Source organism: Pseudomonas arcuscaelestis (genome assembly GCF_016881005.1).
Classification (GTDB): domain Bacteria; phylum Pseudomonadota; class Gammaproteobacteria; order Pseudomonadales; family Pseudomonadaceae; genus Aquipseudomonas; species Aquipseudomonas arcuscaelestis.
Genome location: NZ_JACOPV010000014.1, coordinates 1 through 56,152, shown reverse-complemented (window position 1 = coordinate 56,152; position 56,152 = coordinate 1). Strand labels below are relative to the sequence as shown.

Annotated in this window: 55 protein-coding genes, 1 tRNA gene and 2 pseudogenes (1 of these 58 cut by a window edge); 31 read left to right on the top strand and 27 right to left on the bottom strand. The window is 58.0% G+C overall.

All coding sequences use genetic code 11. The features are described 5' to 3' along the window. The 3 genes from H8F21_RS21085 to H8F21_RS21075 form a co-directional block, all read left to right on the top strand. Positions 1 to 535, top strand: partial view of a TPM domain-containing protein gene (locus H8F21_RS21085; protein ID WP_203585246.1) — the 3' portion only. The gene continues 203 nt to the left of window position 1, outside the view; the window shows 535 of its 738 coding nt (coding positions 204–738); the start codon falls outside the window, past its left edge; the stop codon is at positions 533 to 535. Between the two features lie 27 nt (positions 536 to 562). Next, entirely contained in the window at positions 563 to 1,180 is a 618-nt protein-coding gene (locus H8F21_RS21080; RefSeq protein WP_203478008.1) for a TPM domain-containing protein, read from the top strand. Between the two features lie 105 nt (positions 1,181 to 1,285). Continuing rightward, positions 1,286 to 2,503 (top strand): class I SAM-dependent methyltransferase, encoded by a 1,218-nt coding sequence (locus H8F21_RS21075; protein WP_203585245.1) that lies wholly within the window; start codon positions 1,286 to 1,288, stop codon positions 2,501 to 2,503. A 44-nt stretch (positions 2,504 to 2,547) separates the two neighbouring features. On the opposite strand, the gene H8F21_RS21070 is transcribed toward H8F21_RS21075, so the two are convergent. From H8F21_RS21070 to H8F21_RS21050, 5 genes are all read right to left on the bottom strand, one after another. Beyond that, positions 2,548 to 3,435, bottom strand: a complete 888-nt coding sequence (locus H8F21_RS21070; protein ID WP_203477993.1) for a DMT family transporter — start codon at positions 3,433 to 3,435, stop codon at positions 2,548 to 2,550. A 101-nt stretch (positions 3,436 to 3,536) separates the two neighbouring features. Next, on the bottom strand, positions 3,537 to 6,089 hold the full coding sequence (locus tag H8F21_RS21065) for a TonB-dependent receptor (RefSeq protein WP_203477990.1): 2,553 nt from the start codon (positions 6,087 to 6,089) through the stop codon (positions 3,537 to 3,539). A gap of 115 nt (positions 6,090 to 6,204) precedes the next feature. Next, the gene (locus tag H8F21_RS21060) at positions 6,205 to 7,155 is read right to left on the bottom strand and encodes a FecR family protein (protein WP_203585244.1); all 951 of its coding nucleotides are present in this window, start codon (positions 7,153 to 7,155) and stop codon (positions 6,205 to 6,207) included. After that, a complete protein-coding gene (locus H8F21_RS21055; RefSeq protein ID WP_203543524.1) occupies positions 7,152 to 7,691 on the bottom strand; it encodes an RNA polymerase sigma factor in 540 nt (179 codons plus the stop codon). The genes H8F21_RS21060 and H8F21_RS21055 overlap by 4 nt, the downstream gene beginning before the upstream one ends. A gap of 86 nt (positions 7,692 to 7,777) precedes the next feature. Then, positions 7,778 to 8,800 (bottom strand): DUF4917 family protein, encoded by a 1,023-nt coding sequence (locus H8F21_RS21050; protein WP_203477976.1) that lies wholly within the window; start codon positions 8,798 to 8,800, stop codon positions 7,778 to 7,780. Between the two features lie 107 nt (positions 8,801 to 8,907). Between H8F21_RS21050 and H8F21_RS21045 the strand changes: the two genes are divergently transcribed. Further along, positions 8,908 to 9,981: a glycerophosphodiester phosphodiesterase gene (locus H8F21_RS21045; protein ID WP_203585243.1), complete on the top strand. Its 1,074-nt coding sequence runs from the start codon at positions 8,908 to 8,910 to the stop codon at positions 9,979 to 9,981. Positions 9,982 to 10,049: 68 nt separating this feature from the next. Then, on the top strand, positions 10,050 to 10,685 hold the full coding sequence (locus H8F21_RS21040; protein ID WP_203543522.1) for a LysE family translocator: 636 nt from the start codon (positions 10,050 to 10,052) through the stop codon (positions 10,683 to 10,685). Between the two features lie 17 nt (positions 10,686 to 10,702). On the opposite strand, the gene H8F21_RS21035 is transcribed toward H8F21_RS21040, so the two are convergent. The 7 genes from H8F21_RS21035 to H8F21_RS21005 form a co-directional block, all read right to left on the bottom strand. After that, the gene (locus H8F21_RS21035) at positions 10,703 to 12,409 is read right to left on the bottom strand and encodes a SulP family inorganic anion transporter (RefSeq protein ID WP_203477968.1); all 1,707 of its coding nucleotides are present in this window, start codon (positions 12,407 to 12,409) and stop codon (positions 10,703 to 10,705) included. 119 nt (positions 12,410 to 12,528) lie between these two features. Continuing rightward, positions 12,529 to 13,182 carry a glycosyltransferase family 25 protein gene (locus tag H8F21_RS21030; RefSeq protein WP_203585242.1) on the bottom strand — a complete coding sequence of 218 codons (654 nt, stop codon included), beginning with the start codon at positions 13,180 to 13,182 and terminating at the stop codon, positions 12,529 to 12,531. Between the two features lie 296 nt (positions 13,183 to 13,478). Further along, positions 13,479 to 13,552: transfer RNA gene (locus tag H8F21_RS21025), tRNA-Gly, on the bottom strand. A 154-nt stretch (positions 13,553 to 13,706) separates the two neighbouring features. Then, positions 13,707 to 14,591, bottom strand: coding sequence for an alpha/beta fold hydrolase (locus tag H8F21_RS21020; protein WP_203477955.1), 885 nt, complete (start codon positions 14,589 to 14,591; stop codon positions 13,707 to 13,709). Positions 14,592 to 14,909: 318 nt separating this feature from the next. Beyond that, complete coding sequence (locus H8F21_RS21015) at positions 14,910 to 15,602, bottom strand: pseudouridine synthase (RefSeq protein WP_203477953.1); 693 nt, start codon at positions 15,600 to 15,602, stop codon at positions 14,910 to 14,912. Positions 15,603 to 15,630: 28 nt separating this feature from the next. Beyond that, positions 15,631 to 15,852 (bottom strand): cysteine-rich CWC family protein, encoded by a 222-nt coding sequence (locus tag H8F21_RS21010; protein WP_203585241.1) that lies wholly within the window; start codon positions 15,850 to 15,852, stop codon positions 15,631 to 15,633. After that, positions 15,845 to 17,335, bottom strand: coding sequence for a sensor domain-containing diguanylate cyclase (locus H8F21_RS21005; protein ID WP_203477949.1), 1,491 nt, complete (start codon positions 17,333 to 17,335; stop codon positions 15,845 to 15,847). Before H8F21_RS21005 ends, H8F21_RS21010 begins: the two co-directional genes overlap by 8 nt. Before the next feature lie 215 nt (positions 17,336 to 17,550). Between H8F21_RS21005 and H8F21_RS21000 the strand changes: the two genes are divergently transcribed. After that, the gene (locus H8F21_RS21000; RefSeq protein WP_203477947.1) at positions 17,551 to 17,925 is read left to right on the top strand and encodes a hypothetical protein; all 375 of its coding nucleotides are present in this window, start codon (positions 17,551 to 17,553) and stop codon (positions 17,923 to 17,925) included. Between the two features lie 5 nt (positions 17,926 to 17,930). Here H8F21_RS21000 and H8F21_RS20995 read toward each other — a convergent pair whose 3' ends face one another. Continuing rightward, positions 17,931 to 19,037: an enoyl-CoA hydratase/isomerase family protein gene (locus H8F21_RS20995; protein WP_203477945.1), complete on the bottom strand. Its 1,107-nt coding sequence runs from the start codon at positions 19,035 to 19,037 to the stop codon at positions 17,931 to 17,933. A 127-nt stretch (positions 19,038 to 19,164) separates the two neighbouring features. Between H8F21_RS20995 and ung the strand changes: the two genes are divergently transcribed. Then, positions 19,165 to 19,857 carry a uracil-DNA glycosylase gene (gene ung, locus H8F21_RS20990; RefSeq protein ID WP_203477942.1) on the top strand — a complete coding sequence of 231 codons (693 nt, stop codon included), beginning with the start codon at positions 19,165 to 19,167 and terminating at the stop codon, positions 19,855 to 19,857. Between the two features lie 16 nt (positions 19,858 to 19,873). Here the strand turns inward: ung and H8F21_RS20985 are convergent, their stop codons facing one another. From H8F21_RS20985 to H8F21_RS20965, 5 genes are all read right to left on the bottom strand, one after another. After that, on the bottom strand, positions 19,874 to 20,935 hold the full coding sequence (locus H8F21_RS20985) for an AbrB family transcriptional regulator (protein ID WP_203585240.1): 1,062 nt from the start codon (positions 20,933 to 20,935) through the stop codon (positions 19,874 to 19,876). After that, complete coding sequence (locus H8F21_RS20980) at positions 20,928 to 22,442, bottom strand: tripartite tricarboxylate transporter permease (protein WP_203477935.1); 1,515 nt, start codon at positions 22,440 to 22,442, stop codon at positions 20,928 to 20,930. The genes H8F21_RS20985 and H8F21_RS20980 overlap by 8 nt, the downstream gene beginning before the upstream one ends. Before the next feature lies 1 nt (position 22,443). Beyond that, on the bottom strand, positions 22,444 to 22,902 hold the full coding sequence (locus H8F21_RS20975; protein ID WP_203477933.1) for a tripartite tricarboxylate transporter TctB family protein: 459 nt from the start codon (positions 22,900 to 22,902) through the stop codon (positions 22,444 to 22,446). A gap of 145 nt (positions 22,903 to 23,047) precedes the next feature. Beyond that, positions 23,048 to 24,028, bottom strand: coding sequence for a Bug family tripartite tricarboxylate transporter substrate binding protein (locus tag H8F21_RS20970; RefSeq protein WP_203477930.1), 981 nt, complete (start codon positions 24,026 to 24,028; stop codon positions 23,048 to 23,050). A gap of 34 nt (positions 24,029 to 24,062) precedes the next feature. Next, positions 24,063 to 25,352: an OprD family porin gene (locus H8F21_RS20965; protein WP_203477928.1), complete on the bottom strand. Its 1,290-nt coding sequence runs from the start codon at positions 25,350 to 25,352 to the stop codon at positions 24,063 to 24,065. A 203-nt stretch (positions 25,353 to 25,555) separates the two neighbouring features. Between H8F21_RS20965 and H8F21_RS20960 the strand changes: the two genes are divergently transcribed. Beyond that, entirely contained in the window at positions 25,556 to 26,227 is a 672-nt protein-coding gene (locus tag H8F21_RS20960) for a response regulator (RefSeq protein WP_136474816.1), read from the top strand. Then, the gene (locus H8F21_RS20955) at positions 26,220 to 27,599 is read left to right on the top strand and encodes a sensor histidine kinase (RefSeq protein WP_203477926.1); all 1,380 of its coding nucleotides are present in this window, start codon (positions 26,220 to 26,222) and stop codon (positions 27,597 to 27,599) included. Before H8F21_RS20960 ends, H8F21_RS20955 begins: the two co-directional genes overlap by 8 nt. Here the strand turns inward: H8F21_RS20955 and H8F21_RS20950 are convergent. After that, entirely contained in the window at positions 27,596 to 28,405 is an 810-nt protein-coding gene (locus H8F21_RS20950; protein ID WP_203477924.1) for an HDOD domain-containing protein, read from the bottom strand. The two genes, H8F21_RS20955 and H8F21_RS20950, sit on opposite strands and share 4 nt — an antisense overlap. A gap of 60 nt (positions 28,406 to 28,465) precedes the next feature. Next, the gene (ygfZ, locus tag H8F21_RS20945) at positions 28,466 to 29,407 is read right to left on the bottom strand and encodes a CAF17-like 4Fe-4S cluster assembly/insertion protein YgfZ (protein ID WP_203585239.1); all 942 of its coding nucleotides are present in this window, start codon (positions 29,405 to 29,407) and stop codon (positions 28,466 to 28,468) included. Between the two features lie 165 nt (positions 29,408 to 29,572). Between ygfZ and H8F21_RS20940 the strand changes: the two genes are divergently transcribed. Together H8F21_RS20940 and H8F21_RS20935 are read left to right on the top strand one after the other, a co-directional pair. Continuing rightward, the gene (locus H8F21_RS20940; protein WP_136474820.1) at positions 29,573 to 29,827 is read left to right on the top strand and encodes an FAD assembly factor SdhE; all 255 of its coding nucleotides are present in this window, start codon (positions 29,573 to 29,575) and stop codon (positions 29,825 to 29,827) included. Further along, on the top strand, positions 29,811 to 30,263 hold the full coding sequence (locus H8F21_RS20935; RefSeq protein ID WP_203585238.1) for a protein YgfX: 453 nt from the start codon (positions 29,811 to 29,813) through the stop codon (positions 30,261 to 30,263). The genes H8F21_RS20940 and H8F21_RS20935 overlap by 17 nt, the downstream gene beginning before the upstream one ends. On the opposite strand, the pseudogene H8F21_RS20930 reads toward H8F21_RS20935, so the two are convergent. Beyond that, positions 30,232 to 30,423: pseudogene (locus tag H8F21_RS20930) on the bottom strand (L-aspartate oxidase); the annotation flags it as partial. The gene H8F21_RS20935 and the pseudogene H8F21_RS20930 sit on opposite strands and share 32 nt — an antisense overlap. Positions 30,424 to 30,466: 43 nt before the next feature. Between H8F21_RS20930 and H8F21_RS20925 the strand changes: the two are divergent. The 7 genes and pseudogenes from H8F21_RS20925 (at position 30,467) to H8F21_RS20895 (ending at position 36,238) form a co-directional block, all read left to right on the top strand. Then, a complete protein-coding gene (locus H8F21_RS20925) occupies positions 30,467 to 31,909 on the top strand; it encodes a tyrosine-type recombinase/integrase (RefSeq protein ID WP_182329030.1) in 1,443 nt (480 codons plus the stop codon). 28 nt (positions 31,910 to 31,937) lie between these two features. Further along, positions 31,938 to 32,315, top strand: coding sequence for a hypothetical protein (locus tag H8F21_RS30115; RefSeq protein ID WP_182329031.1), 378 nt, complete (start codon positions 31,938 to 31,940; stop codon positions 32,313 to 32,315). Between the two features lie 18 nt (positions 32,316 to 32,333). Beyond that, positions 32,334 to 32,609, top strand: a pseudogene (locus tag H8F21_RS30110) (hypothetical protein); the annotation flags it as partial. A gap of 193 nt (positions 32,610 to 32,802) precedes the next feature. After that, a complete protein-coding gene (locus H8F21_RS29690; protein ID WP_236043148.1) occupies positions 32,803 to 33,330 on the top strand; it encodes a hypothetical protein in 528 nt (175 codons plus the stop codon). Positions 33,331 to 34,109: 779 nt separating this feature from the next. Then, positions 34,110 to 34,511 carry a DUF6971 family protein gene (locus tag H8F21_RS20905; RefSeq protein WP_102083276.1) on the top strand — a complete coding sequence of 134 codons (402 nt, stop codon included), beginning with the start codon at positions 34,110 to 34,112 and terminating at the stop codon, positions 34,509 to 34,511. Between the two features lie 50 nt (positions 34,512 to 34,561). Continuing rightward, positions 34,562 to 35,569: a hypothetical protein gene (locus H8F21_RS20900; protein WP_182329033.1), complete on the top strand. Its 1,008-nt coding sequence runs from the start codon at positions 34,562 to 34,564 to the stop codon at positions 35,567 to 35,569. Between the two features lie 204 nt (positions 35,570 to 35,773). Continuing rightward, on the top strand, positions 35,774 to 36,238 hold the full coding sequence (locus H8F21_RS20895) for a Rha family transcriptional regulator (protein ID WP_102083274.1): 465 nt from the start codon (positions 35,774 to 35,776) through the stop codon (positions 36,236 to 36,238). A 598-nt stretch (positions 36,239 to 36,836) separates the two neighbouring features. On the opposite strand, the gene nadB is transcribed toward H8F21_RS20895, so the two are convergent. Further along, positions 36,837 to 38,444: an L-aspartate oxidase gene (nadB, locus tag H8F21_RS20890; RefSeq protein WP_203585236.1), complete on the bottom strand. Its 1,608-nt coding sequence runs from the start codon at positions 38,442 to 38,444 to the stop codon at positions 36,837 to 36,839. Positions 38,445 to 38,878: 434 nt separating this feature from the next. On the opposite strand from nadB, the gene rpoE reads away from it, so the two are divergent. From rpoE to pdxJ, 10 genes are all read left to right on the top strand, one after another. Continuing rightward, entirely contained in the window at positions 38,879 to 39,460 is a 582-nt protein-coding gene (gene rpoE, locus H8F21_RS20885; protein WP_010220971.1) for an RNA polymerase sigma factor RpoE, read from the top strand. Between the two features lie 31 nt (positions 39,461 to 39,491). Then, entirely contained in the window at positions 39,492 to 40,082 is a 591-nt protein-coding gene (locus tag H8F21_RS20880; RefSeq protein WP_203477913.1) for an RseA family anti-sigma factor, read from the top strand. 12 nt (positions 40,083 to 40,094) lie between these two features. Then, a complete protein-coding gene (locus H8F21_RS20875) occupies positions 40,095 to 41,060 on the top strand; it encodes a MucB/RseB C-terminal domain-containing protein (RefSeq protein ID WP_203543514.1) in 966 nt (321 codons plus the stop codon). A gap of 221 nt (positions 41,061 to 41,281) precedes the next feature. Then, positions 41,282 to 42,664, top strand: a complete 1,383-nt coding sequence (locus H8F21_RS20870) for a DegQ family serine endoprotease (protein WP_413243046.1) — start codon at positions 41,282 to 41,284, stop codon at positions 42,662 to 42,664. Positions 42,665 to 42,887: 223 nt separating this feature from the next. After that, entirely contained in the window at positions 42,888 to 44,684 is a 1,797-nt protein-coding gene (gene lepA, locus H8F21_RS20865; protein WP_203477902.1) for a translation elongation factor 4, read from the top strand. 9 nt (positions 44,685 to 44,693) lie between these two features. Beyond that, the gene (gene lepB / locus H8F21_RS20860; RefSeq protein ID WP_203477899.1) at positions 44,694 to 45,548 is read left to right on the top strand and encodes a signal peptidase I; all 855 of its coding nucleotides are present in this window, start codon (positions 44,694 to 44,696) and stop codon (positions 45,546 to 45,548) included. A 178-nt stretch (positions 45,549 to 45,726) separates the two neighbouring features. After that, a complete protein-coding gene (rnc, locus tag H8F21_RS20855) occupies positions 45,727 to 46,416 on the top strand; it encodes a ribonuclease III (RefSeq protein ID WP_136474828.1) in 690 nt (229 codons plus the stop codon). After that, the gene (era, locus tag H8F21_RS20850; protein WP_038607646.1) at positions 46,409 to 47,311 is read left to right on the top strand and encodes a GTPase Era; all 903 of its coding nucleotides are present in this window, start codon (positions 46,409 to 46,411) and stop codon (positions 47,309 to 47,311) included. The genes rnc and era overlap by 8 nt, the downstream gene beginning before the upstream one ends. Positions 47,312 to 47,367: 56 nt before the next feature. Beyond that, positions 47,368 to 48,051, top strand: coding sequence for a DNA repair protein RecO (gene recO / locus H8F21_RS20845; protein WP_203585234.1), 684 nt, complete (start codon positions 47,368 to 47,370; stop codon positions 48,049 to 48,051). 62 nt (positions 48,052 to 48,113) lie between these two features. Then, on the top strand, positions 48,114 to 48,839 hold the full coding sequence (pdxJ, locus tag H8F21_RS20840) for a pyridoxine 5'-phosphate synthase (RefSeq protein WP_211201945.1): 726 nt from the start codon (positions 48,114 to 48,116) through the stop codon (positions 48,837 to 48,839). 163 nt (positions 48,840 to 49,002) lie between these two features. Here pdxJ and H8F21_RS20835 read toward each other — a convergent pair whose 3' ends face one another. Continuing rightward, positions 49,003 to 50,397: a heavy metal sensor histidine kinase gene (locus H8F21_RS20835; protein WP_203543512.1), complete on the bottom strand. Its 1,395-nt coding sequence runs from the start codon at positions 50,395 to 50,397 to the stop codon at positions 49,003 to 49,005. Continuing rightward, entirely contained in the window at positions 50,394 to 51,068 is a 675-nt protein-coding gene (locus H8F21_RS20830; protein WP_203477890.1) for a heavy metal response regulator transcription factor, read from the bottom strand. The genes H8F21_RS20835 and H8F21_RS20830 overlap by 4 nt, the downstream gene beginning before the upstream one ends. 271 nt (positions 51,069 to 51,339) lie before the next feature. Here H8F21_RS20830 and H8F21_RS20825 point away from each other — a divergent pair, with 271 nt between their 5' ends. Further along, positions 51,340 to 51,546: a hypothetical protein gene (locus tag H8F21_RS20825; RefSeq protein WP_203477888.1), complete on the top strand. Its 207-nt coding sequence runs from the start codon at positions 51,340 to 51,342 to the stop codon at positions 51,544 to 51,546. Positions 51,547 to 51,621: 75 nt separating this feature from the next. Here H8F21_RS20825 and cmoB read toward each other — a convergent pair whose 3' ends face one another. The 3 genes from cmoB to H8F21_RS20810 all read right to left on the bottom strand — a co-directional run bounded on the left by cmoB (position 51,622) and on the right by H8F21_RS20810 (position 53,805). Further along, a complete protein-coding gene (gene cmoB, locus H8F21_RS20820; protein WP_203585233.1) occupies positions 51,622 to 52,578 on the bottom strand; it encodes a tRNA 5-methoxyuridine(34)/uridine 5-oxyacetic acid(34) synthase CmoB in 957 nt (318 codons plus the stop codon). Next, positions 52,575 to 53,318 (bottom strand): carboxy-S-adenosyl-L-methionine synthase CmoA, encoded by a 744-nt coding sequence (cmoA, locus tag H8F21_RS20815; RefSeq protein ID WP_203477882.1) that lies wholly within the window; start codon positions 53,316 to 53,318, stop codon positions 52,575 to 52,577. Before cmoA ends, cmoB begins: the two co-directional genes overlap by 4 nt. A gap of 85 nt (positions 53,319 to 53,403) precedes the next feature. Next, complete coding sequence (locus H8F21_RS20810) at positions 53,404 to 53,805, bottom strand: protease inhibitor I42 family protein (RefSeq protein WP_203543511.1); 402 nt, start codon at positions 53,803 to 53,805, stop codon at positions 53,404 to 53,406. Positions 53,806 to 53,926: 121 nt separating this feature from the next. Between H8F21_RS20810 and H8F21_RS20805 the strand changes: the two genes are divergently transcribed. Together H8F21_RS20805 and H8F21_RS20800 are read left to right on the top strand one after the other, a co-directional pair. After that, entirely contained in the window at positions 53,927 to 55,090 is a 1,164-nt protein-coding gene (locus H8F21_RS20805) for an alpha-xenorhabdolysin family binary toxin subunit A (protein WP_203585232.1), read from the top strand. A 10-nt stretch (positions 55,091 to 55,100) separates the two neighbouring features. Next, a complete protein-coding gene (locus H8F21_RS20800; RefSeq protein ID WP_203585231.1) occupies positions 55,101 to 56,057 on the top strand; it encodes an alpha-xenorhabdolysin family binary toxin subunit B in 957 nt (318 codons plus the stop codon). Positions 56,058 to 56,152: the final 95 nt, after the last annotated feature.

The following is a 56,152-nucleotide window of genomic DNA, read 5'->3' as shown; positions in this document are numbered from 1 at the left end:
CCTGCAAGGGTTGCCCATCGAGGATTTCGGCTACCAGCTCGGGCGTCATTGGGGCATCGGCCAGAAGGGCAAGGACAACGGCGCCCTGTTGATCGTCGCCCCCGCGCAGCGCAAGCTGCGCATCGAAGTTGGCTACGGTCTTGAAGAGCGTCTGACCGATGCCCAGGCCTCGGTGATTATCAACGGCATCATCACGCCGGCGTTTCGCCGTGGCGAGTTCAGCCTGGGCATTGTCCAGGGCACCGCTGCGATCCTCCAGGTATTGGGTGGCAACCCGTTGGCCGAACCGTCACGTGCTCAAGGTGGTGGCGAGGAGCAAGCGCCGGCGTGGGCCGTTGGCTTGTTCGTGCTGATGATTATCCTGGTCTTCGCGGCGCAGTCCCTGGGGCTGGGCGGCGGGCGTGGTGGCCGTGGCGGCATGGGCGGTGGTTTTGGTGGCGGCTACGGCGGTTTTGGCGGTGGACGTGGTGGTGGAGGGGGCTTCAGTGGCGGCGGCGGTGGCTTCGGCGGTGGAGGGTCCTCCGGTGGTTGGTAGAACAGTAATCAAAGAGATTTCCCGCGCATGACATTGCTCACTGAACATGAACAGCGACAGGTAGCCGAAGCGATTGCCCAGGTCGAACGGCATACCGATGCTGAATTGGTCACGGTACTGGCCGCCCGTGCTGACGATTACGCCTATATTCCGCTGCTCTGGGCCAGCTTGCTGGCCTTGCTGGTACCCGGCGCAGTCTATTATCTGGGCGGCTGGTTGAGCGTCAACGGCCTGCTCATCGCGCAATGGCTGACATTTATTGTCTTGTGCCTGCTGTTTCGGCTGCCTGGCGTGACGACCCGGCTGATTCCTCGTTCGGTGCGCCACTGGCGCGCCTCGAACCTGGCCAGACGACAGTTTCTGGAGCAGCAGTTGCACCATACGGTAGGCGGTACCGGGGTACTGATATTCGTCAGTGAGGCCGAACGCTATGTGGAAATCCTCGTCGATGAAGGCATTTCCAGGCACTTGGACAACCAGGTATGGGAGGGCATCGTCCAGCGCTTTACCGAACAGGTTCGTCAAGGCCAGACCGTGCAGGGCTTTGTCGGCTGTATCGAGGCTTGCGGCGAGTTGCTGGCCCGCCATGTGCCAGTGACCCATGCGCGCAACGAACTGCCAAACCGCTTGGTCGTGCTCGGGTGATCTGTAAACGTTGATCGACAAAAGCTGTGCGCAGGCCGGTCATCCACGTAAAATGCCGGCACTGCGCATAGCCGCTCCTTCCGCAATCCGAGGCACCCACCCCTGATGTCCGATTCTTTCACCGCCCAGGCCGCGCCGGATGCGCGTGCGCAGTTTCTGAGCCTGCTCGCCACCAGTCTGGAACAAAATGCCCTGATCAAGCTGGTGCTGGCGCGCCACGTCGGTACTGAAGAAGCCCTGCAACGGGTCATTGCCAAGCCGCTTACGGTGAAGGGCCAAGCGTGCCTGTCCTTGGTCTACCGCTACCAGACCCGCGATATCACCCGTAACTTGCCGAACCAGGAAGCCCTGGCGCTGGTGGCCGAGTTGTTGCCCGCCTCGTTTCGTAACGCGCACCTGTTGAGTCTTAGCGATGAAGCTCAACTTGAGTTCAGCAAGAAGGGCAAGCCGATGCTGCATCGCAAGGCTGTCCAGCAGGAACGCGAGGCGTCTGCCGGCGAACACGATCGGGAGAAAAAACGCTATCTGGAGTTGAGCCGACCGTTCCTGCATCACCTGGGCGTGACCGACAAGCAGCACGCGTTGATCCCGGCGATGTCGCGCAAGTGGAAGCAGATCAACAAGTTCATCGAAGTGTTTTCCCATGCGTTGAATTCAGCGCCGCTGGCGACCGACCAGGCCTTGCGCGTCGCCGACTTCGGTTCGGGCAAGGGCTACCTGACCTTCGCTATCCACGATTACCTGCGTAACACCTTGCAGCGCGAAGCCCAGGTGACGGGTGTCGAGTTGCGCCAGGACATGGTAGACCTGTGCAATGCCGCTGCTGCGCGTCTGGAGCATCCGGGGCTGCTGTTCGAGTGTGGGGATGTGCGCAGCGTGGTGCCCAGTGCCATCGAAGTGATGATTGCCCTGCATGCCTGCGATATCGCTACCGACTATGCGATTCACACCGGAATTCGCTGCGGTGCGGCCATCATCATGTGTTCGCCGTGCTGCCATAAACAAATTCGTCCGCAGATGCACAGCCCGGGTCTGCTCAAACCGATGCTGCAGTACGGACTGCACCTGGGGCAGCAGGCGGAAATGCTCACCGACAGCTTGCGTGCCTTGTATCTGGAAGCCTGTGGCTATGAAACCAAGGTGTTCGAGTTCATCTCGCTGGAGCACACCAACAAGAACAAAATGATCCTGGCGGTGAAGCGCCAGGCGCCGCAGGATCCAACCGCCTTGCTGGAAAAAATCCAGCAGTTGAAGGCGTTCTACGGGGTTCAGGAGCATTGCCTGGAAACCTTGTTGCGGGCCGATGGCCTGATCGCAGCCTGAAGGTCAATCCGCTCCCATGCTGTGGGAGCGGGCTTGCCCTGTGATCAGGCCCGCACGGGTGCTGGATGCACCCGGGTCTTGCGCCCCAGTACCACGGTAGCGATCACGCCTGCGGCAAACACCCAGGTGATGGGTTCTACGTGCTCGCCGAAGAACAACGCCGAAAAGGCAATGGTGAAGAAAATCTGCAGCAACTGGATCTGGCTGACGCGGGCAATCCCACCCATCGCCAGTCCCGCGTACCAGGCAAAGAAACCAATGAACTGCGAAAACAGTGATACGTAGCCAAATGCCCACCAGGCCTTGGCACTCACTGGCCCCTGATGCTGCAGAGCCAGGTAAGCAACAGGGCCGATCAACAACGGGGTCGATAGCACCAACGCCCAGCAGATCACTTGCCAGCCACCCATCTCCCGCGCCAGTCGCCCACCTTCGGCATAGCCCAGGCCACCCACGGCGATGGCCGCCAGCATTAGCAAATCGCCCGCCTGAATTTGTCCGGCACCCATGATCAAGGCGTATACCAGCACCAGTGCGCTGCCCAGCGCCGCACAAGCCCAGAAGGCTTTCGACGGGCGCTCATGGGACAGCCAGGCAGCATAGATGGCCACGCACAGAGGTTGCAGACCGTTGACCAGGGCGCCATGGGACGCCGGCACTGTCTGCATGGCCCAGGCGGAAAACACCGGAAAGCCGAGGATAACGCCCAGCGCTACCAGGCTGAGCCCTTTGATCTGCCGCCAGGTTGGCCATTTCTCTCGCCGCCAAAGCAGCAGGGCCGCGGCCGGAATGGCCGCCAGCAAGGCGCGACCCAGACCGTTGAGCAAAGGATGCACTTCCTGTACGACGATTCGCGTCATGGGCAGGGTCAGACTGAAAATGATGACACCGAGCAGCCCAAGGGCCATCCCGGTGTTTTCGCGGCTGGACATAACAAAAGCCTGTGACAGATGAGTCCTGTCATTGAGCCACAGCCGGCACGGATGATCCGGTTACAGTTGGTCACAAGTTCATCCGTACAGTTTGCTGTCGATCAGAAGAAGCGGGTGATGCTCACCTTGGCGTTGCGACCCTGGCTGTAGGCGTAGGCGCCGCTGAGTTCAGCGCGGTAATCCTGGTTGAACAGGTTGTCGATGGTCAGGTTGACTTCGGTGCCCTTGAGGTATGGCTGCTGGGGCTTCCAATTGGCGAACAGACCGTGGAGCTGGTAATCGTCGTTGGCATAATGATCGTAGTAGCGGTCACCCAGGGAGCTGCCCGGACCTTCGCGGTAATTGTCGCTGGGCAGGCGGTCGGTTTTGCGGATGAACTGTGCCTGCCAGCCCACCTTGGCATCCCAGTTGGGGATCTTCACGCCCAGGGTAGTGATCCATTTTGGCGCCGGAATGTCTTTGGCCCAAACATCCGGCCCCCAAGGGTTGGTGTAGGCACCTTCATGGCGACCGGTGATCCACGAGTACGACAACGAGCCAAAGAGGTAGGTGGAGTCGTAGAAGCTTTCAACCTCGAAACCTTTGATCGTCACGCTTTTGATGTTGCGGTAGTTGGACATCAAGCCTTTGCCGCAGGCCTTGGAGATGCTTTCGCCGTTGACCAATTGCTGCGGGCAGCCGATGCCGGTGGCTTTGAAAATCTCGTCGTCGATCTCGTTGCGGAACAAGGTGGTACGGATCAGCACCATGTCTTGATCGGTGAATACATTCGACAGATTGGTGATGTTGCCGGCGCGCAGGGCGGTCATGCGTTCCGGGTCAAGGTTACGGCTGGAAGCGGTACGGCTGCCCAGCCCCTGGATTTCATACTGCTCATCGAGTACCGGGGCCCGCCATGTTTTGCTGTAGTCGGCAAAAAAGGCCGTGTGTTCGTTGGTCTTCCAGAAAATCGACAGGCGTGGCGACCAACCGCTGTAGGTTTTTTCGCTGTAGTCGTGGCCCAATTTTGGGTTGTTGTAGAACGGCGCGTCGTTTTCCTTGCCCTTGTTGGCAACATGGTCGTAGCGCAGAGAGGGGGTCACAGTGACGTCCCCCAGGGTGATTGCGTCCTGGATGAAGTAACCCTGGCTGTCGACGCTACCGCTGGGCATGAAATTGGGCTGGTAGTGGCCGTTGTTGTACAGCGGGGTGTCGTATTTTGCGCCGGGCATCCACATTTGCGTGTCACGTTCGTGGCGACGTACCTGCAAGCCCGAAGTGAATGCATGTTCCAGGGGGCCTGTGGCAAACAGGCTGACGTTGCGTACATCGAGCATCTGGTCGGTGTATTCGGTGTCCATTTTGCGTCCGCCAGTGGACGGCTGGAAAAACGCGGTGGCGTCGCGCTCGTCGGTTTGTTTGGTATCAGACACCGAATACTTTACCTGCAGGTCAATCAGCGGGTTGTTGATCGGCTGGTATTTGTAGGTGGTCGACCAGGTGGTATCGGTGGTGGTGCGATTGGCCAGGTAGCGCTTGAGCGCGTTGTCATAGCCGAATCTGTCGATGTCGCTCTGGGTCGGCGGAGTGGGGTAGGCGGTGGAGGAAAAAGGCGCCCAACGCTCACTCTGAGAACGCGACCAGGAAAAGCCCAAGGTGTGTTCGTCAGTCAGGTGCATATTGAACTTGAGCAGCCCGCCGTCCAGGTCCAGGGCACTGTTGGGCAGGCGCTGGGGGTTGATCGGGTAGGCGTTGTCGGGGTCCGGCAGGGTACCGGCCAGCTTCATGTCGCCACCGTCACGCTTGGTCAGGTACACCAGCGCGTCCATGCGGCCATCATCAGTGCGCCCGAACAATGCCGAACTATAGACCTGCTGGTGATCGTTGCTGGCGTAGCCGTATTTGAGCATGGCGCCGCTGTTGCGCCCTTCCTGCAACAAGTCCGGGGCATCTTTGGTGGTCATGTTGACACTGCCGCCGAAGCCGCCGTTGCCAGTGAAGATCGAATGTGGGCCTTTCTCCACCTCGATGTTCTTGATCAGCTCCGGCTCGATGAAGATGGTGCCCTGCTGGTAGCGCTCAAAGCCGCTTTTAGTCGCCCCGTCGACCGTCATCGGTACGTCTTCGGCGTCGCCCAGGCCCCAGATATTGATGGTTTGGCCGCCTGGTTTGGCCGAGCCACCCATGTTCACCCCGGGCAGGGTCGATAGCACGCTGGGGATGTTGCTGGGTTGATAGCGGTCGATATCTTCCTGGGTCAGGGTCGAGCGGCCAACGGTGCTGGGGTCAACCTGCAGGCCATCGCCAACAATGCTGACCGCGCCTAGTTGGATGCCATTGTCTGCTGTCGGATCATTGTCGCGCAGTCGTACCACATAGGTGTTTGCGATCTTGACCACGGCGAAGCGACTGTTGTGCAGCAGCAGTTCAATGGCCGCCTGGGCTTCGTAAGGGCCGTTGACGGCAGGGGCTTGCACGCTGCGCAGGAGGGCTTCGTCAAACAGCAATTGCACCTTTGCCTGCTGGGCCAACTGGCTCAACGACACCGCCAGCGGTTGTACCGGTAGGTGCAGCTCGACCGGAGCGGCCTGCGCCTGGAGGCTCAGGGCCAGGCAGGCTGCCAATAGCGATGGACGGGCAGACAACGGTGAAAGTGGACGAAACGCACGCAACATGAAATCCCCCAGAACGGCAACAAATGCCAAAAAGGCCTGCAGTGACTACGCAGACGGGAGGAAGACGTGGCGGCGCTTGAAACCCTCATATGCGAATGAAAAATATTCTCAGTTTTTATTTGCGCTCGATGCGCACGCGGCCGTCGGCCAGGCTGACGGTCTTGACGGGGAGCAGGGCGGGCAGCGCATTGAGCAACGCATCGGGGTCTTCGATATCCAGATTGCCAGAGACCCTATAGCGGCCCAAGGCAGGATCAGCGAGCAGGATTTCAGCAGGGCGATAGAGTGAAAGTTCATCGATCAGGCTGCTCAGTTCGCGATCGCGAAACGTCACATGACCACTGCGCCAGTCGGCAACCTCTTCATTGCTCAAGGTCTGCCAACTGATGCTGCCACGGGCCAGGTTGTAGGTGGCGCGCTGGCGGGCTCCGAGCAGTGTCGGTGGCTGGTGCTCTCCGGGCGTTTCCAGGGCTACCTGACCATGGGCGACGCTAACCACCAGTTCATGTCGACTGCGGCGCAGGTCGAAGCCGGTTCCCACTACCCGCACACGAGCACTGCCGGCGTCGACGAACAAGGGCCGTTCCTTGTCGGCGGCAACATCGATGTAGAACTGGCCCTTGTCCAGATGGATCAGGCGCCGGTCGCCGTCGAAATCAATGCGTACGTGGGTGTGGGCATTGACGCTCAATTGGCTGCCATCAGGCAGTTCGAAGGTTTGCGGCTGCTCGCTGTAGACCGCCACCGTTTGTGTGTAGTGATGGCTAGGCAACCCCAGGTTGCCAGCCAGCAGCGCGCAAAGCACGGCTGCGGCCATCGCCAGCCCTGGGCGCCAATTACGTACTTTGCGCGTAGGCAGAGGCACGGGTTGGTTGAGCGTCTTCAGCGCGGCCAAATCATCCCAGAGCTGGACGAACTGGGTGTAGGCTCGGGCATGTTCGGGCGTCTGCATCCACTGCTCGAACTCTTTGCGCACGGCTCGCGATGGTGTGTTGCGGTTGCGCGTGAACCAGCTGGCCGCCTGGGCATCGACCGAACGCTTATCGATTTCTGGGGGGGTAGTCATTCTGGCTGCTCCATGCCGTCGTCACTGTCCAGGCGTTGTTTGCAATGCAGCAGTGCAGCGGCAATGTGTTTCTCTACCATGCTCACAGAGATGCCCATGCGCTCCCCGATCTGTGCCTGCGTCAGACCTTCGAAACGGTGCAGCATAAGGGCTTCGCGGCGGCGCGGCGAGAGCTCGGCGAGAACACGCTTCAATTGCTCCAGGCGTTGTTGCTGCTGGGCATGGTTCAGCGGGTCATTGCGAGTGTCCAGGGAAGTGACGTCATCGGCCTGAGATTGTTCATCGAGCACGGCGTGACGGACACGTTGGCGGCGCCAGTGATCGTTGAGCAGATTGCGCGCGACCTGGAACAAAAATGCGCGTGGCTGCTCTACCCGCGACCGATCACGATAGCCCAGCCATTGGGCGAACACATCCTGTGTCATGTCGGCGGCATCGCTGGCGTTATCCATGCGCTTGCGCAGGAAATGCAGGATGTCAGCATAAAACCCGCGGCACGTATCATGGCCCAGCGAGTCCGGTTTGGGGCGTTGCATGCAAGCTTTCCAGGGTGGCGCGAAGAAGAAAGCTGCGAATGTTAGCGATAATTATTGTTATTTACCATGATGAAATCGTCCCGCTGTCAGCGCCGCTTGCGCGTCGTCAGTGGAACCGGGATTTCAAGTTCCGGCGCGCCCAGGGGGTGGCTGCTGGCATCGAAGAAGTACAGTGGCAACTGCGCAGTGTCGGCAAAACGCTGGGTGTAATGCTGCTTCTGGCTGATGATCGAGGCTTCGCTCAAGGGGCGGATGGCGATCGCCAGATATGCCGGACGCGCCTCTTTGATAGCGTGCAGCAAGTGTCGGTCGCTGCCATCCAGATGCTGGCCGAACAGGCACAGGCCGCCTTGATGGCCGGCAAGTTCGCCCAGGCACCAAGTAAGGTAGTCGCAACTGCTGATGGCCTTGAGCTTGTCATCGCTGCTGCCTTCATTGACGAACAGTGGTACATCGCCCGGGGTATTTACCGCAAAGCCATCGAGCAACTGACTGCCGCTGGCGCTGCGCTGGCGAGTACTGCCGTCCTGTTGCTTGAGCAGATGCAGGCCGCCGTGTAGATAAAGCACGCGTGTCCCCGGTCTGCGAGTGTGGCGGATATCAAAAACGCCCTCTTCATTGAACAACTGCTGAAAAGCTTCCGGCGTCTGACTGGCGGCCCAATGGCACAGCAAGTCGTAGTTGCTCGAATAGACGCTCTGGTAGTTGCGCAGCTCGCTGTTGATCACGTTCAGCGTCGATTGCGGCAGCAGGCGCCAGGGTACGTGAACGCTACGCACCGCGTGAATCAGTGCTTCCTTGATCGCGTAATAGCGATTCAAAGGCGCTGATGAACTGATCGCCAGGGCGGCATTGACACGTACGGTGGTGTTCAACGCGCTGAGTACCGGCTCGAACAGCTCGGTACCGAGGGATTTGAACAACGCCTGATCAGTCAGGCCGAGCGGTTTGTGACGCACCCGCTGGGCTTCTTCAAACAGGGAGAAGTAAGTGAAAGGTCGCCACAATGCTCGACTGGCGCCGTTGCCCAGGAGCAGACCGCTGCAAGGGTGGCTGGCGATCAGTTCAGGCCAGAGGTGAAGGCTGGCATCGAGGTTGGTGTGGGACATTCGGCATCTCTATGATGTGGCGGCAATCGGCGCGACTTTAGCATGCAACCGGCTTGTCATCAGCGTCGGCGACTATGCTGAATACGCTGCACAACCGAGGGAAGACTATGTTGCTCCAAGGTATCCGCCGCTATTGCTGCCTGGCTCTGTTGCCCCTCGCTGGCTTGAGCGATGCCGGGCAGGGCAAGGTGCTGGCGCACCTGCAGGGCATCGCCCACCCTGCGGTGATTGCCCATCGCGGCGCCTCGTTCGATGCGCCGGAGTCCACGGCGCCGGCCTACCTGTTGGCCCGTGAACTGGGGGCCGATTATCTTGAGTTGGACCTGCAACGTAGTCGCGACGGCGTACTGGTTGCCGTGCACGACGACAATCTGCTGCGTACCAGTGATGTTGCGCAGCGATTTCCCGAGCGCAAAAACAGTCCGGTCAGCGCTTTTACCCTGGCTGAATTGAAGTTGCTCGATGTCGGCAGTTGGTTCAACAACGCCTACCCCGAACGTGCTCGGAGCCGTTTCGTGGGCTTGAAGGTCCAGACGCTCGACGAGGTCATCGATATCGCCGAGGGCGATCCGCGCAGGCAGCCCGGGCTCTATATCGAAACCAAGAAACCCCTGCTGTTTCCAGGCATCGAGGCCCAGCTCAAGGCCCGCCTGCAGGCACGTGGCTGGCTCGACCAGCCCGGTCGGGTGGTGCTGCAAAGCTTTGACCGCAGCAGTCTGGCGTTACTGCAGCAGGAAATGCCACAGGTGCCCAGGGTGCTGTTGTTATGGGTCGGCAACGGCGGTATCGAGCCGGCATCCAAGCAGACCTTTGCTCAATCGGGTGAGTCCGACAAGGCCGCGTTCTATGCCCGACAGCAGCCTGAAAGCAAGGCAGAATTCGAGCGCTGGCTTGACCACGCCAAGGCGGCGGGGGCCATTGGCGTCGGCCCATCGGCGGCGCGCTCGGCCGGTGGGGCGCAGAGCTATGCCGATTTGGTGCAGCCGTGGATGAACCGCCTGAGCCATGACAGGCAGTTGGTGGTGCATGTCTACACTGTTGACGAGGAAGTGGACTTCGCCAAGGTCATGGCTGCTGGGGTGGATGGAATCTTCACCAATCGCAGCGGCAACTTGTTGCGCCACTTATCGCGTCCGGCAGCCTTGAGCGAGGTGCAAATACTCGACAATCAAGGCTATTGAGGATCTGGCCTGGATCCAATAGCTGCCGTAGACTGCGCGCTCTGCGTTCGCTCGGAGCCCCTCGCCCCATGACCTTTTCGCTGCTGTTCGCCGTAATGGCTTCTGGTTTTATCTATGGCATCACCCCGGGTCCGGGCGTGCTCGCAGTGCTGGGTATTGGTGCTTCACGCGGACGCAAGGCCGGCGCGGGTTTTCTCTGTGGTCACTTGCTTGGCGATGTGCTGTGGTGCAGCACTGCGCTGGTCGCTATCGTCGGGGCCCGCCAGATTGGCAGTTCGGTGTTCGATATCCTTGGCCTGCTCAGCGGTCTGTATCTGTTCTGGTTGGGTTGGCGCGCGTTGCGCAGTCGTCCTGGCAGCGGTGACGGTGAGCGCGGCCCGGTGCGCAAGCCGTTCTGGCATGGTGTGGTATTCGGCCTGACCAACCCCAAGGCCTACCCGGTGGCAGTTGCAACCTTCACCGCTTTGCTCTCCAGCCGCGCCGAAGCATTGGACTGGTCGATGCTGCCAATGCTCATCGCACTGAGCTTTGTCGGTGGCCTGCTGGCCTACGTAATTCTTATCGCAGTGGTTGGCGCGCGCCATGTGCGCACGCTCTATACCCGCTACGAACTGTGGATCACCCGGGCTTGCGGCGTTATGTTCATCGGTTTTGCCGTCAATGCCTTGATGCATGCTCTGCCGGGGCTGATGCCGCAACGCTAATGCTGCGGCCCTGCGGTTCAGGTCGGTGTCGACACGGCGCCTTTACGCGTGCGGTTGCGCCACAGTCGGTAGGCACGGATACCCGAGCGCACTGACCCGAACAGCATGCCTTTTTCCATTTCTCGAGCAATGCCCGAGCGCACCAGCATACGGAGAAACTGGCCGCGCGCTCGGGCAATGCCAAAGTGAATACCACGCGCCTGCAAGGTGTCACGCACCTCGCGCAATGCTGAAATGCCGCTGACGTCGATTGAGCTGACCGCTTCGGCGTCGAACAGCACTGCCCGAGGCTCATTTTCCTGCTGCACTGCATCGAGCAGGCGCATCTTGAAGTAGTCGGCATTGAAGAACAGGATCGCGTCATCGAAGCGATACACCACCAGCCCCTTCACTGTGCGTGCTTCCTTGTGCTGACGGATATCCACTTGGCCTTCAACCCCGGGCATCCAGCCAAGTACCGCATCGGTCGGTTGGTAGATGCTGTAGAGCAGGCGCAAGATCGCCAGGGTCACGGCAAAAATGATACCGGGCAGCACACCGAGCCCCAGCACCCCAACGGTTGTCAGTACACACAACCAGAACTCGAAACGGCTGAGTTTGTAGATTTTTCCTAGGGACTTCACATCGATCAGGCCCCAGCCGGCCATCAGCAGTACGGCACCTAGCGCTGCCTGTGGAATCCAGGCCATCGGTGCGGTGAAAAACAACAGGATCAGGGCGATGACCAAGGCGGCGATAATGCCCACCAGTTGGCTTTTGCCCCCGACCATGTCGTTGACCGCCGTGCGCGAGTCGGCGCCGCTGATGGCAAACCCCTGGGAAACACCAGCGGCGATGTTGGTCACCCCCAGTGCCAGGAACTCATGGTTGGCATTGATCGCATAACCGTGCCGAGCCGCGAAGCTACGGGCCGTGAGCATTGCGCTACAGAAGCTCACCGTGGCGATACCCAGGGCATCACGCATCAGGCTTTTCATTTCTTCCAGATTGGTTTGAGGCCAGGCCAGCTCAGGGATGCCCGCGGGGACCGGGCCGAGAATAGCCACGCCGAAGCGATCCAGGCCAAACACGCCGACCACTGCGGTGGCGATAACCACCGTGACCAAAGCGGCAGGCAGGCGCGGATAGCGACGCGGCAACCAGATCAGCAGCGCCAGGCCGGCCATGCCGATAGTGAGCGTCAACCAGCGGATTTCTCCCAAGCGCTCGACCAAGTTGATCAGGCTGAGGATGAAACCATTGCCTTCTATCTGAAAGCCCAGCACCTTGCCTAGCTGTCCGGCCAACAGGCTAAGGCCAATACCGTTCAGGTAGCCGATCAGAATCGGGCGCGAGAAGAAACTGGCAATAAAACCGGCACGTGCCACGCCCGCGGCGATCAACATCAGCCCGACCAGCAGGGTGATGATCACCGATAACTGCGCCAGCCGTGCAGGGTCACCCATCGCCAACGGGGCGATGGCGCCTGCAACCATGGCGCAAGTTGCTGCATCCGGGCCGACCATCAATTGTCTTGAGCTGCCCACCAAGGCATAGACCATCATCGGCAGAATACAGGCGTACAACCCGTATTGCGGTGGCAGCCCGACGATTTGTGCATAGGCGATGGCAATCGGAATCTGGATGGCTGCCACCGACAACCCGGCTTGCAGGTCGGCATGGAACCATTCGCGGCGATAGTGCAAAAGATTGGCCAGGCCTGGGAGCCAGCGAGAGAGCAGCATGAACAGTCCTTTAGAGTGTTTCGCAACAAGGCTGAAGATTCGCAAACGCTCTAATTAAAGCGCATTGCGCGATCCAAAGCTGGCGCCAGATCAAAAGGTTGTGCTGCTCTTGCTCGGGACTAGAAGTTCAGGCGAAGCATCGTGCGCCAGAAATTTTTAACCGGTGATCGCCGGTGTTTGTCCCAATTGCGTTGCCACCACTCATCTTCGTTGCGTACGACCGCTTCGATGTCACTGCCAACGTCCGATCCTGCATGTTGGCGAAACAGCATGGGAAACGCGCAATGCTGTTTGATGCGCTTTTTGAACACCACATCAACTGGCGTGCCGTCGTAAGGTGTGTTGGCTAGCACCTGACATCCTTCGCGCGAAAGAATGTAGGCATGCAGTGCTACAACCTTGCCTCGGGCAATGAATGGGAACCAGGTCAACCACGTTCTACCCATGCTGTAGCCCAAGTGCAGGGCCTCAAAGTTTCGAGTACGGATAAAACGATTGATCCAGCGAATCGACGTTGCCTTTAATTCATAAGGCTTTACGTCATCTTCAAAGATCAATATTCGATTCAATCCCTCTTCCAGTGCTTTCTTTGCCAGCGCCTGGTGAGATTCGTAACATCCTTTTACAGGGTCTTGGTTTCTTTCGACGACATGGAATATGACCGGGTTATAAAGCAGACGCCCCAGGGTTTTCCTGAACAACTCGCGTCTGTCCGTCCGTTCTATAAGCGATATGCAGTACACAGCATCTACATCAAACTTTATCTTACTCACCGCGCATTCCTTGAATCACCAACAGCTCCTGAACATGCATGATTTTTATGTGCTGGCTAATTCAACAAGCAGGGGTTGAACGCCAGAAAACTAAAACGCCACGGGCCGGTTCAGCCCATAGGGGATACGGTAATGTCGGACTGACTTGCGCAGACAGGGGCTCAGATCACGTGTTTCTTTCAGAGCAGGGTCTGAAATGACGAGAACAAGAGGGGAGACGTTGATGGGTGTTTCCGTTGACTCTGTAACGGCAAAATATGCTGTTACAGAAAAGGAATTGAACACCTGAAAAAAGCTGGAGCGGGTGAAGGGAATCGAACCCTCGTTATCAGCTTGGGAAGCTGGAGTAATGCCATTATACGACACCCGCTTTCAGGGCTGACTTTTTACCAGAAACACGATGAAGTTTGAAGTGTCGCGCTGTAAAAAAAACGGGTTGGTGGCCGGTAGCACGAGATCTTGCATCTCCTTTTTTGCCGTTGCCACTGATGCAAGAGGCTGTGCTACCCCACCAACACTGTTGTTCAGATCGCCAGGGCATGGTGTTCCTGAGCGTGCTGATAACGTACGCGGGATTCTCGTGCTGTTGGCTTGAGAAAGCTCAGTAATACGTCACGGGTATCGTTGCAGGCCGCCTTGTGCTCCATGTCGAGGAAATGCCCTGTAGCTCGGATCTCGCTGAAATGGCTATTGCGCACGTGCTGGCTGAACTGCCGTGCGTCGTCGATGGTGGTGTATTCATCCCACTCACCGTTCATGAACAATACCGGGATGTCGATCACGCGCGCGCTGCGCAAGGCATTGTCCAGGTCGTGTTCGAGCACCTGGTTGATGTGAAAGTGCATTTGCGCATATTCGTGGTTGTCCAGGCTGCTCACATGCCGGTAGTTGAAGCGCTTGAATAACGAGGGCAGGTGCTTGCCGATGGTGTCGTTAACCAGATTGCCTACCTGATAACGGTCACAGGCGCTGAGGTATTGGCAGCCGCGCTCGAGGTAGTCGCGCATTGGCTCGTTGATTACCGGTGAAAACGAGCTGACAACGGCCTTCTCGATACGCCGTGGTTTATGGGCCAGGGCTAGCAATGTGCAGGCACCTCCCCAGGAAAATGACATCACGTGATCGGCTGCAAAGTGATCGATCAATTCCAGCAGTATCTGCCCTTCGGTTTCCTTGGTCAGCAGCCGCTCGTGCCGGTTGTGAGCCTTGGATTTGCCGGCATAGGGCTGATCGTACAGAACGACGTTGAATTGCGGGTGCAGACTACGAACCGTCTGGGCAAACGAGGCCGTCGTGGCCAACGAGCCATTGATCAGGATGATCGTTTTTTCAGCGGCATCTGCGCGATAGAACTCCGTGTAAACCCGATACTGACCTTGTATATCAAGCACAGCAATTTCTGGCCTCATCTCGTCGACTCCTGGCGCAAAAAGGGTGTTCGCACATGCAAGAATGCGCGTTCTTTATGACAGGTAGGCATGCGCCTTGAAGAGAAACCGAGGGCCCTTGTCGATCCGGTACGCTGGTCGACGGGTATTGTTCTAGGCGGGCAATCTGCCGGACTCCAGTGCTTCGAGGCATTGGTCGCCAGCAAAAAGGCGTCTTGGACTGCGTCTGTGACTGACTGGTCACATGCAGACCGACGATTGGATTCAAGCAGGCACAGGGGCAACTCGCAAGTGCCTTGGGGGCAATTAAAGAAATCTTTCCGCTAGGCGGTCGTTGCTTCAGATGGCGAGGATTTCTTCGGGATAAAGCGCCCTGTATTCACCTGGACGCAAGCCGGGGTCCAGATTCAGCGGGCCCATGGCTTCACGATGCAGGCGCAGTACCTTGTTGTCGAAGTGGCCGAACATGCGCTTTACCTGATGGTAACGGCCTTCGACGATGCTCAGTCGCGCACTGCGCGGGCCGAGCAGGGTCAGCTCGGCGGGCAGGGTGGTGAGGTCTTCAAAGGCGAAGTAGAAGCCTTGGCTGAATTTTTCGATGTAGTGGGGTTCGATGACCTGTTCGGTCTCGACGTAGTAGATCTTCGCCAGCTTGGTTCGCGGCTGGGTCAAGCGCCGTGACCATTGCCCATCGTTGGTCAACAGCATCAGGCCGGTGGTGTTGAAGTCCAGGCGCCCGGCAATGTGCAGCGTGTGCTTGTCTGATTCATCGAGCAAATCCAGCACGGTTCGGTGCTCAGGGTCCTGCGTGGCGCTGACGCAGCCCTGGGGTTTGTGCAGCATCAGGTAGCGTGCCGGCTGCGGGTCCTGGAGCAACTGCTCATCGACCTCGATGCGGCTGAATTCGCGCACTTCCAGCTGTGGATCAGTTACACAGCAACCGTCTACGCGTACCCGTCGCTGCGCCAGCAGCAAGCGTACTTGCTGGCGATTGAAGCAGGGCAGGTTACTGAGAAATCGATCAAGGCGCATACAAGGCACAGGTGCTGGGCGTTGCAGTTTAACTGGCGAGCGCTGCCTTGGCTGCTTTCAGTTGATCCAGTACCTGAGCGCAGGCGGGGCACAAGCAGGCTGTGTTGCGTTGGTCGGCAGGCAACGCTTCGATTATTTCCGGGGCGATGCTTACGCTGTAGCACCAACAGGTTTTGGTTGCCGTACGGGGGTCGGCGAGGCTGCAGCGGTTGCTGGCGCCGCAGGCTGGGCAGCATTTGGGGTCATTCATAGTCGGACCTGAGTATTTCCACGCAGACACGGTTGCGTCCACTTTGCTTGGCGCGGTACAGCGCATGATCAGCGCGAGCGATCACACTGTGCAAGGTGTCGCCAGGCTGCAAGTTGCTCAAGCCGATACTGGTCGTCAGGCGGATCACCTTGTCGGTAAACGTGAATTCCCGTTGTTCGCAGTGCAGACGAATCTTTTCGGCGACCTCTTGAGCATGAGTGGAGTCGGTATCCTTGAGCAACACGATGAACTCTTCGCCACCCCAGCGACAAATAATATCTACCTGGCGCAAACAGTTTTCCAGTACCCGGGCGAACTGGCGCAATACTTCGTCGCCAGCGAGGTGGCCATGGGTGTCATTGAGGATCTTGAAGTGATCAAGATCGATCAACAATGCCACCAGCGCCTTGGTGTCTCGATGCGCTTCACTGAGTGCCTGCGCGGCCAGAAGATCGAAACCGCGACGGTTGGGCAGGCCGGTGAGGCTGTCGCGAGTGGCCAGGGTTTCGATATTGTCCTGATGGCGCTTGACCATGGCATTGAGCAAGGACAACACCACCAGGCCAATAATGGTGCAGATCGCAAGGTTCAGGTACAGCGTCTGGCGGATGTTATCCAGGGCGCCGTCTTCGCGCTTGTCCACGAACAGGTACCAATTCAACTCCGGTACCAGGCGCACATTGAGGAAATGGCTGTTGCCGTTGCGACTGGTGTACTCATGGCTGCCGCCCACCGGCGTGGGCATCTGCTTGAGCAATTCACGCAAGCCGTCCAGCTCATTTAGCGACTGGCCGGTTCGGGCACCGTGGGCTCCGCCCTTGGAGCCGGTCAGCACCACCAGGCCTTGCGGATCGACGAAGTAAACCTGGCGTTGGTACCGCTGCTGGTAGTCGTCGATAAGCCGCACCACAGCTTCGACTGTAAGGCCGATGCCGACAGCACCAATGAAGTTACCGTGGTAGTCGAGTACTCGATAATTGATGAAGACAGTGAGTTTGTCCTGGTTGGCCATGTCCAGGTCGACGTTGATTTCGTAAGGGGTGGGCATTTCCTTTACCCGGTAGTACCAGACGTCGCGAGGTTCCTGCGGATCGATTTTCTTCAAGACGCCTTTTTGCGCCTGATAGTAATTGCCGCTAGCACTGGAGACGAAAAATGCGGTGTAGGCGCGGTACTGGGTCATGACCTCGTTGAGATAGCGAGATATCTGCGCTTTGTCTTGCTCACCCGCCAGCGTCCAGTCCCGCAGGAAGGTATCGTGAGCCATCATCGAGGAAATCAGGATTGGTCTTACCAGGTCCTTCTGGATTTCCGAGTAGACAGTATCCGAAGTCAACGGCAGTTCGGTGTTGACGATGCTGTCGCGAATCGCACTGCGTGAAGCGAAATAGCTCAGCAGTGATGTGGCCAAAAAGCCGCTGCCGAGCAGTAACAGCAAGGTCAGAATTAGCGAGCGCTGCGAAAACAAGGCGGAGCGTGGCAATTTACAATCCCTTGATGTAGGCCAATGCCGTTCATTCTAGTGGCAGCACTGGAAAATAACTGGACAATTATCAAGGGTATTGGCGTTGTTTCAAATTATTTCTGCGGGAGCACCGGCGCCGCTTTTGATGGTCTTAATGTTTGTCGATGAATGCTTGCCGATCGACGCCGACCAGCGCCGCTGGGATGGGCAGTTTCGCGGTCCGGGAGGCCGCTATGTATCGCCGACTTTTGCTTATTGCCGTGCTGAGTTTGCTGACCGCCGCATGTGTCCCTTATGGAGGTAATGGTTACTACCATCGTACAGAAGTCTATACCGCCGATCGTTATGGCTATCCCGGCCATTACCGGCCTTCCTACCCGTACAACCGTGGCTATTATGTGGTGCCGCAGCAGCGTTATTACTCACCACCCCCTCAGCATTACCGGCCAACGCCGCATTACTATCGCTCGCCGCCGCAGTATTACCGACCGGCACCGGATCACTACTACAAGCCTTATCCAGGCCGAGGGCACGATCGTTATCGCCAGGGCGCTTCACGCCATGAACGAAACCGTGATGGTCGAGCCAATGGCAACTGGCACCGCTAGATAGTTCAGCCCAGGTCCGCCAATGGGTGGCGGCCTTCCCACACTTTAGCGAAATGCGCATTGACCACCGCCGCTGGCACCTTGGCAATGTCCGCCCAGTGCCAGCGCGGCTGTTGATCTTTGTCGACCAGCCGGGCGCGCACGCCTTCGGCGAATTCGGGGTGGCGACAACAATTCAGGCTCATGCTGTATTCCATCTGGAACACCTGGGCCAGCGACAGATGCCGTGCTCGCTGAATTTGCTGCCAGACCAGGTGGGCGGTCAGCGGGGAACCTTCGAGCATGGTTTGTGCAGCTTTTGCCAGCAGCGGATCGTTATGGCCCCGCAGCGTGGCAATGGCGCGCCAGGCACAGATTGGGTCAGCGACGTCGAGCAGTGCGTCGATCTGCTGGCGTCGAGGCAGCCACTGGGCTGGCGGCATGTCAGCCTGGGCCCTGTGTTCCTGGGCCTTGAGCAGGCTGTTCAATTGCAACGCGGTCTGTTCCTGCCAGTTCAATTGGAGCAGGTCATCGATCAGTTCCTCCTGCTGATTTTCCCCCAGTAATCGATCAGCCAGGCCCAGGTCCAAGGCATCGCGGGCATTCAGAGCGACACCCGTCATGCCCAGGAACAGCCCGAGTTTTCCGGGGAGGCGGGCAAGAAACCAGCTGGCACCTACGTCCGGGTACAAGCCGATACTGATTTCAGGCATGGCCAGGCGGCTGCTCGGCGTCACGATGCGCACGTTGGCGCCTTGTAACAGGCCCATGCCGCCGCCCAGCACGTGACCATGACCCCAGCACAGCACAGGTTTGGGGTAAGTGTGCAGGCGATAGTCCAAGCGATACTCTGCTTCAAAAAAGTTTGCTGCCAGGGTCGGAACAGTCCCCGGCTGATCGCGACAAGCCTGCATCAGGCTGCGAACATCGCCACCGGCGCAAAACGCCTTGGTGCCTGCACCGCGCAACAACACGCAGACAATCTCCGGGTTGTCGGCCCATCGGGCCAGTTGCTGGTCGAGCACGTCGATCATCGGCAATGACAAGGCATTGAGCGCCTTGGCTGCATCCAGAGTGGCGATGCCGATTCGTGCGCCATCGACGCCGGTGAGTTCTTCGCACTGAACTGCCATGGGCGACCTCATTGGTTTTATCCGGACAAGTATGGTCGGTGCCGGCGAAACTGCCGGTCGCCGGTCGGATCGATTGACAAGCGCGGGCAGCTTTCCTAGTGTCGCGCCATTGTTTACGGATGGCCCCATGACTGACGACGATCGCATCAAACTTGAACCCAGCTGGAAAGAGGCGCTGCGTGCTGAATTCGAGCAACCCTACATGCACCAACTGCGTGAGTTTTTGCGCGAGGAGCATGCGGCAGGCAAGGAAATCTATCCGCCGGGTCCGTTGATTTTCAATGCACTTAATTCCACACCACTGGATCAGGTAAAGGTGGTGATCCTCGGCCAGGACCCCTATCACGGTCCGGGGCAAGCGCATGGCCTGTGTTTTTCGGTACAACCGGGTATTGCAACGCCGCCCTCGTTGGTCAATATCTATAAGGAATTGCACCGCGACCTCAACATTGAGATCCCCAAGCACGGTTGCCTGCAACATTGGGCGAATCAGGGTGTATTGCTGCTCAACACCACCATGACCGTGGAGCGCGCCAATGCTGCCTCCCACGCCAAAAAAGGCTGGGAATTCTTCACTGATCGCATCATTGAGCTGGTTAGCGAGCACCAGCCCAATACCGTGTTCCTGCTGTGGGGCGCGCATGCACAGAGCAAGCAGAAATTGATCGATGGCACCAAGCACCTGGTGCTCAAGTCAGTGCATCCGTCGCCGTTGTCTGCTTACCGTGGGTTCCTTGGTTGCGGGCATTTCAGCCGTACCAACAAGTTCCTCGAACAACATGGCCTGACGCCGGTGGAATGGGCGTTGCCGCCGTTGTAAGTAAAAAAAGGAAGCCTTAGCTTCCTTTTTTGCTGTCTGGCCCGGCTGTAGAGTGCTCGCCGATCCAATGGCGGAACAGCGGCTCGGCCAGAAACAGCACAAACAGTAAGCGCATCACCTGTAGCGCGGTCACCAGAGGTACAGAAAGCTGCAGCGTTTCGGCGGTCAGGCTCATTTCTGCAATGCCACCGGGCATCATCCCCAGAGTCAGCGAGCGCAGGTCCAACTGCGTCAATTGGCTCAACACCCAGGCTGCAACAGCAGCGATCAGCATGCTCAGGGCGGTGGCAATCAGTGTGCGCCCAAGAAACGAGGGCGCGCGGCGAAAGAAGGCTCGGTTGAAATGGCAACCCAGCCCACTGCCGATCAGCCATTGCCCCATCTGACTGGCACCGTCGGGGAGCGCGATCTGCAGGTTGGCGCCGACGCTGGCAATGGCCGCCACCAATAGTGGTCCAAACAGCCAGGGATTGGGCTGTTTCAAACGCTGCCATAACCATGCTACAACAATCCCCACAGGGCAGATCAGTGCCAGCCAACCCCAGCTGACACTACCGGCATGGGTGAGCACCACACCGTCACCGAGCAGGTATTTGAACAGCGCCGGTACACACAGCACCACGGCCAGCACACGCAGGCTTTGTGCCGCAGCCACCTGGCTGAGCACCGCGCCATTGCGCGCACCGAGGTTGACCATTTCTCCCGAGCCGCCGGGCATGCTGGAAAAGAACGCCGTGGCGCGGTCTTCGCCGGTACGGCGCAACAGCCAGATGCCAACCACGCTGGACACACTGGTGATCAATGCACCGCAGAAGATCAGGCCGAAATTGCTCGCCACCTGTTCGACCACGGCGGGGGTGAAATGCAGGCCGATGCCGATGCCGATAATCCATTGCCCGCATTTGCGCCCGCCCGGAATTTCGCTCAACTGCCAAGGGGTCAGGCAGCGCACCAGGATGATCGCCAACAACGAGCCGACCATCCAAGGCAGTGGCCAGCCAACCTGGCTGGCGATGTAACCGCCAGCCAGGCCAACCAGTCCAGTCGCCCAATACAGCTTCAACGGCCCATTAGACATCAGCCAGGGCACGACGCTGGATGCTGCGCTTGCGCCAGATTCGCAGCAGTGGCAGAAGCATCATGGTGATGGTCAATGCCCATACGCTCATGCTGATCGGGCTGGACCAAAGAATGTCCAGGGCACCATTGGAAATCGACAGGGCGCGGCGCAGGTTCTGCTCCATCAACCCACCGAGAATGAAGCCCAGCAAGATCGGCGACAGGGGGAAATCCAGCTTGCGCAGGATGTAACCGAAAATACCGATGCCGATCATCAGGAACAGGTCGAAGGTGGTTGCATGCACGGCGTACACGCCAATCGCGGTAATGATCGCGATGATTGGCACCAGGGCCCAGTTCGGCACCGCAAGAATGCGGGTGAAAATGCGGATCATCGGGATATTGAGGATCACCAGCATGATGTTGGCGATAAACAGCGAGGCGATCAGGCCCCAGACAATATCGGGTTGCTGGGCGAACAGCATTGGCCCGGGGGTGATGTTGTACAGGGTCAAGGCGCCGATCATCACCGCGGTAGTGCCTGAGCCAGGAACGCCGAGAGTCAGCATGGGCACCAGGGCGCCGCAGCACGATGCACCGATGGCGGTTTCCGGAGCAGCCAGCCCCCGCTTGTCACCTTTGCCAAAGGTACCACTGGCACCGGCGATGCGCTTCTCGGTCATGTAGGCTACGGCGCTGGCCAGGGTCGCACCGGCACCTGGCAATACGCCCATGATAAAGCCGAGCACACCGCAGCGAATATTGACCACGAATACCGACGCCGCTTCCTTGAAGTTGAACAGCATGCGTCCGGTGGCCTTCACTGCTTCGTGGCCGTGATGGGTTTTTTCCAGCAGCAGAAGGATTTCGCTGATGGAGAATAAACCCAACACCAGCACGACAAATTGAATACCGTCAGCCAGGTGCACACTGTCGCCGGTGAATCGGTAGACGCCACTGTTGGCATCGATGCCGACGCTGGACAGGAACAGACCGATCAATGCGGCGATGAAGGTCTTGAGGGGACGATCACCGGCCATACCCCCCAAACAGACAATGGCAAACACCATCAGTACAAAGTATTCCGCAGGTCCGAAGGCGATCGCCCATTTCGCCAGCAAGGGTGCGAACAGCACCATGCCGCACGTGGCGATGAACGCGCCGATGAACGAACTCCAGGCCGACAGCGACAGTGCCACCCCGGCCAGACCTTGGCGGGCCATGGGGTAGCCGTCGAGGGTGGTCATTACAGTCGACGCTTCACCGGGGATGTTGAGCAGGATCGAGCTGATGCGTCCGCCGTACTCGCAACCCAGGTACACCGCGGCCAGCAGAATCAGTGCTGATTCCGGTGGTAGGCCAAGGGCAAAGGCGATAGGGATCAGCAAAGCCACGCCATTGATCGGGCCCAGGCCCGGCAACAGGCCCACCACGGTGCCAATCAAGGTGCCGGCCAATGCCGTAACCAGGTTGTACGGGCTCAGGGCGACGCCGAAGCCCTGGCCTAGATAGCTGAGAGTATCCATGTCAATTCTCCAGAACGTCGAGTAGGCCCAAGGGCAGTGGGACATCCATGACCCGGTCGAACAACCAGTACAGAGCGATCGTCATTAGGCCGATGATCATCACGCTGGGTAGCCATCGTCCGCCGTAAAGACGGGCCATTGGTACGCCAATCAGTACGCCACTGAGAATGAAACCGAGCGGCTCGAAAGTGGCAGCAAAGACCAGCAGCAAGCCCACGCACAGCGCAATCTTGTTGAGGGTCTCGCGGTCCAGTTCTGGCTCGTCGTCTTTATGCACGATGGGTGTGGGTCGAAAGGCGAGGTACAGAAGGCCAAGGGCCATCAAGCCGAGCATCAGCAGCGGATAAGCGCGGGGGCCGACCGGTTCATAGGAAAAAGCTGCCTGATACGGCCAGGCCATCACGGCCAGGGCGGCGCATAGCGCCAGCAGAATCAGGGCGAAGACGCGTTGCAGGATCATGTCGTCTGTCCTCAATGAGGTTCACAAACAGTCATCGGTTGTGTCGGAGCGCCGTTATCCAGAGGCAAAGGGCAAAGCCTTCCCCGTCGGGGCCGCAGGTGCAGCCCTTGGTGGTTGAATCCGCTCCAATAGGGGAATGACAGGCTTACTGGATCAGCCCGAATTCCTTGGCCAGGGCCTTGTAATCAGCCACCTGTTTTTTCACATAGGTGTCCAACTCGGCGCCGGTCATGGCAAAGGGGAACAGTTCGCGCTGGTCACGCAGCTTGGCGAACTCTTCGGAGGCCAGCAGTTTGTCGAACGAAGCTTTCCACCAGTCGTACTCTTCATCCGTGACTTTTGGCCCCAGATAGAAGCCGCGCACCACCGGCCAGACGATGTCGTAGCCTTGCTCCTTGGCGGTAGGAATGTTCTTCATTTCCGGCTCGTCCAGCCGGGTTTCGGCGAACACTGCCAACAGACGCATGTCACCACTCTGGATATGCGGCATGGAGTCGGAGATGTCGGTACTGCCGACCTGGATGTGCCCACCCAACAGCGCCGTGGCAATTTCGCCACCGCCTTCAAGGGCGACATAACGAAGATCGCGCGGGTTGATACCGGCGGCTTTGGCGATCAGCGCGGTCTGCATCCAGTCCTGGCTGCCGACGGTACCGCCAGAGCCGATCACCACTTTGCTCGGATCTTTTTTCAGCGCCGCTACCAGGTCATCGAGGGTTTTGTAGGGCGAGTCGTTTTTCACCGCGATGGCGCCATAACTGGTGCCGACCGCCGCCAACCAGCGCACGGCATTTTCGTCAAAGCGGCCGAACTTGCCCTGGGCCAGATTGAGCAGCGAACCGCTGGACCAGGCCACCAGGGTGCCGGCGTCCGCAGGACGCTGGGCAACCACTGCGTTGTAGGCGACCGCGCCGACACCGCCGGGCATGTAGGTCACGCGCATGGGTTTGCTGAGAATCTTCTCGTTGACCAGGGCGCTTTGCACCAACTTGCAGGTCAGGTCGAAGCCACCGCCGGGCGAGGCGGGGGCAATACATTCCGGGCGTTTCGGTTCGGCTGCCAGGGCTTGGCCGGCGAGCATCAAGCAGGCGGTGGCGAGGGCAATGCGGCGCAGTGAAAAGGTCATCGTCGATCTCCGTGAGCGTTATTGTTATCGGGGATTACCACAGTGCAAGGCTGTAACTCACCAGCAGTCTTACCTCGTCCGCATCACGGGCAAAGTTCGAACGGAATGTTGCGTTGCGCAGGCGCACGGCGACGTTTTTCAGAGCGCCACTTTGCACCACATACTTGAATTCGGTATTGCGCTCCCATTCCTTGCCTTCACCGCCATCGGCCAGGCTGACATTATCGCCGCTGATGTAGCGGGTCATGAAGGTCAGGCCAGGGATTCCCAGTTTGGCAAAGTCGTAGTCGTAACGGGCTTGCCAGGAGCGCTCGTCGGCGCCGGCAAAGTCGTTGATCTGGACGAAGTTGACCAGGTAAGGATCAGCGCCGTCGACATAAGGGAAGGCGGTATCGCCTGACAGGTGCTGGTAGCCGGCACTGAGCTTGTGGCCCAGAAGGCTGTAGCTGAGCATGCCGTTGAGCGCAGTGTTGTCGATCGCACCGCCGCGGGCCTGACCTTGGTCATCACTGAAGGCCATGCGCAGGTCGGCGCCAAACGTGCCCGGCCCCCAAGGCTGACTGGCGAGCATGCCGACGAAGTGCTGGCGGTAGACATCGTCGAGCTGAGCCCAATGGTAGCTACCGGTAATCTTGTCGGTGAACTTGTAATCCAGGCCAGCCATGTCGAAGTGGTTGCCGGCAACAGTGCCTAGAAAGCGACTGTTCTTGTTATTCAGGGCGATGTCCTGATTGTCGGTACTGTCGCGATCCTTGGCTTTTTCCAGGCGGCCGCCTGTAAACGTCAGGTTCTTGATTTCGCCTGAGGTCAGCAGACCGCCTTCAAAGGTTTGCGGCAGGATACGACCGTCGTTTGGCTGCAAAGTGGGCAGCTCGGGCATCAAGGTGCCGACTTTGAGTTCGGTGGCGGAAATCTTGACCTTGCCGGTCAGGCCAAGCTTGGAATATTCATCGGCTGCGCGACCGTTGTCGTGGGTGGGCAGCAAACCGCTGCCTGCGCGGTCGGGGCTGGAGTCGAGCTTGATGCCGAGCATGCCAAGGGCATCCAGGCCAAAGCCTACAGTGCCATCGGTATAGCCGGACTCAAAGTTGAGCATGAAGCCCTGGGCCCACTCATCACGCTTGGACTGTTGGGCACTGGTGCCATCGCGAAAGTCGCGATTGAAATACATGTTGCGGGTTTCGAAGGTTGCCTTGCTGTCATCGAAGAAGGCGGCTTGACTCATTGGCGCGACGCCGGCAAGGGCGAGGGCGCTGACAACGGCGGACTGGCGGGTAGGCAAACGGCGGGTAGGCACATGGGCCTGTGGCTGCATGGACAGCATCGTCGAGTAACTCCGTTTTTGTTCTTATTAGTTCGAACTTCAAGGTTCGGTTGTACGGCAAGCAGAGTGAGCCGTGAGAGGATGCTAGGGGCTGAACCTTTCACTAACCTTTCAACTGCTTTTCATCGTTACCAAGGCTTCACAGGCGAGCAGTCGGCTGTACACTCCGCGCCATTGACCTGGACCTGACAGGAGAAAAAACAATGCGTGTGCTGCTTGTAGAAGATCATCTGCAGCTAGCTGAGAGCGTGGCCCAGGCGCTCAAGAGCACGGGGCTGACAGTGGACGTGCTGCATGATGGCGTGGCTGCTGACCTGGCGTTGGCCAGCGAGGAATATGCAGTGGCGGTGCTCGATGTGGGGCTGCCGCGCATGGACGGCTTCGAGGTGCTCGCACGCCTGCGTGCACGCGGCAAGACCGTACCGGTGTTGATGTTGACAGCACGCAGTGACGTCAAGGATCGGGTTCACGGCTTGAACCTGGGCGCCGATGACTACCTGGCCAAGCCGTTCGAGCTCACTGAGCTTGAAGCGCGGGTCAAGGCCTTGCTGCGTCGTAGCGTACTCGGTGGCGAGCGCCAGCAACGCTGCGGGCCGCTGGTCTATGACCTCGATACTCGGCGCTTCACCCTCGATGATGATCTGCTGACCTTGACCTCGCGCGAGCAGGCGGTGCTCGAAGCCTTGATTGCGCGTCCTGGGCGGGTGATGAGCAAAGAGCAACTGGCCGCCCAGGTGTTCGGCCTGGATGAGGAAGCCAGCGCCGATGCCATCGAGATTTACATCCATCGCCTGCGCAAGAAGCTCGATGGTCATGCCGTCGTCATCGTCACCTTCAGGGGGCTCGGTTACCTGCTCGAGCACCGCGATGCGTGACAGTGGCAGCCTGCGCGGGCGCTTGGTATGGAACCTGGCGCTGCTGCTGGTGGTGTTGATGCTCGCCAGCGGGCTCAGTGCCTACTGGAACGGTCGCGAAGCTGCCGACACTGCCTATGATCGAACCCTGCTGGCTTCGGCGCGCACCATCGCTGCCGGCTTGTCACAGCGCGATGGCACGCTCAGCGCCGATGTGCCCTATGTGGCCCTGGATACTTTTGCCTACGACAGCGCCGGCCGTATCTACTACCAGGTCAATGACATTCATCAGCGCCTGATCTCCGGCTATGAAAACCTCCCCGCGCCACCACCCGGCACGCCACGCACCGATGACTACCCGGCGCTGGCTCGGTTCTACAATGCGCGCTACTTGGGGCAGGATGTGCGCGTAGTCAGTCTGCTCAAGGCCGTCAGTGAGCCGAACATGAATGGCATGGCCGAAATTCGTGTGGCAGAAACCGAAGAGGCGCGGGTGCGCATGGCCCGTAGTCTGATGGCCGATACCTTGCTGCGTCTGGGCATGCTGGCACTCGGCGCATTGATGCTGGTGTGGTTTGCCGTAAGCGCTGCATTGCGTCCGTTGGAGCGCTTGCGTGGCGCCGTCGAGGAGCGTCAGCCCGACGACCTGCGCGCCTTGCCGCTGGTCGAGGTGCAGCGTGAGCTGAGCCCACTGGTGCGCGCCTTGAACCACTTTACCGAGCGGCTACGTGAACAGTTCGAGCGTCAGGCGCAGTTTATTGCCGAGGCCGCTCATGAACTGCGCACCCCTCTTGCGGCCCTCAAGGCCCGGGTTGAGTTGGGCCTGCGCTCGAATGAGCCGCAGGTCTGGCGCGATACCCTGGAGTCTGCGGTTCAAGGCACGGACCGCCTGACTCACCTGGCCAATCAGTTGTTGTCGCTGGCGCGAGTGGAAAACGGTGCACGGGCGATAGCCGAAGGCGGCGCGCAACTGCTGGACCTCAGTCAACTGGCACGGGAACTGGGGATGGCGATGGCGCCGCTGGCCTACGCTCGCGGGGTGGCGCTGGCCTTGGAGGCTGAAGCCCCGGTGCATGTGCGTGGCGAGCCGACGTTACTCAATGAGTTGCTCAGCAACCTGGTGGACAATGCCTTGGCTCATACACCCAAGGGCGGCAATGTAATCTTGCGGGTCTACGCGCCGGGAGTGCTGGAAGTCGAGGACGATGGCCCGGGGATTCCAGAGGATGAGCGTGAGCGGGTGTTTGAGCGCTTCTACCGCCGCAATGCGCAAGGGACCGGCCTGGGCCTGGCGATTGTCGGAGAAATCTGCCGCGCCCATTTGGCGAAAATCAGCCTTCACGATGGCGACGGAGGCGGGTTGAAAGTGCGCGTCAGTTTTACCGGCGATTAACGAAACATTGCCCGGGCCTGGAGCAGGTCGCTGGCCACCAGTTCGGTGCCGGTAGGCAGCCCCAGGTGGCGGTAGGCCGGAAGGGCTGCCAAGGGTCGAGACTTGCCGGGGCCAGCGCTCAGTGCCCGGGCAATCTGGACAATATCAACGTAATCGACCCGATCACTACCGCGATCCAGGTTGAGAACCTGCCCAGGCAGCTTCACCAGTTGTTCGGGAAACTCCCAACTGCTCAGAATCTTGTCGCCGAGTGCCGGATGGATCTGGTCGATGACATAGTTCAGGCATACCGGGTCAGAGAGCAGTTCGTTGTGCTCTTCGGCATAGATCAGGATGGGCAGCACACCGATCTGGTGAACAAGCCCCGCGAGGGCGCCCTGGTCAGGCTTGAGTTGGGTGTAGCGCAAGCAGAGTTCGTAACTGATACCTGCCACTTCCAGGCTACTGGCCCAGATTTCGCGCATTTTTTGTTCTACCACCTCAGAACGGGCGTGGAAGATCTGCTCGATCACCAGACCCACGGCCAGGTTGCAGCTGTAGTTGATGCCGAGGCGGGTAATGGCCGTCTGCAAGTCAGTCACTTCGACTGTGGCGCGCAGCAGTGGGCTATTTACTACCTTGATCAGGCGAGCAGTAAGGGCAGTGTCGCGGCCGATGACTTTACTCAAGGCGCTGACGCTGATCTCGCTGTCTTCGGCGGCCTCGCGAATGCTCAAGGCGACCTCGGGTAAGGTCGGCAACACCAGGTCATCGTTGTCGATGGCGGCCAGCAACTGGGCCTGGACCGTCTCGGCCAGCTTGTTCATGGTGACTCTCTAACGCAATTCAAATGGGCCCCGGCGTTCTACCGTCGGGACGAGGCCGGCTCAGCGCTGGATTTCGCGGTCACGATCCAGCTCATAGGGCAGGGACAGCAGGTCCAGACTCGGGCCTTCCGGGCTGCCCAGGTGCAGGTTATTGTCTTGCACAGCGTCAGCGGTCAGCACCGCCAGGAGCTCGATTCCGTCTGTGCTGCGTGCCGCCAGCACCACTTCACCTACCGAGGAGCCGTGGGTAGGCGAAAAAATCTCGGTACCGGGCTCGGGCACGTTCTCGCCAGCCAAGCTCACCCGGTATTGGCGTCGCTTGAGTTTGCCCAGGTATTGCATGCGGGCGACGATTTCCTGACCGGTGTAGCAGCCTTTCTTGAAGCTGACGCCGCCGACGGCCTGCAGGTTGATCATCTGCGGAATGAACAGCTCGCGAGTCTGGGCCATGACCTGGCCGATTCCTGCGCGAATCTGCCCCAACAACCAGTCATTCAGCGTTGCCTGTGAAAGCTTGGCGGCTAACTGTGCATGTACCTGTTCTGCTTGCTCGGCGGGTACCCATAGCTCGATGCGCCCGGTCGACACGGCAATGGCAATCAGCCCGTTGTGGCGGCTTATGCCATCAATCTGTGCAGGTACTTCGATGCCCAGATCTTGCAGGGCCCGTTCACCCTCCTGTAAGCCGAAGCGAACCCAGGCGTCGCTGTCATCAGTCAGTTTGGCTTTGGAGAACACTGCGTACTTTTTCAGGTCGGCAAGTTGTGGCTCGAGCAGCTCACGGGCCATGGCCAGCAGAAAGCCGTCGGCGTCAGGAAGAATGCGAAAGCTCGACTGCATTCGGCCCTTGACCATGCAACGCGCACCCAGGCTGCTGGTACTGTCGTTGAGGTAGTTAATGTTGCAGGTCAGTTGGCCTTGCAGGAACTTGCCAGCGTCCGAGCCGCGGACGGCGAGGATGCCTTCGTGGGAGAGCGTGCAGAAAAAAGCGGAATCGGCCATGAGTCATCGCAGGGTAGTAAGACTGAGGGCCATGATAGAGCGCTGTTGGCAAAATAGGTAGTTGAGGGTACGCCTCGATGATTATTTGCTCACATGTCCGGACCAACGTCTCGTGTTTCCCGGCTGCTGGCTCTGTATACTGGCGGCCTATTTTAGGAGGGCTCCATGGTCGAACAAACTGAACTCAATCGGCTCTTTTGGCACAGCCGGCGCGGCATGCTCGAGCTGGACGTATTGCTGGTGCCTTTCAGTGCCGAGGTTTACCCGACTTTGAGCCAGGAAGATCGTGACTTGTACAAGCGCCTGCTCAGTTGTGAAGACCAGGACATGTTCGGCTGGTTCATGGAGCGCAGCGAGTCCGAGGATCCAGAACTGCAGCGTATGGTTCGCATCATCCTGGATCGTGTCCAGCCCAAGTGAACGCTTCGAGGGTCGCTGGCAAGGCTCGAAAAGCCTGCTGGCGGCCTACCTGATCAGCCTGCTGCTGGCTTTGCTTGGGTTGAGCCTGCTGGAAATTCCGTGGTGGCAAAGAGTTGGCGGTAGCGTCGTGTGCCTGTTGCACGCCGGATGGACCATTCCCCGACGAATCTTGCTAAGTCACCCTCAATCAGTCAGCGGATTGCGCTGCGACCGTGACGGCTGGCACCTGTTCAACCGAGCCCAAGGTTGGCAAAAAGTGCAGTTACGTCCCGATAGCCTGGCGCTACCGGGTTTGATTGTGCTGCGCTATCGCCCTTCGGGTCAGCGCTGGAGCCAGGGGCTGTGCATTACCTATGACGCGCTGGAGCCGGTGCAACACCGGCGCCTGCGCGTGCGCCTGAAGTTCAGTCGCCGTAGGTGGGTGGCTGCAGAATAGTGTCGCGTGCTTCGTCAAGCATGCCTGGGTAGTCCAGGGTGTAATGCAGACCTCGGCTTTCCTTGCGCTGCATGGCGCAGCGAATCATCAACTCGGCCACCTGGGCCAGGTTGCGCAGCTCGATAAGGTCACGGCTTACCTTGTAGTTGCTGTAGAACTCGACGTGATGAGGCTAAACCCAATGGATACAGGGGTTTCAGCCGATGACCATCAATCCACGCTCCCAAACTGGGACAAACCTGTTACAAACTGCCCTCGCCAAGCCATACCACTATCGCCGGTCTGGTCGCTATTACCTTCGCCTTCGCCCTCAAGGCACCACTACAGGCTTCTTCACGCTGTCACTCAGGACCACCGACAAGGCCACCGCTATGACGATCTCGCAGGAAATCCTCTCGACCCTCAAGGCGTACCACTTCGATAACCCAGCGGCCACTTGGGAGGAACTCCGTGAGCGTCTCATTGAGATCGCTGAGTCATGCCTGACGATGGCCCACGGCGATAGCTCGCTGGTCGCCTACGAGATGATCCATGACGAGCACCATGAGGCTCTCCGTGAGGCAAGCGCGAAGCTGCCCCTGAGCGTTAATCAGCAAAGGGCAGTAGGTAAGGCGCTGGAGATCATCGAAGCCGCTCAGGAGCGACTGAAGGGGAGGCCGGGAAAGCTGGTCGAGATCGTTAGGGACCTCAAGGGTGAATCTTGTGGCACGCCAGTGGCCCTGTCTCCGTCCCTATCTGTATTACCGTCTGAGCCGTTGACCTTCAAGGCCCTCTCTGCGTTGTACATGGATGAGCACAAGGAATATGCGGGGGCCAAAACCGTACGAGACACAACGTCTGATTGTAAGACCATCTCCGAAATCCTCGGTGACTTGGACATGAAGAACCACACACGGGAGGACATGAAGAACCTCAGGGCAAAGCTCCTTGAGGGCCGCACTGCCTCTACCGTGAAGAAGATTCTGACCCGGCTATCTACTGTGATGAAGTGGGCAGTGAATAATGACTATCTCACCAAGGCGCTCACTGAGGGTCTGAAGCCAACCAAGGGCGCTGAAAGCTCCCGTAAGGCGTTCTCTCAGGATCAGGTGAAGGCACTTATGGCTTACGCTAAGGCCCTGCCAGTGGACGCATGGCAGCGCTGGGCGTTGTCCCTTGGGGTCATCGCTGGGACTCGTATCGAGGAACTCAGGCAGCTAACGAAGGCCGATGTTAAGCAGATCGGGGATGTTTGGGTCATCGACATCAATAGGAACGATGGCAAAACAGCCAAGACCAAGAATGCGCTTCGTGTCATCCCGTTGACCGATGGCGCCTACGGCTTCGACCTGAAGGCTTTCCTTGAGTTTGTCCAAGGGGCTGACTCTCGGTTGTTCAGCTTGGGCGCTGGGCGATTCTCCGAGCTGCTCAATGGTCTGATCCGTGATGTCTTGGGCGTGAAGGCTGACCGGACGCAAACCTTCCATTCGCTACGGCACTCTCTGGCTGGTGCCTTGAAGGCCGCTGAGATTCCTGTAGGCACCGCTGAGTCCATCTTGGGGCACGCTTCGGGGTCGATCAGCTATGACGTTTATGGGGCGGGGAGTGCCGTGGAGGTGGGGCGGATGGCTGACGCTTTGGGGAAAGCCTTCTCGATAGCCAAGTGATATCATCAAGGTTTCGAATGGAGGCGCTATGAGAAACCTTGATCTTTATGGAATCCAAAAGGTAAACAGTGAGTTGCACCAGCGAGCTTTGGTAGTTGACCGAATTACTTCGCTTGGTGAAAAGACGGCTCGCATCATGGCATGGCAGTGCTTCATCCAAGATCAGATTCAATTGGATGACAGTAATGAGCGGACTGCCAATCTTGCACGTATTAAGCATGGAGAGGCTATTGCGGCTTTCTGGGAAACCGGCGATCAAATGGATATTGATTCCAATACTTTCGTCTCTCACTTTTTCGATGAGCTGGGAGTCATCAATAAGAAAGTCACCAAGAAAGGTGTACAGATCGTATTCTACATATTCGTTGCGCTCGGTTTGTTCGGCCTCTATAAAATTTTCTTCTGATTTGAAAAGCGCAATTTCATGGGCATCGAGCTGGATGTCCTCGTGGGCCACCCTGAATACGAGCTTCTGTTCATGGCGACTCAGGTAGCCCGTGCCGCTGGTCTCACCTATCCATCCCAGTCCGCCAAGGACTTCGCAAAGTCTCGGCACGCTGCTGGTGGGTTCATCACACTGGGGTCGATTCAGGGTCAGATAGTAAATTTTACTACCTGTCCTCCGTGCGATTCGATTGGCCGCAAGCTCAAGGAGGGCGCTCTGATGTTCTCCGAGCCGACCCTCTACAAGATGCTCCTTCGGGGCCACTCCGAGGCCACTGAGCCCTTCCGCAAGTGGGTCTTCGAGGAAGTCCTCCCGACCATCCGCAAGACCGGCCAGTACAACGCTGCTGAGTCGAGTGACCCGATTGCCGTGGGCATCATGGGTGGCGATGTCGCAAAACCCCTCACTATGGCTGCACTCCCGCAGCGGCCACAGGAGGACCACAAACATGACCAGCTACGACCCAGCCCAGCACGAGGCGATCACCACCGCTGCACTCTCCGTTCCCAAGCGTGGCCGGGGCCGGCCCACCAAGATCATCGCCAACTTATTCTATGGCTTCATCGGGCCGACCACCGACTACGGTCAATATCCCCACTTCGCAATGGACATCCTTGAGGGCATCGCAAGGCTTGACTGGCATGACCGCCCAATCGGCTCTGGTGGCTCGTCCAAACCTCTGTCCGTGAAGCGACTTGTTGCCATCCTTGCTGAACTCGAAGTCGTCTCAGCGGCCAACGTTATGGCTCAGTACCGGCTGGGTCTCCGACAAGCGCAGCGGTATGTGAAGGCAATTGAACTGGCAATGCCGTACCTGCTCAAGAGTCGCCCCGATGAGCTGACCCATGAGATGCGCTATGGCTTCCTGAAGACCAGCCGCGTCAACGAGTGGGAAGACCCAGGCGAACCGCCAAGTCCTGAAGTTCTCGCCAAGCTGCACCACGACCTGAGAACGCTGGGCGCTGAGGCTGCCTGAATAAATGCCGCATACTTAAAAGAAAACTCAACGAGACCCAAGCGGCCAACGGAATCGACCAGCTCATCGACCAGTCCAGAGGGGAGGGGTAATAGCAATTACACCCCTCATCTTTCATTCATCGAAAGGACATCATTTAGATCAACTCGAAGGAGACCTCTCACCATGACCAGCATCATCTGTCCAGCTAACTCACGACTCTCCGATCAGGACATAAGCACATTGTCCTTGGTCTTCCCTCGACCTGCTCGAATTCAGCTCATCGAGTTACGTCGAATCCTCAATGACCACCGTTCAAACTTCAGGACCTATAAGGAAGGACGGGTCACTTTCAACATGGATGGTCTGGCCCAACGGGTCCTCGCTAAGTGCCCCGCCAAGACGCTCGACCGTTTGAACCAGCTACTTGAACAAGGGTTGTGTCTACAAGCTATCGCCTCGACCCACTTGAGGATTCCATTGGGTGGCTCAGAGGGGATCTCACTCATAACTTGAAGGCGTCCGTCAAGCTGTCGTTAAAAACCCTCACTATGGCCAAGACAGGAAGGCCACCAACAAAATTAATTTCCCTCCGTCCTCGCACAACAGCCGTCGCCACGGTTGATCTACCCGATGCCCTTCAGGCCCGCCATGTCCTGATCCGTCATCAACACCACTCAAATCAAGAACTCATTCGTCAGCCTTGGAAGGCGCCCACGCGGCTCTCTCCTTGCCGTCTTGTCGTGCGCGTCTATGGCGCCAAGGCTGAGCGAATGGGTCGTATACAGGAGACCCATCCCATGCAAATCACCATCACCAAAGTCCTGAAGAACGAAGTGACCATTTGCGGCCAAACCCAGACCCGTGAGTACGTCGAGAACATCATGCTGCCCATGCTGGTCGCCCAGTGCGGCACCGTGAAGGGCCGTCAATTCGAGATCGTTAAGACCTTCGATGAGGCTGGTCTGTCACTCCAGGCGATTCCCGATGTCGCCCGAGAGTACCGCCAAGACCAGTACCAGAAGGCCCAAGAGAAGGCCCGTAAGCAAGCTGAGGCTGACGCCCATGCTGAGCGCTGCCGTGAGCATACGCCCCGAGAGATCGCCCAAGCGAAGCATGATCGAGAGGCCCGAGCCGCTGCCATTCGTGAGCATAGCGCCCGTGTCCGAGCAGCCTCCCGTGCCAATAGCGGTGGCTGGTAATCACGCCAGTCCCGACACCACTTCATTCAATTATTCAGGAGACAACAGCCATGACTAAGCCATTTCAGTACACCAAACCTTCGACCTACTCCACCGCCATCGTCGATGAGCACACCGGGTCGATTCGATTCAACACTGCCGATGTCCGTCCAGAAACCCAAGCGGCCACCGATGTGTCCGTCTATGTGGAAGCCCTTGTGGAGGCCGCTGAGGACTATCTAAACGGCGATGAGTGGCGAGAGGAAGCCATGGAGAGAACCCCTTGTGAGTTCCGTCCGGCTGGCTCTGAGGCGACTGGGCAACAAATCATCACCATGGCTGACCGCTCCGTCACCTTCGATCCTCGCAAGAACTGGGACAACCAGACTGTCGAGAAGGGTGAGGTGCTGGCAGGGTCGATCATCTTCACCGAGGCAACCGACACGGCATTGGTCATCAGCCACCGCGCCACCATCCTCGACCACAATCTAATGGCGGGTTTCACTGTCCAGTCCATGGAGCAGACCGCTGACAAGATGCTTCGTGACATCGAGCTGAGTGCAGCCGGTAAGGTCGCTGCCATCTTGGCGACGGCCCCAAGCACCGAGAGCGTCTCTGAGGCCAAGCCCACTGGCAAGCCTGTCGAGATCGCTGAGGACCTCATTGACCTCCTGACGACCCACATTAACCAGACTGTGGGCACCTCGCTGAGTGACTTCGTGGTCCTGCTGCCAGTGTCTCTGGTGGCCGTGCTGGAGCGTGCCGCTCAACGTGCTGGTCAGGACTCTATTGAGGACCTCATCGGCGCAGGCGTGCAGCCTTACACTGGCACCGACCATGGCATCTTCATGTTGCCCAAGCTGTTCACCTCGCTGAGCTACCGTGAGCGCCAAGATGGCAACATCTGGCGTATCGAAGCGACCCGCAACCCGAACGCCCAAGGCTGGGACATCGAGATCATGGCTGTGGTGGACATCATCGCCAATGGCATGGTCAAGGTGAAGATCGACGATTCTGGCCTTCAGACCGTCCCTGTGGCGTTCCCGCTGGTCACTAACGTGAAGCTGACCACCGAGTAATCCAGTAGTAGCCCCGTAAGGCCGGACCTAAAGAGGGACCGGCAGGGGACGTGGGTCCAAATCTGGACCGACCTATCTGCCCACGCACGGGCATTCAATCCACAGTTCTTCTGTTCGCCCTTTGAGGCCACGCCAGCACCCTTGTCGGGGTCTGTGGGCTGGTCCGTGGGTGCGACTCAGAGGGCGAACAAAAGGAAATCGACAATGAACATGACCAACACCATCACCCTCGAAAGCATCTCCAAGGCTGGATCAGTATCCCAAACGACCCTCAACGGCCTACCGGCAATGACCTCGCTGGAGATCGCAGAGATCACCGGGAAGACTCACAAGAACGTCCTGCGCGACATCTCCAAGATGGCTAAAGCGCTGGAATCTCGTGGCTCAGATTTGAGCTGCCAGATTATCAGCACCCAATACACTGATGGCCGGGGCAAGACCCAGCCGTTGACCATCCTTGATAAGCGTCGAACCTTCGTTCTGCTGTCTCGATATTCATGGGAGCTGTCAGACCTAATCATGGGCCGCTGGCTTGAACTGGAGGGCTCAGGGTTTGAACGTGTATCGGTACAGGCTGCTGTGGTTCACCTGCTCGAACGAGAGAAGGACAATTATCGAATCGCAATGAGGGACATCAGGACCGCTGCAAGGCGCCTCAAGGCCCGCTGAGGTCGTTAATTGATACTTCCTCAAACGAAGCGTGACGGGCTATGCTCAATAGCTAAGTTGCCCACAAAAAGGTCCCGCGATGAGTGTCACGCTGTGCTACACCTATAAGGGCAAGCGGGTAGTCACTAAGGTGCCTGTCGAGTCTCTGACACCACATGCGGCGCTATGCTATGCCTTGCTTCAATCAGGCGCTTCTAATGACCAATCTCAAGGGAGTTGGCCGCATACCTATGAGCGCCTCCTTGAGGTAGCCCTGCAACACGAACTCAAAGACGTTCGCTTCCACAAGTCACTCTAAACCCTCAAGGAGAACCCCATGGACCACCTACAGGCCCTCTACTGGGTCTGTCTGGCCGTTCAACTGGGGTTCTGGTTGTGGTCTCGCCGACCCTCTTGAGAATCTGACAGAAAAATCTGAAAGGTCACCATTACAAGACTTCCCGCGCAGGCTCCCCCGTATGCCCTCGCATGGGTGCCTGTGGGCGCGTTAAGGACCCTCGCAGGCAGGCGATAAGGACCCCAGCGATGGGACAAAGATGCGCCAAAGCTGTTACAAACCGGGGCCTTACCGTGCTACGCTGAGGCTTCCTAACGTGCCTCATTTGTCGGGTGTAAGGATCGTATCCTTTGCCTCTGGCAGCATCTCTGGATAGTCCAGCGTGTAGTGCAGACCCCGAGATTCCTTGCGTCCCATGGCTGACCGAATCATCAGCTCCGCGACCTGGGCCAGGTTCCTCAGTTCAATCAGGTCTCTGCTTACTCGGTAGTTGCTATAGAACTCGTCGATTTCGTCGAGCAGCAGTCGCACTCGGTGTTCTGCACGTTGCAAGCGCTTGCTGGTTCGCACAATTCCCACGTAGTCCCACATGAAGCGCCGTAGCTCGTCCCAGTTGTGCGCGATGATCACGTCCTCATCCGAATCGGTAACCTGGCTGGCGTCCCAGCCCGGCAGTTGCCGAGGCATGTTCACCTGCTCCAGGTGCGATTCGATGTCATTGGCAGCGGCACGCCCATAGACGAAACACTCGAGCAGCGAGTTGCTGGCCATGCGATTGGCGCCATGCAGCCCGGTGAAGCTGGTTTCGCCGATGGCGTAGAGACCGGGGACATCGGTATGGCCGCGATCGTCCACCATCACGCCGCCACAGGTGTAGTGGGCAGCAGGTACCACGGGGATTGGTTGGCGGGTGATATCGATGCCGAAGGTCAGGCAGCGCTCGTAAACAGTAGGGAAGTGGCTCTTGATGAAGTCTTCGGGTTTGTGACTGATGTCGAGGTAGACGCAATCCACACCCAGGCGCTTCATTTCGTGGTCGATGGCGCGAGCGACGATATCGCGTGGCGCCAGCTCTTCGCGGGGGTCGAAGCGGGGCATGAAGCGCTCGCCATTGGGCAGCCGCAACAGCGCCCCTTCACCGCGAAGGGCTTCGGTCACCAGGAAGCTCTTGGCCTGGGGGTGATAAAGGCAGGTAGGGTGAAACTGATTGAACTCAAGGTTTGCCACCCGGCAACCCGCGCGCCAGGCCATGGCGATACCGTCGCCACAGGCTCCGTCCGGGTTGCTGGTGTACAGGTAGACCTTGGCGGCACCGCCGGTCGCGAGCACCGTGAAGCGTGCACCAAATGTATCGACCTCCCCGGTGTTGCGATTCAATACATAGGCACCCAGGCAACGATCACCGTCCTGGCCAAGGCGTCGCTCGGTGATCAGGTCAACCGCTACTCGCTGCTCCAGCAGTTCGATGTTGGGTCTTTGCTTTGCCTGGGCCAGCAGCGTGGTGAAAATCGCAGCGCCGGTGGCATCGGCGGCGTGAATGATGCGCCGGTGGCTGTGGCCGCCTTCGCGGGTCAGGTGGAACTCGAAACCACCATCGTCAACGCTGGCGTGTTCGTCGCGGGTGAACGGTACGCCTTGGTCAATCAGCCACTGGATCGCTTCGCGGCTGTGCTCGACAGTGAAGCGCACGGCATCTTCGTGGCACAAGCCACCACCGGCATTGAGGGTATCTTCGACGTGGGACTGGATCGTGTCGGTGTCGTCCAGTACCGCGGCGACCCCGCCTTGGGCCCAGAAGGTCGAGCCGTTGGCGAGATCGCCCTTGCTCAGCACGGCAACGCGCAGGTGCCCGGGAAGGTTCAGCGCTAGGCTCAGACCGGCGGCGCCGCTGCCGATCACGAGGACATCATGTTGGAGTTGTTGGCTCATGTCAGGACACTAGTATCTGAAGGGGGGGATCGGCACAATAGTCAGGCGCTTATGGCATTGTGAAACTATCGTTAATCTGGATCGGCTGTCTTTATATCAGCCCCGGTGCCCAGATTTCCAATGGCGCTTGCTAGGAGCTGGCAGCTTTTTGTGGGAACTTTCCACGTTGTGTGGATATCCATAGAAGGTTGTCCGCACACCACAATGCCGTGGCGACGCATGGCAGTAGCCCATAATTAAGGTACTGTTGGCGTATTCGAAACCCGATTATCGACGCAGCCGGCCGTGTCCGTGCGGCGTTTTTCGTGCGGGCCGACCAAGGGCCGCAGGAAACTTGCTTGGAGGGGAGAACTTTTGCGAAAAGCCCGAGTCTATGGTTGCAAGCCTGAACGATGCTTCTCGCAACGCTCCCTCAAGTTCATTGAGGAGTGTTCATGCTAACCCAGGAAGAGGATCAGCAGCTTGTCGAGCGCGTGCAGCGTGGCGACAGGCGAGCGTTTGATCTGTTGGTGCTGAAGTATCAGCACAAGATTCTCGGGTTGATCGTGCGTTTTGTACACGACACCCATGAAGCCCAGGATGTGGCGCAGGAAGCCTTCATCAAGGCTTACCGGGCGCTTGGAAATTTTCGCGGGGACAGTGCTTTTTATACCTGGCTGTACCGCATTGCCATCAACACGGCAAAGAACTATCTGGTGTCACGCGGTAGGCGTCCACCGGACAGCGATGTGAGTTCCGAGGATGCGGAATTTTACGACGGCGATCATGGCCTCAAGGATCTGGAGTCCCCCGAGCGTGCGTTGTTGCGAGATGAGATCGAAGGCACCGTCCATCGGACCATTCAGCAACTGCCAGAAGATTTACGTACGGCGTTAACTTTACGTGAATTTGATGGTCTGAGTTACGAGGACATTGCCAGCGTCATGCAGTGTCCGGTGGGTACCGTGCGCTCTCGAATTTTCCGCGCTCGGGAGGCCATAGACAAAGCCCTGCAGCCCTTGTTGCAGGAAACCTGAGACAGCGGCGACAGCCAAGAGAGGAACCGCCATGAGTCGTGAAGCTTTGCAGGAATCGCTGTCCGCGGTGATGGATAACGAAGCGGATGAACTTGAGTTACGTCGGGTGTTGAACGCCGTCGACGATGCTGAAACCCGTGCCACTTGGTCGCGTTACCAGGTAGCTCGTGCGGCAATGCACAAGGAACTGGTGCTGCCACAGCTGGATATTGCCGCCGCCGTTTCGGCTGCGCTGGCTGATGAAGATGTGCCGGTCAAGGTCAATCGCGGCCCTTGGCGCAGTCTGACTCGCCTGGCTGTAGCCGCCTCGGTGACCGTCGCAGTGCTGGCAGGTGTGCGCCTGTATAACCAGGATGACATCAACGGTGCTCAGTTGGCTGCCCAGCAACCCGCTCAGCAAGGCCTGATCGCGCCACAAGTTCAAGGCCCCGCCGTGCTGGCAGGCTATAGTGAAAGTGCAGAACAGCCAGGCCCTATGGCCAATGGCGTGCTGCAAGGGCAATCCGGCTGGCATGACCAGCGTCTGCCCGGCTATCTGCGTCAGCATGCTCAGGAAGCAGCCCTGAAGGGTACCGAGAGCGCTCTGCCGTATGCTCGCGCTGCCAGCCTGGAAAACCGTTAAGTAAGGAGGATCATGCGCGCGCTACCTCTCATACCGCTGTTGCTGGGTGGCTGGCTGATTCTGCCGGCCCATGCGGCGAACTCCTCCCCGGAGGCGGGCGACTGGCTGAAAAAGCTGGCGCAGGCAGAGCAACAGCAGAGCTATCAGGGTACTTTCGTTTACGAGCGAAACGGCAGCTTCTCCACCCACGACATCTGGCATCGCGTCCAGGACGGCAAGGTCAGCGAGCGGCTGCTTCAGCTCGATGGCTCGGCCCAGGAAGTCGTGCGTGTCGATGGGCATACCAAGTGCGTAAGCGGCTCCCTGGTGTCAGGTGTTGCCAATGCACCGGAGTCAACGGCGCGAGTGCTTGACCCTCTCAAACTGATGAGCTGGTACGACCTTGGGGTCTCTGGCAAGTCTCGAGTAGCGGGACGTGAGGCGGTCATTGTCTCGCTAACGCCCCGTGATCAGCATCGGTATGGATTTGAGTTGCACCTGGACAAACAAACCGGGCTGCCGCTCAAGTCATTGATGCTTGATGACAAGGGGCGTTTGCTTGAGCGCTTCCAATTTACCCGACTGGACACTCGGAACGCCCCGACCGATGACGAACTCAAGGCGGGCGAACAGTGCAAGCCTGTAGCGCAGGTCGCTGCGCAGGCCGTACAACCTGCCGCGGGATGGCGCTGGGATTGGTTGCCGCCAGGCTTTGAACTCATCGACAGTGCCCAGCGTAAAGATCCTGAAGGCAAGGGCGCTGTGAGCAGCATGATGTTCGATGATGGTCTGACGCGCTTCTCGGTTTTTGTCGAGGCCTTGAATGGCGGCTCTGCAGCGGATATCCGTACCCAGTTGGGTCCTACCGTGGCGGTATCGCGCCGCTTGACTACACCTGCCGGTGAGATGATGGTAACCGTCGTGGGCGAAATTCCGATCGGCACCGCCGAGCGTATCGCCTTGTCGATGCGACCTCAGGACACCCAGGCAAAAAAATGAACAGCAAGTGCACTGCTGACCGGGCGAGGATTGCTTGGCTGACATGATTGGCAAGCTTTGCAGTTTGCAAAAAACTCAGAATTTATCTATAGGTCAGGCCTTTCGGGGTCTGGCCTTTCCTGCTTCTGCAGGGCCCTACTGCTAACCACGCTCGATGTGACGGGAGCCGTATGTCAATACCACGCTTGAAAACCTACCTATCGTTGTTCGCCGCCGTGCTGATGCTCGGTCAGGTGGCCACCGCTGCCCAGGCCGAAGCCCTTCCGGACTTCACGACCCTGGTGGAGCAGGCCTCGCCTGCGGTGGTCAACATCAGTACCAAACAAAAACTGCCGGATCGCAAGTACGCGGCTGGCCAGATGCCGGACATCGAAGGCCTGCCGCCGATGTTCCGCGAATTTTTCGAGCGTAACATGCCGCAGCAGCCGCGCTCCCCGCGTGGTGATCGCCAGCGTGAAGCGCAGTCGCTGGGTTCTGGCTTCATTATTTCCAACGACGGTTACGTGCTGACCAATAACCATGTGGTAGCCGACGCCGACGAAATCATCGTCCGTCTTTCCGATCGCAGCGAGCTGCAAGCCAAGCTGGTTGGCACTGACCCCCGCACCGACGTGGCATTGCTCAAAGTTGAAGGGAAAAACCTGCCAACCGTCAAGCTGGGTGACTCCGAGAAGCTCAAGGTGGGGGAGTGGGTACTGGCTATCGGCTCGCCTTTCGGTTTCGATCATTCGGTGACCAAGGGCATCGTCAGTGCCAAGGGACGTACCTTGCCTAACGACACGTATGTGCCGTTCATCCAGACCGACGTGGCGATCAATCCGGGTAACTCCGGTGGCCCGCTGTTCAACATGAACGGTGAGGTGGTGGGTATCAACTCGCAGATATTCACCCGCTCGGGTGGTTTCATGGGCCTGTCGTTCGCCATTCCTATCGATGTGGCAATTGATGTATCCAACCAGTTGAAGAAAGACGGCAAGGTCAGCCGCGGCTGGCTTGGTGTGGTGATCCAGGAGGTCAACAAAGACCTGGCTGAGTCCTTCGGCCTGGACAAACCCGCTGGCGCCCTGGTTGCCCAGGTTCTGGAAGATGGTCCGGCAGCCAAGGGTGGGCTACAGGTCGGTGACGTGATCCTGAGCATGAACGGTCAGCCGATCGTCATGTCGGCAGACTTGCCACACCTGGTTGGCAGCCTGAAAGATGGTGCCAAGGCCAAGCTCGACATTATTCGCAACGGCAAACGTCAAAGCCTGGATATCACTGTGGGCGCGCTGCCTGAAGATGATGCCGACATTACTGCCAGTGCCAACGGTGGCGTTGAGCGCAGCAGCAATCGTCTCGGTGTTTCGGTGGCCGATCTGACCGCTGAGCAAAAGAAAACCCTGGAACTCAAAGGTGGCGTTGTCATCAAGGAAGTTCAGGATGGTCCAGCGGCCATGATTGGCCTGCGTCCGGGTGACGTCATCAGTCACTTGAACAACCAGGCGATCCTTTCGGCCAAGCAGTTCACTGAAATTGCCAAGGAACTGCCTAAGAACCGTTCTGTGTCCATGCGCGTACTGCGTCAAGGTCGGGCAAGCTTCATCACCTTCAAGCTGGCTGAGTAAGCCGGGTTGAGTGGAAGAGGGCGGCTTAGGCCGCCCTTTTTTGTTTGGCTGGGTATTTCTCGTCGGGCAAACCCGCTTGCGCCGGTTTGCCACCGAGCCGTGGGGCGCGAGCTTGCCCCGCGATTAGGCGATATGGAATCTCCCATAACCTTTCAGCTTCAGGTACAATTCCCGGCTATTTTTCGGTGGGCGTCCGGCCCGCAGCCTTATTGAGTGTTGACCCGTGAGTGATTTGAGTCATATCCGCAATTTCTCCATCATCGCCCACATTGACCATGGCAAGTCGACGCTGGCCGACCGTTTCATCCAAATGTGCGGTGGTTTGTCCGCGCGTGAAATGGAGGCCCAGGTACTCGATTCCATGGACCTGGAGCGTGAGCGCGGTATTACCATCAAGGCCCACAGCGTTACCCTGCATTACAAGGCGCGGGACGGCAAAACCTATCAGCTGAACTTCATTGACACCCCAGGCCACGTCGACTTCACCTATGAAGTCAGCCGTTCCCTGGCTGCGTGCGAAGGCGCGTTGCTGGTCGTCGACGCCGGCCAGGGGGTTGAAGCCCAATCGGTTGCCAACTGCTACACCGCCATCGAGCAGGGCCTTGAGGTCATGCCGGTGCTGAACAAGATGGACCTGCCGCAGGCTGACCCGGACAAGGTCAAAGACGAGATCGAGAAGATCATCGGCATTGACGCTACCGACGCCGTGGCCTGCAGTGCCAAGAGCGGCATGGGTGTGGACGAGGTGCTTGAGCGACTGGTGCAAACCATTCCCGCGCCTACCGGTGATATCGAAGCACCGCTGCAGGCGCTGATCATCGACTCCTGGTTCGACAACTACCTGGGCGTTGTTTCCCTCGTGCGTGTACGTCAGGGTCGCGTGAAAAAAGGCGACAAGATCCTGGTCAAGTCCACCGGCAAGGTACACCTGGTCGACAGCGTAGGTGTGTTCAATCCGAAGCATACCGCCACCGCTGACCTCAAGGCAGGTGAAGTAGGCTTTATCATCGCGAGCATCAAGGACATTGGAGGGGCGCCAGTAGGTGACACCCTGACCTTGAGTTCTACGCCCGATGTTGAAGTGCTGCCAGGGTTCAAACGTATCCAGCCTCAGGTCTATGCCGGCCTGTTCCCGGTCAGCTCCGAAGATTTCGAAGATTTCCGTGATGCGCTGCAAAAGCTGACCCTGAACGACTCGTCGCTGCAATACCTGCCTGAAAGCTCCGATGCACTGGGCTTCGGTTTCCGTTGCGGGTTCCTCGGCATGCTGCACATGGAAATCATCCAGGAGCGCCTGGAGCGCGAGTACGACCTGGATCTGATCACCACTGCGCCGAGCGTAATTTTCGAGGTCAAACTCAAGACCGGCGAAACCATTTATGTCGATAACCCGTCGAAGCTGCCGGATGTGTCTTCGGTAGAGGATTTCCGTGAGCCGATCGTAGCCGCCACTATCCTTGTGCCTCAAGAGCACCTGGGCAACGTCATTACCCTGTGTATCGAGAAGCGGGGCGTGCAGCGCGACATGCAGTTCCTCGGCTCGCAGGTGCAAGTTCGCTATGACCTGCCGATGAACGAAGTGGTATTGGACTTCTTCGACCGTTTGAAATCCACCAGCCGCGGCTATGCTTCGCTGGACTACCATTTCGACCGCTACCAGTCGGCCAACCTGGTCAAGCTCGATGTACTGATCAACGGTGACAAGGTAGATGCCCTCGCCTTGATCGTGCACCGCGACAATGCGCACTACAAGGGCCGCGCATTGACAGAGAAGATGAAGGAACTGATTCCTCGGCAGATGTTCGACGTGGCAATCCAGGCCGCCATTGGCGGGCAGATTGTGGCGCGAACCACTGTCAAGGCGCTCAGAAAGAACGTGCTGGCCAAATGCTACGGTGGTGACGTAAGCCGTAAGCGCAAGCTGTTGGAAAAGCAGAAGGCCGGTAAGAAACGCATGAAACAGGTCGGCAACGTGGAAATCCCACAAGAAGCCTTCCTCGCCGTGCTCAGGTTGGAATAATTAGGTCCTATGTCGCTAAATTTCCCGCTGTTGCTAGTCATCGCCGTTGCCGTCTGCGGTCTGTTGGCCCTGGTCGATCTGCTGTTCCTGGCTCCGCGCCGGCGTTCGGCGATCGCCAACTATCAGGGCAGCGTCAGCCAGCCAGAAATGGCAGTGGTCGAGCAATTGAACAAGGAACCGTTGCTGGTTGAGTACGGCAAGTCGTTCTTCCCGGTTCTGTTCATCGTCCTGGTGCTGCGTTCGTTCCTGGTCGAGCCTTTTCAGATCCCTTCGGGATCGATGAAGCCGACCCTGGAAGTGGGCGATTTCATCCTGGTGAACAAGTTCTCCTATGGGATTCGTCTGCCAGTGATCGACAAGAAGGTCATCGAGGTGGGTGACCCGCAGCGTGGCGATGTAATGGTGTTTCGCTATCCGAGCGATCCGAACGTCAACTACATCAAGCGTGTAGTTGGCTTGCCGGGTGATCAGATCCGCTACACCAGCGACAAGAAGCTGTTCGTCAATGGTCAGCCAATTGCCGAACGATTGGTAGGGACCGAGCCAGGCACCTTGGGCAGCGCTGAGCTGTACAAGGAAAAGCTAGGCGAGGCCGAGCACCTGATCCGCAAGGAAATGAGCCGCTACCGCATGCCGCCTGATCAGCAGTGGACAGTCCCGGCCGGCCACTACTTCATGATGGGCGACAACCGCGACAACTCCAACGACAGCCGCTACTGGGATGATCCCAATATTCCCAAGGCGCTGCATGGCATGGTCCCGGATCAGAACATCGTCGGCAAGGCCTTCGCGGTCTGGATGAGCTGGCCAGAGCCAAAACTCAGCCACTTCCCGAATCTTTCGCGAGTAGGTCTGATCAAGTAACACCACAACGGCGCTGTCCTTAGACAGCGCCGAATGCATTTCTGGCATAGGCTGTGTGCATGGGGATTTGTTGTCTTCCCGTACCAAACGAGCCAGTAGGCATGAGCCAAATAGTCTTTCAGGATGTTGATTTGAACAAAGCGTTGAATATCGACCACGAACTGCGCGTGGGTACACTGTGAGCGTTCCTTTGAGCCGCCTCGAGCGCCAGCTCGGTTACACCTTCAAGAACCAGGAGCTGATGCTGCTGGCCCTGACGCACCGCAGTTTTGCCGGGCGCAACAATGAACGCCTCGAGTTTCTCGGCGATGCGATCCTGAACTTCGTCGCGGGTGAGGCGCTGTTCGAGCGCTTCCCCCAGGCGCGTGAAGGCCAGTTGTCGCGCTTGCGAGCGCGATTGGTCAAGGGTGAAACCCTGGCTGTTCTGGCTCGGGGTTTTGACCTGGGTGAGTACCTGCGGCTGGGCTCCGGTGAACTGAAAAGCGGAGGGTTTCGCCGCGAATCGATCCTGGCTGATGCCCTTGAGGCGTTGATCGGTGCAATCTACCTGGATTCGGACATGCAGACCGCCCGCGAGCGCGTTCTGGCCTGGCTGACCGGTGAGTTCGAGAGCCTGACCCTGGTCGATACCAACAAGGACCCGAAAACCCGTCTGCAGGAATTCTTGCAGTCGCGGGCCTGTGAACTGCCGCGATACGAAGTGGTAGATATTCAAGGTGAGCCTCATTGCCGGACGTTTTTCGTCGAATGCGAAGTGACCCTTTTGACAGAAAAAAGCCGTGGGCAAGGTGTGAGTCGGCGTATTGCCGAACAAGTGGCGGCCGCCGCAGCACTGATCGCCCTGGGCGTGGAGAATGGCAATGACTGATACAAACACCACCCGCTGCGGCTATGTCGCTATTGTTGGCCGTCCAAACGTTGGCAAGTCGACACTACTCAACCACATCCTTGGTCAGAAACTGGCGATCACCTCGCGCAAGCCCCAGACCACTCGGCACAACATGCTGGGAATCAAGACCGAAGGTGATATCCAGGCGATCTACGTCGATACCCCTGGTATGCACAAGAGCAACGAAAAGGCGCTCAACCGCTACATGAATAAAACTGCATCGGCAGCCTTGAAGGATGTCGATGTGGTGATTTTTGTCGTCGACCGTACCAAATGGACCGACGAGGACCAGCTGGTCCTCGAACGCGTTCAATATGTGCAGGGCCCGGTGATCCTGGCGATCAACAAGACCGACCGGATCGAAGAAAAGGCCGAATTGATTCCTCACTTGCAATGGCTGCAGGAACAACTGCCGAACGCCGAAATCGTGCCGATTTCCGCGCAGCAAGGCCATAATCTTGAAGCGTTGGAAGGCTTGATCGCCAAACACCTGCCGGAAAATGATCACTTCTTTCCGGAAGATCAGATCACTGACCGCAGCAGTCGCTTCCTTGCTGCTGAACTGGTACGTGAAAAAATCATGCGCCAGTTGGGCGCCGAACTGCCGTACCAGATCACGGTGGAAATCGAAGAGTTCAAGCAACAGGGCAAGATCCTGCACATCCATGCACTGATCCTGGTCGAGCGCGATGGCCAGAAAAAGATCATCATTGGCGACAAGGGTGAGCGTATCAAGCGCATCGGCTCCGAGGCGCGCAAGGACATGGAAGTGTTGTTCGACGCCAAAGTCATGCTCAACCTCTGGGTCAAGGTCAAAGGCGGATGGTCCGATGACGAGCGCGCCCTGCGTTCGCTGGGCTACGGCGACCTTTGATCGCATCAGACCCGGTAGCAGCCGCTGTCGGGTCACATTCTTCCTGAAGCGTACGCATGGAACTGCCAGACGGCCAACCGGCCTACGTACTGCATAGCCGAGCCTACCGAGAGACCAGTGCGCTGGTGGACTTTCTCACTCCGCAAGGGCGTCTGCGTGCAGTACTTCGTCGTGCCCGAGGTAAGGCTGGCAGTCAGGCCCGGCCGTTCGTACCGCTCGAGGTCGAGTTTCGTGGACGCGGTGAGTTGAAGACTGTCGGCCGCCTGGACAGTGTCGGCGTGGCCGCCTGGCTCAGTGGCGATGCCTTGTTCAGCGGTCTGTATCTCAACGAATTGTTGATTCGCCTGCTACCGGCCGAAGACCCGCACCCTGCCTTGTTCGAGCATTATGCCGCAACTCTGCCAGCGCTGGCTGCCGGGCGTCCGCTGGAACCTCTGCTGCGCGCTTTCGAATGGCGCCTGCTGGATGAGTTGGGTTATGCCTTCGCCCTGGATCAGGACGTCAATGGTGAGCCATTGGTTATTGATGGTTTGTACCGTCTGCAGGTGGACGCGGGGCTTGAACGGGTATACCTGCTGCAACCAGGTTTATTCCGGGGCGAGGAGCTTATCGCCATGGCCGAAGCTGCCTGGCATGTTCCCGGCGCCTTGAGCGCCGCCAAGCGTTTGATGCGCCAGGCCCTGGCCGTACATTTGGGCGCAAAGCCGCTGGTCAGTCGGGAACTGTTTCGCAAGCGCTGAGCACGTCGTATGCTGTCAGGCTAAATCATCAGGAGAGCCTCTTCGTGACTCAAAGCAACCGCATGCTCCTCGGCGTGAACATCGACCACGTGGCGACCCTGCGCCAGGCGCGTGGGACGCGCTATCCCGATCCGGTCAAGGCCGCGCTGGACGCCGAAGAGGCAGGTGCAGACGGCATCACCGTGCACTTGCGCGAAGACCGTCGGCATATTCAGGAGCGCGACGTATTGGTGCTCAAGGACGTGCTGCAGACGCGCATGAACTTCGAAATGGGCGTCACCGAAGAAATGATGGTATTCGCTGAGCGCATCCGTCCTGCACACATCTGCCTGGTACCAGAAACTCGTCAGGAGTTGACCACCGAGGGTGGCCTGGACGTGGCGGGTCAGGAAGCAAGGATCAAGGCGGCAGTAGAGCGCCTGTCGCGCATGGGCTCGGAGGTCTCGCTGTTCATCGACGCCGATGAGCGTCAGATTGAGGCCTCGCGCCGTGTAGGCGCGCCTGCCATCGAATTGCACACCGGTCGCTATGCCGATGCCCAAACCCCGACTGAAGTTGCCGAGGAGCTCAAGCGCGTCGCCGATGGCGTGGCTTTTGGCTTGGGCCAGGGCCTGATCGTCAACGCCGGCCATGGTTTGCATTACCATAACGTTGAAGCCGTTGCTGCGATCAAGGGTATCAACGAGTTGAACATTGGTCATGCGCTGGTCGCACATGCGCTGTTCGTTGGTTTCAAGTCTGCAGTCGCGGAGATGAAAGCGCTGATCATGGCAGCTAGCCGCCACTGATAGTGCACAGCGGATGTAAAGGCGGCCAGTTTGCTGACCTGTGAAAGCATACCGACACCCGCGAGCCGTTCGGTGTCGGATATGCCTGATACATCGAGTACGCTGGATTGGCTGCCGCTTGCGCCAGATTACGCAGCAAGCCGGTTTACACCGGGGCAGCATTTCAACCTGCTTGCGCACCCGGAAAAATCAGGCTGAATCGAGTCATACCATTGAGTTCACTGCTCACCTCAACCCGGCCCCCATGCGCGTGCATGATCGACTTCACGATCGCCAGGCCCAACCCGGTGCCACCCTCAAGGCGAGAACGTCCGGAGCCGACGCGGTAAAAGCGCTCGAATAAATGTGGCAGATGCGCCTGCTCGATGCCAGACCCGCGGTTTTCGACCCACATGTATACTTCGTCACCGTGTCGCTCAATCCCAATTTCAACCTGTTGCCCCTGTGGGCTATGGCGGATGGCGTTGCTCAACACGTTCGAAAGTGCCCGTTGCACCATCAGCCGATCAGCCATGATGGTGCCCCAGCCATGCACCTGCAGGCTGATATCTTTTTGTTCACTACTGAACTCGAACAACTCACTGACGCGCTTGGCTTCATCGGCCAGGCTGACCGCTTTTAGCGGAATTTGACTGTCAGGCTGGCTGACGTGGGCGAGAAACAGCATGTCATTGATGATGCGGTTCAGACGGGTCAGTTCTTCAATGCTGGCTTCCAGTACGTCCTTGTATTGCTCGATAGGGCGCTCACGGGCCAAGGTCACCTGAGCCTTGCCCAGGAGGTTACCGATGGGGGTACGCAGTTCATGAGCCAGATCGTCCGAGAACTGGGAAAGCTGCTGCACGCCGCCATCCAGGCGATCGAGCATGATGTTCATGGTGCTGGCCAATTCGCTGAGTTCATGGGGCAAGTCCTTCACTGGTAGGCGTAATGCCAACTGCTGAGCCGACACTTGTTCGGCGATCTGGCGGAAGCGACGAAGCGGAACAAGACCTCGCTGCACCACCACCCAGGCACCAAAGCCAATCAGGAGTACCAGTAACGGCAGGGCAAACAGTGTCGAGCGCAAATAGGCCAGCAATAGGTTGTGGTCGTCGGCCAAATTGACCGTCAACAGCACATGCACTAGCGTCCCGTCATTGAGGCGCATCAGCCGCGAGGCTGTCAGCAAATGATTGTCATTGCTGTCACGCCATTGGTTGAAGTTCAGATGGGGATGTATAGGAATCTGCATCAGCGCTTCGGCATCCAGCCCCGGCCCCAGGCTAAGCAAGGCCGAGTGGCGACCGGTCAGGGCGATCACGCTCAGGCTCAAGTTGTCATGCCCCATCACTACATCCAGCAGTGGATGGGCCGAGGTTTGCAGGTCGCCGGACTTCAGGTCGATGCTCAGGCCGTGCTCTATCTGGGTCATTTTCGCGGTCAGGCTTTTGCGTGCCCGACTGTCCAGTTCGTGGTCCAGGGCGAGCACAGCCAGGCAGGCCAACAGCAGCACCAACGCGGCGCCCATCAGGCTGACACTCATGCCCAGGCGCAGGGACAACCTGGCTGGCTTCATTCGCGCGCCTCGAGTACATAGCCGACGCCTCGCAGGGTATGGATCAGTTTGTCCTCGAAGGGATCGTCGATCTTGGCTCGCAAGCGGCGAATCGAGACTTCGACGACATTGGTGTCGCAATCGAAATTCATGTCCCAGACCAAAGAGATGATCTGTGTGCGAGATAGCACCTCGCCGCTTTGACGCATCAGTAAATGCAACAGCGCAAACTCTTTGGCCGTCAGATCGATACGCTGCCCGCCGCGGTACGCGCGATGGCGGCCCGGATCGAGTTCCAGGTCGGCGACTTTCAAGGTGCTGGGTTGCAGGCTCTGATCGTTACGTCGCAACAGGCTGCGAATACGTGCGAGCAGTTCGGGGAACTCGAATGGTTTGAGTAAATAGTCGTCGGCCCCCAGGTCCAGGCCTTTGACGCGATCAGACAGGCGACCATGTGCCGTCAGCATCATGATGCGGGTACTGGAGTCGGTGCGAAGGTGCTTCAGCACTGTCCAACCATCGAGCACAGGCAGGTTAACGTCGAGGATGATCAGGTCGTAGGCGTGCTGGCGGGCCATGTGCAAACCGTCGGCTCCGGTATAGGCGCAATCGACGATATAGCCGTTTTCACTTAATCCCTGTTGCAAGTAATCGGCGGTGCGAAGCTCGTCCTCGATAATCAATAAACGCATGAAATGACTCGATGTTGAGAAAGGTGATGAGTTTCAACCCTGAAGTAGCTGTAGGGTCAAGAGCGGGCGGGCATCGAGCGGCGGATACTAAGCCATCTTTTGCTGGATTTCGGCTGAATTACAGAATTGTAATTTTCGACGTTTTACTGTGGTTGCAGAGGGGCGCCACCGGGGTGGTTTCTTTCAACACTGTAATTTGCGCCTCACCTTGCTGTTAGCTTGCCTTTCGTAAGATTGAACCGTACTGAAATTCAATCACGAGGTGAGCAACATGAGCCTGATCAAGTATGCGCTGATGGCTGTTCTGGCCCTGGGCAGTGGCGCCGCACTGGCCGAAGGCGGCGCAGAACGCTCGAAACAGTTCTGGGAAAAATTCCGTCTGAGTCAGGAGCAGATTCACGGCGACAAGGATCAGGCGATCGCCAAATCCGCTGCGAAGCAGCGCGAAAACGCTCAGCAGCAAGTGGTCAAAGAGTAGCTCCATTCACCTTCGAAGCTCCCCAGCTCCTTTGGAAAAAAGGTGAATATTAGGCGCCCTTGTGGGCGCCTTTTTTTACTTACGCGCCACCAGCACTGCGCGACGCGGCGCGGGCAGGCCTTCAACAGTACGGCCGTGGTCGGCTGGGTCGAGGAAGTCGCTGAGCGACTGATAACGCATCCACTCGGTACTGCGCTGTTCTTCAACGCTGGTGACGCTCACATCCACGCAGCGTACATCGCTGAAGCCGGCGCGGCGCAACCAGCGTTCCAGGGCGGGTACCGAAGGTAAAAACCAGACATTGCGCATTTGCGCGTAGCGGTCTTCGGGCACCAGGACCTGATTCTCATCGCCTTCGATCACCAGCGTTTCCAGTACCAGTTCGCCGCCTTTTACCAGGCAATCCTTCAGTGCCAACAGGTGTTCGATGGGGGAGCGGCGGTGATAGAAAACACCCATGGAAAATACCGTGTCGAAACCTTCCAGATTGGCTGGCAGATCTTCCAGAGCGAAAGGCAAATGCCAGGCAGGAAGGTCAGGCAGGTACCGCTGCACGGCCTGGAACTGGCAGAAGAACAGCCAGTTGGGGTCGACGCCAATCACACTGTCGGCGCCGGCACCGAGCATGCGCCACTGGTAATAACCATTGCCGCAGCCGACATCCAGAATTCGTTTGCCCTTGAGATCCAGATGCGGAGCAACGCGCGACCATTTCCAGTCCGAACGCCACTCGGTGTCTACATGTACACCGAACAGGTCAAATGGCCCTTTGCGCCAGGGCGATAACCCCATAAGGGCCTGGCGCATACGATCGCGAGTGTCCTGGTCGCACTCGCAATCCAGGTTCAGACCGTTGAGCAAGTCCACTGTGCTTGGCTGCAACGCCGGAAGCGCATCCAGGGCATTCTGCCAGCGCTCCAGGTCGCCATGGCCCTTGTCCATCTTGGCGTCCAACTGTGCTTGCAGGCCTTGCGACCATTGTGCGAGAGGGGTGCCCGCCAAACGGCGAACCAACGGGGATAGATCAATCATGGCAGGGCAATCAACGAGGCAAAATTAAGGCATTGGAACCAAGGCACTACCTTGGAGAAACCGGCCGCCAGCAGGCGCTGGCGATGTTCTTCAAGGCTGTCGGGCTTCATCACGTTCTCAATGGCGCTGCGTTTCTGGGCTATTTCCAGTTCGCTGTAGCCATTGGCGCGCTTGAATGCAACATGCAGGTCGGTGAGCAAGGCGTGCTCTTGGGTATCGTCAAAGCGCAGCTTCTCGGAAAGAATCAGTGCGCCACCAGGTAGCAGTGAGGCGCGGATACGAGCCAGTAGTTCCAGGCGCTGTTCAGGTGCAATGAACTGCAAGGTGAAGTTCATTGCCACCACCGAAGCGGGCTGGAACTTGAGCGCGAGAATGTCACCCTCGATTACTTCTACCGGCAACAGCTCCTGGAACATCGAGTCTTGGGCAGTGAGGTATTGGCGGCAGCGCTCAACCATAGCGGCGGAGTTGTCTATCGCGATAACCCGGCAGCCGTCGCTACGGACATGCCGACGCAGCGCCTGGGTCACGGCGCCCAGCGAGCTGCCCAGGTCATACAGGGCTGTGTTCGGCTGAGCGAATTGTGCAGCCAACACCCCAAGGTTCTCGACAATGGTCGGGTAACCCGGCACTGAGCGCTTGATCATGTCCGGGAACACTCGCACCACGTCTTCGTTGAAGGCGAAGTCGGGTACCTGGCCAAGCGGCTGGGCGAATAGACGGTCAGGTTCTTTGCTCACGAGGACAATCCAGGTATTGGGCAGTAAAAGGCGGGCATTTTAGCCAAACTTGCAGTCAGATGCATGACTTGGCTGACCAGTGCCTTTACTTCACGCTGATTGCACAGTCAAAGGTCTGCGCCGGGCGTACTTCAGGCGCCCAGGGTTGCTGATAGACCAGTATCAAATGACCCTCTCCCGTGGCTTGAGCCTGAAAGCGCCATAGCGATTGCCCGGCGCTACCCACGACCCCGGCGTCTTCCGGGTGACTGTAAACCTCGGGCCCCAGGCTTCTCAATATTCCTGTAGCTGGATTCTGTACCAGCCAGCGATAGCCGGTGCTGGGGTTGCTGGGCAGGGTGAGCGTGAGCGTCTGGTTGGTCTCCAGATGCACGGGGCATTGGCTGGCTTTCTCGAGCACCAGGTTGTCATGCTTGCCGGGTGTTTGTGTGCACGCTGCCAGCAAAAGTGGCAGGCCAAGGACGAGCAGCTTTCTGTTGATCTTCATCGACAATCCATTCTTTCGGGCCGGTATCGGCGTTTTAGGAAAATCTGCCCTCTGCTCGGCAGTGTCAGTTGCGTAATAGGTTGCTCCCTGGCCGGTTTGGCCTATCACCAAGGATGCAAATATGGACATTGCAACAGACAGCTCAAACGAAAACCAGGACCTTGCTCAGCGCTTGCCAGGCAATCTCATTCAGGGGATGGAAGGGCGTGATGGCCCTGATAACGGCGGGCTTGTGCTCACCCGCGAGCATATTGAGACCCTTAGCCAGTATGCCAACCATGTGTTCAGCCTGCCTAGCACCAGTGATACCGTGATTGATTGGTTGGGATACGACACGATCAGTGAATCCGGCTTAATGCCGGACAGTATGCTCGACTTGAATCTGAAATTGCAGGAGCACGGACGTAGCTGGATCGACCTGTCGGATGTCAGTAAAAACCTGGGCGCTCAGTTGGCTTCCACTGCTAATAGCATCAACAGTGGGGGGAAATTCATACTGAACTTTATCGATAAACGCATCGATGCGGGTCACAGCAAAGATAAATGGGAGTCCATCGAATTCCACGAGGGGGTGAAACTTAGTCCGAGTGATAAGATCAAGGTTGAGACCTTGGTGGAGTTCATGGACATCCTGCGAAAAGACGTAACGAAATTTGCTGAAAGTGTCGGAAAGGTCCAGGCGCAGACAAAAAACTTTCGTGACGTAGCGTTACTAACCCTTGCACCGTTGGTCATGCAAAAAATTCAAGCTGTGCAGCGTCGTCAGTCCAGCGATGAAGTCGAATATCTACGGAATGAGTTGGATGCTCTCGATAAGGAAATTGTACGGCTTGGCAATGAGTATGACCAATATGTTAAAGCGGCCATTGCTGGAGTCGCCGCCGGACCCCTGGGCGCTGTAATTACGGGTTCGATCTATGGTTCGAAAGCAGAGAAAGTACGCAAGGAACGTAACAAGCGTCAAAGCGATCGTGGTGAAATAAGCGATCGCCTGAAAGCTGAAATTCGACTCGAGGGACTTCTTGAACACTTGCATACGCAAATGGGGCAGTTAGAGGCTCGATTAGGCGATGTAATGACTTCATCCGAACATTTGCACACGGCATGGGGTTTGATTGGTTCCTATATCGATACTTCGATTGATATTCTAAAAAGAATAGAAACCGATCAGCAGCTTTTTGCATTTTCTTTTAATTTTGAAGGTTTTATTGGTCAGTGGGGCAGTATTGAGGTCCACGCTGTGCGTATGAATACTGTATTTGCTGATGCTATATCAAAAAAATAAGGATATTTTTATGAATGATAACCTCGTGCCACTCAATGCCGATCTGAAACACCCTGATATGGGAAAAATTCTGGCAGCAGCACCTGCCTACACTCGACTTTGGCAGGAAAATACTGTGGGTTTTCTCTCTTTATTGCATGAGTCGATGGAGCGCCACAGCAAAGGGATTAAACAGCACGTTGACGGTTTTTCAGCAAACGCCTCAGCGCTTCGGGTAACTGTTGATGCTCAAGGTTTAGCGAAGCTGATCGTCAGGCTTGAAAGTACTGATGATCCTGAAGAGAAAGAATTCTACGTGAATGCGCTTAATACGTCCGCGCGTGATGCAGGCAACAAACTTGAAACGTTGCTCAAAGGCGTGGTCGATGGAGCCAGATCGATCGGCAGCCTCCCTGTTTATGATGCGAGTCGCGAGATAAACGATTATAAGGCAGCACTGGAGAAAGCTACCACTGAAGTACAAGCCTACGCAGCCAGGCTAAATAGCAAACAGCACGATCTCCGCGAGTTGGAAGGTGCAATTGAAGCATTTGAATCCAACGGACTGGATTCATTGTTTGAGGGGAAATTACCGACGGTCGATCAGGTCAAAGAGTTAGTCAGCAACGGTGCAACACCTGCTGCGGCACTCGGTGCCATCGAGAAAGTGCTGGAGGTCGTTGGTAAACTTGCCGATGGTGTTCAGAAAGGAATGCACTATTCGCAGCTTCAAGATCAGCGCCGGGAATGGGCAGAGCAAATCAAGCAGCTTGGCGATGAACAAAGGGAAGCAACCCAGCGTACCACGCAGGTACAGGGATACTTGAGCGCGCTTGACGAGTATTTGTTGCTAGGTGAAATTCGTCAGCAGTGGCTGGACGAAAACAGGAAGATCGGCCTTCAACTGGATGGTGTTCGCACGCAACTGCTTGCGCTAAAACTTACCGATATCGAGGGGGCGGCCTCAAGGAGCAAGTGCAACACCTGATGTAAGGTGTTGTCATGTCTACCCAATACAGTCACCTGAGTACCGAGGAGCGCGTCACCATCATGGTGATGCTATTTCAACGGCAGACGCTACGA

Coding starts and splice junctions, on each gene's coding strand:
- H8F21_RS21080 (WP_203478008.1), top strand. CDS start 563: ATGACATTGCTCACTGAACATGAACAGCGACAGGTAGCCGAAGCGATT.
- H8F21_RS21070 (WP_203477993.1), bottom strand. CDS start 3,435: ATGTCCAGCCGCGAAAACACCGGGATGGCCCTTGGGCTGCTCGGTGTC.
- H8F21_RS20960 (WP_136474816.1), top strand. CDS start 25,556: ATGCGTGTGCTGCTTGTAGAAGATCATCTGCAGCTAGCTGAGAGCGTG.
- ung (WP_203477942.1), top strand. CDS start 19,165: ATGACTGACGACGATCGCATCAAACTTGAACCCAGCTGGAAAGAGGCG.
- H8F21_RS20830 (WP_203477890.1), bottom strand. CDS start 51,068: ATGCGTTTATTGATTATCGAGGACGAGCTTCGCACCGCCGATTACTTG.
- ygfZ (WP_203585239.1), bottom strand. CDS start 29,407: ATGGCCGATTCCGCTTTTTTCTGCACGCTCTCCCACGAAGGCATCCTC.
- H8F21_RS21045 (WP_203585243.1), top strand. CDS start 8,908: ATGTTGCTCCAAGGTATCCGCCGCTATTGCTGCCTGGCTCTGTTGCCC.
- H8F21_RS20800 (WP_203585231.1), top strand. CDS start 55,101: ATGAATGATAACCTCGTGCCACTCAATGCCGATCTGAAACACCCTGAT.
- H8F21_RS21055 (WP_203543524.1), bottom strand. CDS start 7,691: ATGCAACGCCCCAAACCGGACTCGCTGGGCCATGATACGTGCCGCGGG.
- H8F21_RS20980 (WP_203477935.1), bottom strand. CDS start 22,442: ATGGATACTCTCAGCTATCTAGGCCAGGGCTTCGGCGTCGCCCTGAGC.
- H8F21_RS20825 (WP_203477888.1), top strand. CDS start 51,340: ATGAGCCTGATCAAGTATGCGCTGATGGCTGTTCTGGCCCTGGGCAGT.
- H8F21_RS20940 (WP_136474820.1), top strand. CDS start 29,573: ATGGTCGAACAAACTGAACTCAATCGGCTCTTTTGGCACAGCCGGCGC.
- H8F21_RS20835 (WP_203543512.1), bottom strand. CDS start 50,397: ATGAAGCCAGCCAGGTTGTCCCTGCGCCTGGGCATGAGTGTCAGCCTG.
- era (WP_038607646.1), top strand. CDS start 46,409: ATGACTGATACAAACACCACCCGCTGCGGCTATGTCGCTATTGTTGGC.
- H8F21_RS21000 (WP_203477947.1), top strand. CDS start 17,551: ATGTATCGCCGACTTTTGCTTATTGCCGTGCTGAGTTTGCTGACCGCC.
- nadB (WP_203585236.1), bottom strand. CDS start 38,444: ATGAGCCAACAACTCCAACATGATGTCCTCGTGATCGGCAGCGGCGCC.
- lepB (WP_203477899.1), top strand. CDS start 44,694: ATGTCGCTAAATTTCCCGCTGTTGCTAGTCATCGCCGTTGCCGTCTGC.
- recO (WP_203585234.1), top strand. CDS start 47,368: ATGGAACTGCCAGACGGCCAACCGGCCTACGTACTGCATAGCCGAGCC.
- H8F21_RS21050 (WP_203477976.1), bottom strand. CDS start 8,800: ATGTCCCACACCAACCTCGATGCCAGCCTTCACCTCTGGCCTGAACTG.
- H8F21_RS20995 (WP_203477945.1), bottom strand. CDS start 19,037: ATGGCAGTTCAGTGCGAAGAACTCACCGGCGTCGATGGCGCACGAATC.
- H8F21_RS20955 (WP_203477926.1), top strand. CDS start 26,220: ATGCGTGACAGTGGCAGCCTGCGCGGGCGCTTGGTATGGAACCTGGCG.
- H8F21_RS20925 (WP_182329030.1), top strand. CDS start 30,467: ATGACCATCAATCCACGCTCCCAAACTGGGACAAACCTGTTACAAACT.
- H8F21_RS29690 (WP_236043148.1), top strand. CDS start 32,803: ATGACCAGCTACGACCCAGCCCAGCACGAGGCGATCACCACCGCTGCA.
- H8F21_RS20870 (WP_413243046.1), top strand. CDS start 41,282: ATGCTCGGTCAGGTGGCCACCGCTGCCCAGGCCGAAGCCCTTCCGGAC.
- cmoB (WP_203585233.1), bottom strand. CDS start 52,578: ATGATTGATCTATCCCCGTTGGTTCGCCGTTTGGCGGGCACCCCTCTC.
- H8F21_RS21040 (WP_203543522.1), top strand. CDS start 10,050: ATGACCTTTTCGCTGCTGTTCGCCGTAATGGCTTCTGGTTTTATCTAT.
- H8F21_RS20970 (WP_203477930.1), bottom strand. CDS start 24,028: ATGACCTTTTCACTGCGCCGCATTGCCCTCGCCACCGCCTGCTTGATG.
- H8F21_RS20875 (WP_203543514.1), top strand. CDS start 40,095: ATGCGCGCGCTACCTCTCATACCGCTGTTGCTGGGTGGCTGGCTGATT.
- H8F21_RS21010 (WP_203585241.1), bottom strand. CDS start 15,852: ATGAATGACCCCAAATGCTGCCCAGCCTGCGGCGCCAGCAACCGCTGC.
- H8F21_RS20905 (WP_102083276.1), top strand. CDS start 34,110: ATGCAAATCACCATCACCAAAGTCCTGAAGAACGAAGTGACCATTTGC.
- H8F21_RS20985 (WP_203585240.1), bottom strand. CDS start 20,935: ATGTCTAATGGGCCGTTGAAGCTGTATTGGGCGACTGGACTGGTTGGC.
- H8F21_RS20810 (WP_203543511.1), bottom strand. CDS start 53,805: ATGAAGATCAACAGAAAGCTGCTCGTCCTTGGCCTGCCACTTTTGCTG.
- H8F21_RS20965 (WP_203477928.1), bottom strand. CDS start 25,352: ATGCTGTCCATGCAGCCACAGGCCCATGTGCCTACCCGCCGTTTGCCT.
- H8F21_RS20900 (WP_182329033.1), top strand. CDS start 34,562: ATGACTAAGCCATTTCAGTACACCAAACCTTCGACCTACTCCACCGCC.
- H8F21_RS30115 (WP_182329031.1), top strand. CDS start 31,938: ATGAGAAACCTTGATCTTTATGGAATCCAAAAGGTAAACAGTGAGTTG.
- H8F21_RS21015 (WP_203477953.1), bottom strand. CDS start 15,602: ATGCGCCTTGATCGATTTCTCAGTAACCTGCCCTGCTTCAATCGCCAG.
- H8F21_RS20895 (WP_102083274.1), top strand. CDS start 35,774: ATGAACATGACCAACACCATCACCCTCGAAAGCATCTCCAAGGCTGGA.
- H8F21_RS21065 (WP_203477990.1), bottom strand. CDS start 6,089: ATGTTGCGTGCGTTTCGTCCACTTTCACCGTTGTCTGCCCGTCCATCG.
- rpoE (WP_010220971.1), top strand. CDS start 38,879: ATGCTAACCCAGGAAGAGGATCAGCAGCTTGTCGAGCGCGTGCAGCGT.
- H8F21_RS20975 (WP_203477933.1), bottom strand. CDS start 22,902: ATGATCCTGCAACGCGTCTTCGCCCTGATTCTGCTGGCGCTATGCGCC.
- H8F21_RS21035 (WP_203477968.1), bottom strand. CDS start 12,409: ATGCTGCTCTCTCGCTGGCTCCCAGGCCTGGCCAATCTTTTGCACTAT.
- H8F21_RS20805 (WP_203585232.1), top strand. CDS start 53,927: ATGGACATTGCAACAGACAGCTCAAACGAAAACCAGGACCTTGCTCAG.
- H8F21_RS21060 (WP_203585244.1), bottom strand. CDS start 7,155: ATGACTACCCCCCCAGAAATCGATAAGCGTTCGGTCGATGCCCAGGCG.
- H8F21_RS20880 (WP_203477913.1), top strand. CDS start 39,492: ATGAGTCGTGAAGCTTTGCAGGAATCGCTGTCCGCGGTGATGGATAAC.
- pdxJ (WP_211201945.1), top strand. CDS start 48,114: ATGCTCCTCGGCGTGAACATCGACCACGTGGCGACCCTGCGCCAGGCG.
- H8F21_RS20950 (WP_203477924.1), bottom strand. CDS start 28,405: ATGAACAAGCTGGCCGAGACGGTCCAGGCCCAGTTGCTGGCCGCCATC.
- H8F21_RS21020 (WP_203477955.1), bottom strand. CDS start 14,591: ATGAGGCCAGAAATTGCTGTGCTTGATATACAAGGTCAGTATCGGGTT.
- H8F21_RS21075 (WP_203585245.1), top strand. CDS start 1,286: ATGTCCGATTCTTTCACCGCCCAGGCCGCGCCGGATGCGCGTGCGCAG.